Below are 57,671 nucleotides of genomic sequence, written 5' to 3' on the forward strand. Positions count from 1 at the left end.
GTGCACTTCTACGATCAGGTCTTCGTATTGCATGGGATGCTCCTCCATAGGGAAATATGACTGATCGATTGTAGCGTCTATCGTCGGCGCTGGTATGATTGAAATTTGGCAATCCGCACTAAAGAGCATCCCATTTTTACCTTCCTCCGCAACGACGAACTGCTGCGCAACGGCGATTTCCGCCGCTACTGGGCCAGCGCCATCCTCAACGGCTTTGGCAGTTATGTCAGCGCGCTGGCGCTGCCGCTGTGCGCGGTACTGATGCTGAAAGCCACGCCAGCCCAGATGGGCATGATGGGCGCGGCGGCCGCGCTGCCGTTCGCACTGCTGGCCCTGCCGGCCGGCGTTTTCCTCGACCGCAACCGCAAGCTGCCCATACTGCTGGCCAGCAAGGCGATCCAGGCGCTCGCGCTGGCCAGCATCCCGCTGGCGTGGTGGCTGGGGATATTGTCGGTGCAGTGGCTATATGTGGTGTCTTTCGTCAGCGGCGCCTGCGGCGTGGTGGGCGGCGGCGCCGAGCAAGTCTTCCTGACCAATATGATCGGCCGCGACAAGCTGACCGATGCCCAGTCCAAGTTCACCGCCACCGATTCCGCCTCGCGCCTGCTGGCGCCCGGCATCGCCGGGGTGCTGATCCAGTGGCTGACGGCGCCTTACGCGGTGATCCTGAACGCGCTTGGCTTCGTGGTCTCGATTGCCCTGCTGCGCAATGTAAACGCCAACGACCCGAAACCGCCGCCTTCCGACAAGCATCCACTGCGCGACGTGCTGGACGGCTTCCGCTTCATCTGGAGCCAGCCGCTGCTGCGCACACTGGCCTGGGCGTCCGGCCTGTGGCACATGCTGTTCTACGGCTTCGCCGCGCTGCATGTGATTTTTGCCACGCGCGAACTGGGCATGAGTCCTGGCATGCTGGGCGTGGCGCAGATGATCGGCGCAGTCGGCGTGCTGCTCAGCTCTCTGCTGCTCAAGCCGCTCACCACGCGCTTTGGCGCCACCAGCGTCATGCTGATTGGCGTGGGCCTGTGCAGCTTTGCCTACATCGCCAATCCACTGATACCGGCCAACCTGTTTGGCTACCCGCTGGCCAGCGCCATGGCCTGCGCCGCCCTGTCGCTATTCCTCGACTGCGGCGTCATGCTGTTCCTGATGCCCTACACTACCCTGCGCCAGAAGGTCACGCCGGATGCCTACCTGGGCCGCATGGTCTCCACCATGCGCTTCCTGACCGTGGCGATCGCCCCGGTCGGCGCGCTGACAGCCGGCTATCTTGGCGAACATTTCAACGTCCGCACCGGACTGGCCAGCGTGGCGGCCGGCAGCGTGGTGCTGATGCTGTTGCTGGCCTTGTCGCCATCCGTGCGCCAGAAAAGCTGACTAGCCAGTAGGCTGACTCCAATGCTCAACCACGGGAGTCAGCCATGTTCAAATCCATCCTGCTGCCCACCGACGGTTCCGACCTGTCGGACAAGGCCACCGCCATTGCGGTCGATTTCGCCAAACTGCACCAGGCGCGCATTGTCGCCGTCACGGTGATCCAGCCCATGCTGCTGCCCTCGTTGGGCGACAGCGGCGCCATGATCGACACCGGCCAGTACGAAACACAGATCCAGAACGCCGCGCGCCACCACATCGACAAGGTGGCAGCCGCCGCCAGCGCGGCCGGCATTCCGTTTGAAGGGGTGATTGCGATGTCGCCCAATCCCTATGAAGAGATTGTGGAAGCCGCCAAGAAGTACGGCTGCGACCTGATCATAATGGCCTCGCATGGACGCAAGGGCCTGAACAAGCTGTTTTTGGGCAGCGAGACGCAGCGCGTGCTATCCCACACCACGCTGCCCGTGCTGGTCCTGCGTTAGAATTTCTTCGGCAGCAGCACCCAGATGCTGCCGCGCTGCTTCATGCGGCCGGCATTCTCGGCCGCCTCGGTGCCAAAGCCGAAGAAGTAGTCGACCCGGATCGCGCCGCGGATGGCGCCGCCCGTATCCTGCGCCATCACCAGCCGCTGCAGCGGAATATCGCTGTTCGGCTGGGTGGTGGACAGGAACACCGGCGCGCCCTGCGGCAGCTGGGTAGCGTCAATGGCCACCGAACGCTGCGGCGTCAGCGGCACGCCCAGCGATCCTTTCGGCCCCACTTTCGGGTCCGGCAGCTTTTCCTCTTTGAAGAACACATAGCTCGGGTTGACGTTGAACAGCTCCTGCATGCGGGTCGGATGACCGGCAATCCACGCCTTGATGCCCTGTGCCGAGGCCTGCTCCAGCGTCAGCTCGCCCTTCTCCACCAGGTATTTGCCGATCGACTTATACGGATGGCCGTTCTGGTCGGCATACGCCACGCGCACGGTTTCGCCGGTATCGCTCAGCTGCACGCGGCCGGAGCCCTGCACTTGCAGGAAGAACGACTCGACTGGATCATCCACCCACAGCAACTCCTTGCCGCTGAAATTGGCCGACTCGATATCGGCGCGGGTGGCATACGGCACCACCTTCTTGCCCACCACCTTGCCGCGCAGGCGCATGCCTTTCAGTTCGGGATAGACGCTGGCCAGATCGATGGTGACCATATCATCCGGCACCTTGTACAGCGGGGTCTGGTACGGGCCGCCCTTTTTGCGGGCGCCGTGCAGCAATGGCTCGTAGTAGCCGGTGATCAGACCGTCGGTGGCGCCGTCCGGCGCAACCACCTGGTTCGGCTCCAGGAAGGTCTCGAAGAAGGTGCGGATGGCGCGCTCGTCATTGGCATTGACCGAGCGGGCAATGGTGCAAGCCTCTTTCCACGTGGCCTGCTTGATCAGCACGGTGCACGAGGAGGTGAAAGCCGGCCAGGCGGCGCGCAAGTCATCCTTGTCCCAGCCTGGCAGGGCGGCGAACGTGGCCGGCACCATCTGCAGTGCGGCCGGTTTGGCTGGCGGCGCAGGCTGGACCGGCGGCGTTGGCGGCGCCGGCGGCTGCGGCTGTGGTTGCGGCTGCATCGGCGGCTGGGCCGGCTTTTCCGGCGGCAGCGGCGCGGAAGTACAGGCGGCCAGGGCCAGCGCGACGGCGGTCAGCGGAACGAGTAGACTACGGGACGTGAGAGACATAAAAGGATAACTATGTGGCTATTGATGGTAGAAGCAGGCGTGGCGTTCTTCCTGCTGGTGTTCATCGTCTGGTGGACCATGAAGGGCAAGAAGTAGTCAGTGCAGCGTGCGCGGCAGCGACAGCACGAATTCCGGGATCTTGGCCTCGAACTGGTGGCCATCCTCGGCCACGCAGAAGTATTCGCCCACCATCGACCCCTGCGGGGTCTGCAGGGCGGCGCCGCTGGTGTATTCGAACTGCTCGCCCGGCTGCAGCAGCGGCTGATGGCCGACCACGCCCAGCCCGCGCACTTCCTCGATGTGGTTGTTGGCGTCCGTGATGATCCAATGGCGCGAGATCAGCTGCGCGGCCACGGTACCGGTATTTTTGATCGTGATCGAGTACGTAAACACAAAATTCGTGCGCTCCGGGTCCGACTGCTCCGGCAGGTACTGGGTTCTGACCGACACGGTAAATTCATAATTGGACATCAACATTCCTCTAAATGGCAAACTTGCCGATTGTATATCGCCAAGCACCCATTGCACCGCAAATCCGCCCCGTATGCAAGGAGGACGCGCCTGAAAACGGGCGCTGGCGTCCGGACCGGCGTAAAATAGCGCATCTTTTTTATTGCAAGCCCCTCGCCATGACCACCTACCGCATCGCTCCCAGCATCCTGTCCGCCGATTTCGCCCGTCTCGGCGAAGAGGTACGCAACGTCGTAGCCGCCGGCGCCGACATCATCCACTTTGACGTGATGGACAACCATTATGTTCCCAACCTGACCATCGGCCCGCTGGTGTGCCAGGCGATCCGTCCGCACGTGGATGTGCCGATCGATGTGCACCTGATGGTGAAACCGGTCGACCGCATCATTCCGGACTTTGCCAAGGCCGGCGCCAACATCATCACCTTCCACCCGGAAGCGTCCGAGCACATCGACCGCTCGCTGCAACTGATCCGCGACCACGGCTGCAAGGCCGGCCTGGTGTTCAACCCGGCCACCCCGCTGAGCTACCTGGAGCACGTGATGGACAAGGTCGACATGATCCTGATCATGTCGGTCAATCCGGGCTTCGGCGGCCAGTCCTTCATTCCGCAGGCGCTGAAGAAAATCGCGGAAGCGCGCCGCCTGATCGACGAATCCGGCCGCGACATCCTGCTGGAAGTGGACGGCGGCATCAAGATCGAGAACATCGCCGCCGCCGCGGCAGCCGGTGCGGACACCTTTGTGGCCGGTTCGGCCATCTTCGGCCAGCCGGACTACAAGGCCGTGATCGACGCCATGCGCGCCAACCTGGCCAAGGTATAAGACGATGAGCGTACTGGCAGGCGTACGCGCCGCAATCATCGACCTTGACGGCACCATGCTGGACACGATCCCCGACTTCCACGTCGCAATCAACGGCATGCGCGAGGAACTGGGGCTGGGGCCGATCACCCAGCAGCAGATCGCGCTGATGGTCGGCAAAGGCTCGGAAAACCTGATCCGCTCCGTGCTGGGGCTGGATTGGGACGCGCAGCGCGTCGAGGCCGCGTTTGCGCAAGCGATGGATGCCTACCAGCGCCACTACCTGGCCATCAACGGCAATTACAGCACCCTGTTCCCGCAAGTGGCCGAGGGACTGGCCGCGATGAAGGCGCAAGGCCTGCGCCTGGCCTGCGTAACCAACAAGCCGATCAGCTTCACCACGCCCTTATTGAAGCTGAAAGGCCTGGACCAGTTCTTCGAGGTGGTCTACGGCGGCGACTCCCTGCCGCGCAAAAAACCGGACCCGCTGCCGCTGCAAACGGTGTGCGCCGACTTCGACCTGCCGCCCTCCCAGGTGGTGGCGATTGGCGATTCCTCGAATGACGCGCAAGCCGCGCGGGCTGCGGGTTGCCCGGTTTTGACGGTCCCATATGGATATAACCACGGAGAGTCTATACACGACACGGATTCCGATGGTATAGTAGCCACGCTGCTAGAAGCGGCTAGCCTGATTCGTTCACATCACACCAATCGCTGAACAACTGACCAAAATGTCGTCTCTCACCAAAAAACACATCGTCAACCAACCAGGCTCGATTGAGGCCTGGCTGTGGCGACGCTGGCAATCCTGGCAAAACTAAGCCGAACTGATTGCTGTCGTCCGCCCGCTTGCGCGCGACAGGTTTTTTGATGCACCACTACGCTGGCACACCTCAGCCGGCGCATGGAGAGAACACATGACCGAACTCGAATTCAAATCGTTGGCCACGGATGGCTACAACCGTATTCCCCTGATCGCGGAAGCTTTTGCCGATCTCGAAACGCCGCTCACGCTGTACCTGAAACTGGCCCAGACCCAGAACGCCGGCAAGAACACCTTCCTGCTGGAGTCGGTGGTGGGCGGCGAGCGTTTTGGCCGCTTCTCCTTCATCGGCCTGCCGGCGGCCACGCTGCTGCGCACCTTCGGCAACCGCACCGAGATCGTCAGGAACGGCACGGTGATCGAGACGCACGAAGGCAATCCGCTGGATTTCATCGAGAGCTACCAGAAGCGTTTCAAAGTGGCGATCCGTCCCGGCATGCCACGCTTCTGCGGCGGCCTGGCCGGCTACTTCGGCTACGACACCGTACGCCACATCGAAAAAACGCTGGCGCATACGCAGCCGAAAGATGATCTGGGCCTGCCCGATATCCAGCTGATGGTGACCGAGGAACTGGCCGTCATCGATAACCTGAGCGGCAAGCTGTATCTGATCGTCTACGCCGACACCACGCAGCCCGAGTCCTATTCCAAGGCCAGGCAGCGCCTGAAGGAACTGCGCGTGATGCTGCGCCGTGGCGTGGAAGTGCCGGTGGCCAGCGCCTCGGTACGCACCGAAGCCGTGCGCGAATTCGCCAAGGAAGATTATCTGAAAGCGGTCGCCCGCGCCCACGAATACGTGCTGGCCGGCGACTTGATGCAGGTGCAGATCGGCCAGCGCATCCGCAAGCCCTACGTCGATTCGCCTCTGAGCCTGTACCGCGCGCTGCGTTCGCTGAACCCGTCGCCGTATATGTACTTCTACAATTTCGGCGACATGCAGATCGTCGGCGCCTCGCCGGAGATTTTGGTGCGCAACGAGACCGCGCCGGACGGCGAGAAAAAGGTCACGCTGCGCCCGATCGCCGGCACCCGCCCGCGCGGCGCCACTCCGGAACGCGACGCCGAACTGGCCAGGGAACTGCTGGCGGATCAGAAGGAAATCGCCGAGCACGTGATGCTGATCGACCTGGCGCGCAATGACCTGGGCCGCATCTCGGAAATCGGCAGCGTCAAGGTGACTGACCGCCTGGTCATTGAAAAGTACTCGCACGTGCAGCACATTGTCTCCAACGTCGAGGGCAAGCTGAAAGATGGCCTGTCGAACCTGGACGTGCTGCGCGCCACCTTCCCGGCCGGCACGCTGACCGGCGCGCCGAAAGTGCGCGCGATGGAAATCATTGACGAGCTGGAAATCTCCAAGCGCGGCATCTATGGCGGCGCCTGCGGCTACCTGTCGTTCGGCGGCGAAATGGATGTGGCGATCGCGATCCGCACCGGCGTGATCAAGGACGGTAACCTGTATGTGCAGGCCGCCGCCGGCATCGTGGCCGACTCCATCGCCGAGATGGAATGGCAGGAAACTGAACACAAGGCGCGCGCTGTGCTGCGCGCCGCCGAGCAAGTGCAAGATGGTCTGGATGGGGAGTTCTAATATGCTGCTGATGATCGACAACTACGACTCCTTCACCTACAACATCGTGCAGTACTTCGGCGAGTTGGGCGAAGACGTGCGCGTCTACCGCAACGATGAAATCACCATCGCGGAGATCGAGGCGCTGAACCCTGACCACATCTGCATTTCGCCGGGACCGAAAGACCCGTCGCAAGCAGGCATCTCGATCGAAGTGCTGAAGCACTTCGCCGGCAAGAAGCCGATCCTGGGCGTGTGCCTTGGCCATCAGGCCATCGGCGAAGCGTTCGGTGGCAAAATCATTCGCGCCAAGCAGGTCATGCATGGCAAAACTTCTTTAATCGCGCATACGGGCGTGGGCGTCTTCAAGGACTTGCCTTCCCCCTTCACAGTGATCCGGTATCACTCGTTGGCCATCGAGCGTAGCTCGCTGCCGTCCTGCCTCGAAGTGACGGCATGGACCGACGACGGTGAAATCATGGGCGTGCGCCACAAGGAATACGACATCGAGGGTGTGCAGTTCCACCCCGAGTCCATCCTGTCGGAACACGGCCATCAACTGTTGAAGAACTTCCTCGTACGCTGATTAAAGAAGGATAAGTCATGCCTATCACCCATCAAGAAGCACTGCTGCGCTGCATCGAACATCGCGAAATCTTCCACGACGAGATGCTGCACCTGTTCCGCCAGATCATGTCGGGCGAGATGTCGCCAACCATGGTGGCCGCCCTGACCATGGGCCTGCGCGTGAAAAAGGAAACCATCGGTGAAATCGCCGCCGCCGCAACGGTGATGCGCGAGTTCTCCACCAAGGTGCCGATGGCCGACACCACCGGCCTGCTGGACATCGTCGGCACCGGCGGCGACGGCGCGCACACCTTTAATATCTCCACCACCGCCATGTTCGTGGCCGCCGCTGCGGGCGCGCGGGTCGCCAAGCATGGCGGCCGCAGCGTATCCTCGTCGTCGGGCAGCGCGGACGTGATTGAATCGCTGGGCGCCAACATCAACCTGAAGCCGGAGCAGATCGCGCAATCGATCGCGCAGACCGGCATTGGCTTCATGTTTGCACCGAATCACCACGCCGCCATGAAACATGTGGCGCCGGTGCGCAAAGAGCTGGGCGTGCGTTCCATCTTCAATATTCTGGGACCGCTGACCAATCCGGCCGGCGCGCCGAATATCCTGATGGGCGTGTTCCACGCCGACCTGGTTGGTATTCAGGTGCGCGTGCTGCAGCGTTTGGGCGCGCAGCATGCCATCGTGGTCTACGGCAAGGACAATATGGATGAAGTGTCGCTGGGCGCTTCCACCATGGTCGGTGAACTGATCGACGGCGAGATCCGCGAGTATGAAATCCATCCGGAAGATTTCGGCATGTCGATGATCGCCAGCCGCAATCTGCGCGTGGCCGATGCGACTGAATCCAGGCAGCGCATGATGGAAGCGCTGCGCGGCGAGCCGGGCGCGCCTTACGATATCGTCTCGCTCAACGCCGGTACCGCGCTGTATGCGGCCGGCGTGGCCAGCTCGATTGAGGATGGTCTGAAACGCGCACGCGAAGCGATTCATTCCGGCGCGGCGCTGGGCAAGATCGAACAATTCGTCGAAGTGACCCAGGCCCTCGGCAAAGGGGCGTAATCATGTTCGGCATCCATGACCTGACGCTGTTTATCATCTCGGGCCTGCTGCTGAACATTATGCCCGGACCGGACAACCTGCTGATCATGACGCGCAGCGCGACGCAGGGCTGGCGCGCCGGTTCGGCCGCCGCGCTGGGCATCGGTACCGGCACCATGGTGCATGTGCTGGCGGCGGCGCTGGGCCTGTCCGCCGTGCTGTCGACCTCCGCCGCCGCGTTCACGGTGGTGAAGTGGGTCGGTGCGGCATACATCGTCTACATGGGCATCGGCATGCTGCGCGCAAAAATGCGCGGCGAAGAAACGCCGGAAGCACCGGCCCTGCAGCCGCTCGCATGGCGCAAGATCTACTTCCAGGGTTTGCTGACCAATGTATTGAATCCTAAAGTGGCCTTGTTTTTCCTGGCGTTTGTGCCGCAGTTTATTTCGGCCGATTCCAGCAACAAGCCGCTGGCCTTTATCATCCTGGGCACGGTCTTTAATGTTAACGGCATGCTGTACTGCCACGGCCTTGCCCTGTTCACCGCCTTTGCCAGCACGCGCCTGAAAATCAAGCCGCTGGTGTCGCTATGGCTGAACCGCACCATGGGTGGCCTGTTCCTGGCCCTCGGCGTGCGCCTTGCACTCTCGGAGCAACGTTAATCATGTCTGACATTCTGAATAAAATCCTCGCGGTAAAGGCCGACGAAGTCGCCGCCGCCAAAAAATACCGCAGCTTCGCCAGCCTGCGCGACGAGGTGGAATCCAACACCGAACTGCGCGCCGGCCTGCGCGGCTTTGAAGCCAGCCTGCGCGCCAGGATCGCCGCCGGCAAGGCGGGCGTCATCACCGAAATCAAAAAAGCCTCGCCATCGAAGGGCGTGATCCGCGCCGACTTCCGCCCCGCGGAAATCGCCGCCACTTACGAAGCGCATGGCGCCGCGTGCCTGTCGGTGCTGACCGACGAGCAGTTCTTTCAGGGATCGGTGGCGTATCTGCAGCAGGCGCGCGGCGCCTGCTCGCTGCCGGTGCTGCGCAAGGACTTCATGATCGACATCTACCAGATCTACGAAGCGCGCGCGATGGGCGCCGATGCCATTCTGCTGATCGTGTCGGCCCTGGATCACGGCCTGATGGCGGAGATGGAAGCCGCGGCGCATGAATTGGGCATGGACGTGCTGGTCGAAACCCATGACGGCGACGAGCTGACTGCGGCACTCAAGCTGAAAACCCGTCTGCTGGGCGTCAATAACCGCAATCTGCGCACCTTTGAGGTTTCGCTGCAAAACACCCTCGGCCTGCTGGATCGCATGCCAGCGGATAAGATGGTGATCACCGAATCCGGCATCCTGAGCCCGGCCGACGTCAAAACCATGCGCGACGCCAATGTCCACGCCTTCCTGGTGGGTGAAGCGTTTATGCGCGCGCCTGACCCTGGCGTCGAACTGGCTCGCCTGTTCGGCTGAGCAGCGGCTCTGGCGCGATCTCGTAACGGTCGCGCCCTCTTTCCTTAGCGCAATACAACGCCTTGTCGGCGCGGACCAGGATGCCATCCAGGCTTTCTTCCGCGCTGGTCTGGCACGCCACGCCCACGCTGACGGTGTACGGCGGCACCTCTGGGCGGGACGTGCGCAGCGCGGTCCGAATCCGCTCGGTGATATGCAGCGCCCGGTCCAGGCCGGTAGCCGGCAACAGCACCACAAATTCCTCGCCGCCGAAACGGGCTAAATGGTCGGACGCGCGCAAGGCTTTGGTAATCACTTGCGCCACGTCGATTAATACGCGGTCGCCAACGGCGTGACCGTGGGAGTCGTTAATCTTTTTAAAGTAATCGATATCGATATTCAGCATGGTCATGAATGTGCCTTCGCGGCGCATCAGCGCATGCTCTTTGGCGTAGATATCGGCAAAACCACGGCGGTTTAATACCTCAGTTAATGGGTCCAGCGTGGAACGGCGCTCCAGCGTGACCTGCAAACGCCGCGTGCAGACAGTCATAAAACCCACTGTCATCATCAAAGTCATGAACTGGGCAGTGGCCAGATATAAACTGGCAAATGTGCCCGTGCCTAGCAGGTTTACATCGCTGTCACTGCTTACCGCCAATATCCCGCGTACCGCAACCATAATGGATTCAATAATCATTAAAGTAACGAAAAACCACATGGAAAAGTGGCGGTCGCCATATTTCAGGATCACACCTATGGCGCGCACATGCAGGACAAATACCACTACTGAAGAAATGGCGACGCGCATAGGGAAATGCGGCGTAATCCACAACCAGTAACTGAGCAGCACGCCGATTAATATCCAGCTTAAATGAAATAGCCGCCATGACGGTTTGATTTCATAAAAACGCTCAGTGCCGATCATCATTAATCCCAGCCCCCAGGTCATGACGATATTGGCGATCAAAAGCAGAATATTCGATTTACCGTGCAGGGCGAATACCACCACGCCGCCCACCAGCAATACCAGCGCCAATGCCCACTCGCGTAAGCCTCGTATTTCTTTGGGAAAGTTCAGATGCGCCGAGTACAGCACGACGCTCATGGCGACAGCCATCAGCGTTGCCATCAGCAATATGGTGAAGGGATCGGGTAAATTCATCGGGGCCGATTCTAAACCACAAAGCGCCAGCGGGGAAAACAAAGCGGAAAGCACGCTGGAAACTGGCTGGTATATGCTAAAAACTGGCATGAACTGGGCGAAAAAAAGGCCGCATCAGGGGATGCGGCCTTTTTTGTCAGCTTGCGCTTGGACGGAGCGGCCCGGCAGCTTTCTTGCCGGGCTGTTCCAATGTCAGGGTAATGCCTGGCACGCGGTCGCCCTGCAAGGTCAGATTAAAGGTCATCAGCTCGTCGCGGCGGAAGGCGTGAATTTCCACCGTATCGCCCACGGCATAGCGCGACAGCAGATTATCCAGATTGGTGGCGGTAACGCGCAAACCATCAACCGCAATTATAATATCGCCGGCAGATAATCCGGCACGATGCGCGGCGCCATTTTCATGGACGGCGGACAATTTGCAATCATTACCGTCGCGGCCGAGATTCACGTCGAAACTTGGTTTGGACGATTTACGTTCGTCATTATATTTAACGCCGAATGGCGCCAGCAATTTAGCCAGTGGTAAATCTTCCGTGCCGCGAATATATTTATCGAAGAATGGCTTGAAGCGGCCGCCGCTGATTTCGTCAAACAAGGCTTCCGCTTCAGCCGGCGTGACACCGCGGCCACCGCCATGATAAAAATCACGGCCATAACGCTGCCATAATGTGCGCATGACATCGTCGAGCGATTTTTTACCGCCGGTCTTGGCGCGGATACTCAAATCCAGCGCCAGGCCAATTAAAGAACCTTTGGTGTAATAGCTGATAATCGCATTCGGCGCATTTTCATCCTGGCGATAATATTTACCCCAGGCGTCGAAACTGGAATCGGCTACGCTTTGCTTGGTGCGCCCGCTGCCGCGCAACACGCTGCCCGCGGTTTTACCCAGTAATTTGAAATACGCCGGTTCAGCGATCAGGCCGGCGCGCACCAGCATCAAATCATCGTAATAGCTGGTGAAACCTTCGAATAACCACAGCAGTGGCGAATAATTCTCGACCTGCAGGTTATATGGCGCGAACGCGGCCGGCTTGATGCGCTTCACATTCCAGGTGTGGAAGTATTCGTGGCTGCACAGACCGAGATATTGCAGGTAGCCGTCGCTGATTTCCTTGCTTCTGGACGAGGTGGTCGGCAGGTCGTTGCGGTTGCAGATCAGCGCGGTCGAAGCGCGGTGTTCCAGCCCGCCGTAGCCGTCGCCTACCGCCATGGTCATGAAGACGTAGCGGTTCATCGGCGCCTTTTTGGTCTTCGGCTCGAAGAAAGCGATCTGGGTTTCGCAGATTTTTTTCAGGTCAGCGCTCAGGCGCGCCAGATCCAGATTCGGCACGCGGCCGGTGATGACGATATCGTGCGGGACGCCGTGCGCCTTGAAGGTGGCCAGCGCAAAGTCGCCCTGCTCCACCGGATGATCGATCAGCTCATCGTAATTGGCGGCGATGTAGGTGCCAAAACCATAACGTTTCGCTTTCAGTTCCGGCAGCGAGGTGGCCACGCGCCAGTTTGCCGCCGCCTGGCCGGCCGGACGCTGGATATCCACCACGTGCGGCTGCTCTTCCTGACCGAGCACGCGCAGGAACACGCTGGTGCCGTTGAAGAAGCCGTGGTTCTGGTCCAGATGCGCGGCGCGCACCGACAGATCCCAGGCATAGACTTCATAGTGCACTGTCAGCGGGGCGCTGCGGTCGGCCAGCGGGGCGGCCTGCCAGGAGTGCTTATCCAGCTTGGTCAGTTCGACCGGCTGGCCCTTCGATTCGGCACGGATGCGCACAATATTGCGCGAAAACTCGCGGATCATGTAGCTGCCGGGGATCCACGCCGGCAGCGCGAAAACCTGGCCCACTTCGGCCGGGGACGCCACCGTGACCGAAACATGGAACAAGTGCGCGGCCAGATCGTGGCCGACGATGGTATAAGCGATAGCTGCCTGGTTTTTTTTCATCATAAGTCCTGTTTTGTGTCGATGTCGCGCACGATGCCGTCATCATCGACCACCACTTCGCTGACCGCATGGCTTTTCAAAATCGCGCGCGCGCCCTGGTCGCCTTCCAGCGCCAGCAGCAGTGGCAAGTGATATGCACTGAAGGCGACCGGATTGCCGCGCCGCCCTGCAAACACGGGCGCCGCGATGCGCGCGCCACGCTCTATTGTAGCGACCAATGCGCGCATGGTGTCCGGCCGGACGTGCGGCATGTCGCCCAGCCCTATCAGCCAGCCTTCGGCGCCCTTGGTGTAGTCGATTGCGGTAGTGAGGGATTCGGCCATGCCCAGATCGGCGGTGGCGCAGATGCGCACCTCGCAACCGAGGCTGCCCAGCAGCGCGGCGACCTTGTCGTCGCCCTCGCGCACCACAGCCAGCACGCGCGGGAGCACGGCCAGCATATTCTTCGCACTGGCGGCGACGACGATATCGCCGTCGGCCAATGTTTGCAGCAGTTTGTTTTCCACGCCGGACGGGTCGAAACGTCGACCGCGCCCGGCTGCCAGCAGGATGCCGGTTATCGCCATCCGCCGCTTACGCCTGGGCGCTGGCCAGGTCGAACGGCAGTTTGCGCAGGCGCTTGCCGGTCAACTTGAACAGCGCGTTGGCAAACGCGGGCGCCAGCGGCGGCAGGCCCGGTTCGCCCATGCCGGTCGGCGGATCGTTGGACGGCACGATATGGACGTCGATCTTCGGCATGTCGGTCATGCGCGCCACGGTGTAATCGCTGAAGTTCTGCTGCTCCACCACGCCGTCCTTCAGCGTGATGGCGGCGCCCGGCAGGGTCATGCCAAGGCCCATCAGCGCCGCGCCCTGGATCTGCGCTTCGATGGTCAACGGATTGACCGCAGTGTTGCAGTGAACGCCGGCCGTGACCGAGTGCAGTTTGGGCTGGCCATTCTTCACCGATGCCACCACCACGTAGGCGATCACGGTGTTGAACGATTCGTGCACCGCTACGCCATACGCCTGGCCTTTCGGCAAAGCCTTCTTGCCGTAGCCCGACTTGGCGACCGCCAGTTCCAGTGCGGCGATGTGGCGCTTGCCCTTCTCACCCATCAGTTTTTTGCGATACGCCACCGGATCCATTTTGGCCGCATGCGCGGCTTCGTCGATCAGGGTTTCCATCACATAGGCGGTATGGGTCGAACCGACCGAACGCCACCACAGCACCGGCACGTTGGCCTTGACCGAGTGCGCGCTCAGATTGAGCGGCACTTCATACGGCTCGCCCATGCCTTCGACCATGGTCGCATCAACGCCGTCCTTGATCATCATCGGCTCGAACGGGGTGCCGGAAATGATGGACTGGCCGACGATGACGTGATTCCACGCCACGATCTCGCCTTTGGCATCGATGCCGATATCGGCACGGTGCACGTGCGACGGACGGTAGTAGCCGCCCTTGATATCATCCTCGCGGCTCCAGATAACCTTGATCGGCTCCTTGTGGCCAGCGGCCTGCCACACCTTGGCGATGTTGACCGCCTCCACCAGATAATCGGACGTCGGCACCGCGCGGCGGCCAAAGCCGCCACCGGCCATCATGGTATTCAGCACCACCTGCTCCGGCTTCAGGCCGGCGGTGGCGGCAATCGCGCCCTGGTCGATGGTCTGGAATTGCGAGCCGGCCCACACCGTGCAGCCATCCTTGCGCAGATCGACCACGCAGTTCAGCGGCTCCATCGGCGCGTGCGCCAGATACGGGAACTCATACACGGCGGAGATCTTTTTCGCCGCGCCGGCCAGCCTGGAGGTATCGGCCTTGCGCACCGGATTGCCCGGCTTTTGCGACAGCGTCTTGAACTCGGCCAGCTGCTTCTCGCTGCTGACCTTTTCCACGCCGCTGGTATCCCAGTCAATGGCCAGCGCTTCGCGTCCGGTCTTGGCCGGCCAGTAGCCGTCCGCGATCACCACCACGCCGCTGCCGCCGCGATCGGTCTTCACTTCCAGCACATCGATCACGCCCTTGATGGCTTTGGCCTTGCTGGCGTCAACCTTGGCGACCTTGGCGCCGAACACCGGCGGACGCGCTACCACGGCGACCTTGCTGTCCGGCGCCTTGAAGTCCATGCCAAACTGCTGCTTGCCGCTGGACTTGGCGCGCGCGTCGAGGCGCTTCACCGGCTTGCCGATGATGGTGAAGTCTTTCGGGTCTTTCAGCTTGACGGTGGCGGGCACCGCCTGCTTCATGGCTGCTTCGGCCAGCGAACCATAGGTGGCTTTCTGGCCCGATGGGCCGATCAGCGTGCCCTTGACGGTCTTGATCTGGTCAGCTGGCACCTTCCACTGCTCGGCTGCCGCCGCGATCAGCATGGCGCGCGCCTTGGCGCCGATTTCACGGTACTGCAGATACGAGTGGGCCACGCTGCCCGAACCGCCGGTGATCTGAATGCCGAACGCCGGGTCTTTATACTGATCGCCGGCCGGCGCCAGCGCGCCGTTCACCATCGACCAGTCGGCGTCCAGTTCTTCCGCGATCAGCATCGGCAGCGCGGTTTGCACGCCCTGGCCGAACTCCAGGCGGTTGACCTGCACCGTCACGCGGTTATCCGGCGCGATGTGCAGGAAGGCGTTCGGCTCATACACCTTGGCCGGCGGCTGCTGCGCATTGGCGAAACGTCCGCCGCCCGGCACCACGAAGCCCAGCACAAAGCCACCGCCGACGAGCACGCCGGCCTTCATGAAGCTGCGGCGCGACATGCCGGAAGCCGAAGCGCTGGCGATCATGCCCTGATTAAGCCATTCGATACGCATAATGATGTCCTCCTCAGGCGATGGATTTGGCGGCGTCTTTGATGGCGGCGCGGATGCGCTGATAGGTGCCGCATCGGCAGATATTGCCGCTCATGGCGTTATCGATGTCAGCATCCGACGGATTTTTGTTCGTGCGCAGCAGCGCGGTGGCGCTCATGATCTGGCCACTCTGGCAGTAGCCGCATTGCGGCACGTCGATCTTAACCCAGGCGTCCTGCACAGCCTTGCCCACCTTGTCGGTTTCCATGGCCTCAATGGTAGTGATCTTCTGGCCGGCGGCGGCCGAAATCGGCGTCACGCAGGAGCGGATCGGCTGCCCGCCCAGGTGCACAGTGCAGGCGCCGCACAGCGCCATGCCGCAACCGAATTTGGTGCCGGTCATGTTCAGGTTATCGCGCAAGGCCCACAGGATCGGCGTCGAGGGATCGGCGTCTACCTGCACATCTTTACCGTTGATGTTCAAAGTGATCATTCAAGTCTCCTGTTGTCGCTGCGTTGTGATTACTGCTTAACCTTGCTGAACTTGGCCTCCAGCGTCTTGGCGTCGATGGCGCCGGGGACGCGCGAACCGTCGGCGAAGAAGATGGCCGGCGTGCCGGATACCCCCAGCTTGCGGCCCAGCGCCAGCACTTCATCGTTCGGCGAATCGCACGACGCGGCGGCGGCCGGCGCGGCTTTACCGGAGATCATCCAGTCATCCCATGCCTTGCTGCGGTCGGCCGAGCACCAGATGTTCTTCGATTTGGTAAACGAATCATCCGACAGGATGTTGTACATGAAGGTGTAAATAGTGACGTTGTCGGTTTCCTTCAGCGTGGTCTGACGCAGACGCTTGCAATAGCCGCAGTTAGGATCTTCAAACACCGCGATCACGCGCGAACCGTCGCCCTTGACGGTCTTGATGGCTTTATCCAGCGGCAGGTCGGAGAACTTGATCTTGGAGATTTCGTCAATGCGCTCGCGCGTCAGGTCGGCGCCGGTGGTCAGATTGAATACGTGGCCGTTGATCAGGTAGGTGGCGGTTTTGTCGGTGTACAGGATGTCGCTGCCGATACGCACCTCATACAGGCCGCTGTACGGGGTCTCCTTGACCGAATCCACCTTGACGTTTTCCCCCAGACGCGGCTCGATCAGCTTTTTGATCGACTCGGTGCTGGGCGGGTTTTGCGCGCCGACGCAGGATGCCATCAAAACGGACAGGGACAGCAACGCAAACTTACTCTTTCTCATAACTTCTCCGGTAACGACTGATTACTTGCCCATCGCGTGAGAGATGAGGCGGCGCTTCAGCACAGGTAATTTATCCAACAAGTTTAATCCGAAATTACGAACCACGCGCAGGGGCTCAATATCGGTCTCGAACAAGCGCGCCAGACCATCGGTGGTGAGCTGCATCAGCAGCACATCTTCCTTGCGCGCGCGCTCGTAGCGGGCCAGCACGCGATCGTCACCGATGCTGCGATGGGGCTCGCGTTCGGACAAGGTTCTCACCAGCTGCGCCACGTCCGCAAAGCCCAGGTTCATGCCATGGCCGGCCAGCGGATGGACCACATGGGCGGCGTCGCCCACCAGGGCCACGCGCGGCGCGATCATGCTGTGCGGGCGCATCAGGCGCAAGGGGAAGTCGCGCACCAGTTCCGGTTGCAGCGGCGTCAGGGCGCCCAGCTTTTCGCGGGCATAGATGGCCAGGCGGTCGGCGATCTGCTGCGCCGACTCGGCACGCAGCGTGTCGGCCAGCTGTTCCGGCGCCGACCACACCAGCGATACCTTATTACCAGGCAGCGGCAGCAGGGCCACAATGCCATCGGCGCCGGTGAACCATTGATAGGCCGCGCCGTGGTGCGGCCGTTCGCATTCAAAGTTGGAGACCACCGCGCGCTGATTGTAGCTGCGGTAATCGAGGCCGATATCGCACTGGCCGCGCACCCAGGACTGGGCGCCATCGGCGCCCACCACCAGCGCGGCCCTGATGCTGCTGCCGTCATCCAGATGGACCGAGGCGCTGTCGGCGGCGCGCAGCAGGCCGGTGGCGCGGCCGCTCACCATCTTCACGTTCTGGGCGAAGCGCAACGCGGCGTCCAGCGCCTGATTCAGGTTGCGGTCTTCCAGGATCCAGGTCAGCGTATTGGCGTGGGCGCCGTAGGCATCGAACGCCAGGCCGCCGGCACGCGGGCCATCACCCTGCACGATCATGGCGCCGACCGGCGCCACGCGGGCGTGGTCCAGTGCATCCCACACGCGCAGGGACGACAGCAGACGGTGTGCTGTGTGATTGAGCGCGTATACCCGCGCATCCCACCCCTGATCGGCCGCTGGCGGCATCGGCGGCGGCGGACCAAGCAAAGTCACGCTCAGGCCAGCCTGGGCCAGGCCCAGCGCCGCGGTCTTGGCAATCGCGCCATTGCCAACTATGCAAATATCACTTTCGATCACGCGCAGCGCAGCGGGAGAGGTGGGTTTATTCATCCGGCCATTATAGCGTTTGTAGGAAATGGAAATTGCCCCCTTGCGCTTTGCCAGCCGCATGCTATAATTCTGCTCCTTGGCCTGGTAGCTCAGTTGGTAGAGCAGAGGATTGAAAATCCTTGTGTCGGTGGTTCGATTCCGCCCCGGGCCACCAAGAATATCTTTCACGAACGCCGATCCCTGCAGATCGGCGTTCGTGTTTTCAGGCCAAGCTAAGCATCTTTCCCAGGCCTACCGCCGACTAAATTGTCCAAATGCCCCAATGTAGGGGTCCCGCAAGACTTGGACTATTAAACCAATCTAAATTCTCAGAGTCGCAAACAGCAGCAGGTTGCCCTTCAAGTTTCATAAAAGAAAAGATGTGTTCTGTGCAAGTCCGTAATGGAGTAACGGCTAAGGATCGGAAAATTATGAGACCGCTCGAAACACTGCCTGTCGATCCTGACGCCACGCGCATTGCGCTCGAATCCACAGCCGCACGCCTGCGCGAGGCAATTCTTAGGTGCGCCCCCATGCCCCTATTGGCGCTTCTGTGGCAACAGGGCAGTACACCTGACGATAAAGCCGGTCGCACCTCTGAGGCGATCGACATCACCATGGCAATGGAGTATCTGCATGCGGTGTTAGCCAGCTACGAGGGAGATGCTTGGGGAAGCGATACTTCCATCGACGCCATGCAAGCCGTTCTACGCGAAACAGCCGATATGCGGTATGCAAGCATGAAGTATTGCAGAGCAGTTAATGCTGAGCACCGGGAGGGTGAATTCGGCCACCATTCCGGTGAGCTACACTTCCGAGCTCTCAGTAGCTGGATCTTTAGCCGCGCCCATCGTTATGGCGTGCTGGAGGCGGAATTCCTGAAGTTTGCTTTGGAACCTCACGACGACGCGCTACAGCAGGCATATAACGTCAATGCCAGGGCCATTGCCGACGGTCTGCAAGCCGCTGTAACAGCCCTCTTGCAACCAAGGCACACACCCTCACCTAACTTCAACAATGTGACTCACACAAGCGGCTTGCCGGCCGAGCTGCTGGATGACCTATCCTATCAGCCAGGTGAAAGCGCTGAGTTTTTCGGCCCAGGCCTGCTCTGCGGCACACCGCTTCGCACCTTACCGGGTCGCCTAAAGCCGCTGGTTCGCCTCAGTGACGGACATTATGCATGCGATCCCTATTTTCTGCGCGACAGCGTTTACCGTGCCATACAGCGCGGACTGCGCAACCGGATTCCGGGCTATGATGCGAAATGGACAAAGCGGCAAACAGACGCAACGGAATCCGGGTTCACACGGATTTTCGCGCGGCAGCTTGCGGGCGCACGCACTCTGTCGTCGGTCTACTACAAAGAGGTCGGCACCGACAAATGGTGCGAGCTCGACCTCTTAATCTGGCTGGACGACGTACTGTTCGTCGTCGAGGCAAAGGGCGGTGGAATGCCGACACATTCACCGGAGCTCGATTTCGATAAGTACAGCAGGAAAATCCAAGAGCTCATCAAAAAAGCTTATGACCAAGGAAAGCGCTTCCTTGAATACGCCAATTCAAGGGCTGAGGTCATGCTGTTTCAAGAGGACGCAAACGGAAAGAAAAGTCCCGTCGGAAAGCTTCGACTCAGCGACTTCCGTCTTGTTTTTCCGATCGGCCTCACCATAGAAAGCTTCGTACCTTTTTCGGCCTCCAGCAAGCAACTTCCCGGCATCGTCCCGATTCTGGGACGGTTCCCATTCGTCGCCATGGCGATCGACGACCTATTTATCCTGAACCGGTTCCTACCGACGGCAGGGGAACTAATTCACTATCTAATAGTCCGCCAGCGATTAGCCGCCCGCAAGGAGCTCGTCCTCGTCGACGAAGCCGATCACCTGGGCCTATATATCAGCCATAAGCGTTTTGATCTCGCCACTGACTTCATGGTATCCACGGGAATTGAACGAATCGCTCATGGGCAAGCGGCAACACCAGTCAATGCATACTTCAGCCAAGAGAACTGGGAACAAGCCTCACCGCCCCGGCAACGTTTTACCAAGTGGTTCAGCCACGTTCTGCAGGTGCTTGATGTCAACCGCAGACGTGGTTTCCTTCGTACCGATGCCATTATCCGGGATATGGGCGAAGCGATACGAGAACGATTGGAGGAAGGTATCGAATTCGAACTACCTCAACTTAGTGGTGTGTCCCATCGACGAATTTTGCTACTAGGAAGATATCCGTGCGTACTCTGCCTACAATGTGACGACCACGTGGATGTGCTTGAGGAACATCGTCACGCCGCAGAGGCTGCAGCACGCGCGGCGGCTAACGGCAACTGTCCTTTGCTTATCGTGCAGGTACGTAACGGTGTGATCTGCGATGCATGGGGAGTGAACTGTTCCGTTGAAGCGCCACGCTGTTCCAGACACTTGGATTGAAAATCCCTGTATCGGTTGTTCGATTCATTCGGGTGGCTTTTTTGTTTTGCACAGGCAACACTGCGCTGCGCCATTGTTTTCTTGTCCATACTGGAAGCTTGTTCCACCAGCAGACCTGCCACGATGAGCACAACGACCGACGCCCCTGTGCCGCCGCCATTGCAACTGTGGGGCGGCGTGGAAGCCACCGTCAACCGCGTGCGCGACCGCTTCTTCAGTCAGATGGAGCAAAACGGTCACGACAAGCGCCTCTCCGATCTCGACCGCTTTGCCGCCCTTGGCATCACCGCCCTGCGCTATCCGGTACTGTGGGAGCTGGTGGCGCCGGACGGGCCGGACCGGGCCGACTGGTCGCTGCCCGACGAACGCCTGCCGGCGCTGCGCGAACTGGGCATCACGCCGATCGCCGGCCTGGTGCACCACGGCAGCGGCCCGCGCCACACCAGCCTGACCGCCCCTGGCTTTGCCGAACAACTGGCCGAATACGCCGGCGCGGTGGCGCAGCGCTATCCCTGGCTGGAGTATTACACGCCCGTCAACGAGCCATGCACCACCGCCCGCTTTGCCGGCCTGTATGGGCACTGGTATCCGCACGAACGCAGCGACCGCGCCTTCGTGCGGGCCCTGCTCAACCAGTGCCGCGGCGTGGTACTGTCCATGCAGGCGATCCGCGCAGTCAATCCCGCCGCCAAACTGGTGCAAACCGACGACCTGGGAAAAACCTATGGCACCGAACCGATGGCCGAGCGGGTCGAATTTTATAACCAGCGACGCTGGCTGCCGTGGGATCTGCTGTGCGGCATGGTCGGTCCGGAGCACCCGCTGTGGCGCTACCTGCGCGACAGCGGCGCCAGCGCCGAGGAGCTGGACTGGTTCCGCACGCACCGCTGCCCGCCCGACATCATTGGCGTCAATTACTACATCACCAGCGAACGCTGGCTCGATCACCGCTACGAACATTATCCAGCCAACGAACGCAGCACCGACGGCTACGCCGACACGGTGGCGGCGCGCGCACTGGCCACGCCGCGTCCCGGCGTCGGCCCGCTGCTGGAGGAGGCATGGCAGCGCTACGGCCTGCCGCTGGCGGTAACCGAAGCCCACCTTGACGCCAACCGGGAAGACCACCTGCGCTGGCTGCTGGAAATCTGGCAGGCCGCCCAGCACGCGCAGCAGCGCGGCATCGATGTGCGCGCGGTCACCGTATGGTCGCTGCTGGGCGCCTACGACTGGAACTGCCTGGTCACCGAGCGCAAAGGTTATTACGAGACCGGCGCCTACGACTTGCGCAGCCCGCAGCCGCGGCCCACCGCGCTGGCCACCTTGATGCAGGAACTGGCCAGCGGCCGCACTCCATCCAGCCCGGTGCTGCAGGGGTACGGCTGGTGGCGCCGGCCGGAGCGTCTGCTGTATCCGCCCACCGAAATCGGCGGCGCCGATGCGTGGCACCAGCATCTGGCGCAACCGGCGCCAGCGCAGCCGATCCTGATCAGCGGCGGCAATGGCCGGCTGGGCAGCGCCTTCGCCCGCATCTGCGCCCAGCGCCACCTGGCATGCCAGGTGCTGACGCGGCAGGAGATGGACATTGCCGATCCGGCCTCGGTGGAAGCGGCGATCCGCCGTTACCGGCCGTGGGCCATCATCAACGCCGGCGGTTACGTGCCGCCGCCGGGCGCCGAACATGATGCCGATCGCTGCCGGCGCGACAATGGCCACGGCCCGGTGGTGCTGGCAGCCGCTTGCGCGCGCCACGCCATCGCGCTGCTGACCTTCTCCAGCGACCTGGTGTTCGACGGCCGCAAGGGCAGCCATTATCTGGAAGCCGATCAGGTCAACCCGCTCGGCATCCACGGCCACAACCAGGCCGAGGCCGAGCGGCGCGTGCTGGCCATTCATCCGGACACGCTGCTAGTGCGCAGCAGCGCCCTGTTCGGCCCCTGGGACCAGCACAACTTTGTCACCCGCGCGCTGCGGGCGCTGGATGCCGGCCAGCGTTTCAGCGCCGCCGCTGACGTGATCATTTCGCCCACCTATGTGCCGGACCTGGCGCACGCCTGTCTCGACCTGCTGGTTGATCGCGAATCGGGCATCTGGCACCTGAGCAGCGATGGCGCCGTCAGCTGGGCCGATCTGGCGCAGCAGGCGGCCACCCTGGCCGGCCTGCCTCGCCGCCATCTGGTCACCAGCACCGCCGCGCAGCCAAGCTGGCGCGCTCTCGGCAGCGCACGCGGGCGGTTGCTGCCGTCGTTGGACGACGCGCTGCAACGCTATCTGCGCGATACAGGCTGACAACAGCACATTGCGCCGGCGGCCCCGCTGTGACAAGATGAACGATCGCGCACAGCCAACGTAAGCCGTCATGTTCAAATTGTCATTCTTGTCCGTCTTGCTATTTGCCTGTGCCGCCCGCGCCGCGCCAGCGGATCTACGGGAAGCCGGGCAGGCATTGCTGGATGGCGTAAACCAGGCGCGTGCCGCCGGAAGGATGTGCGGCGACCAGTCCTATCCGCCGGCGCCGCCGCTGCGCTGGAGCGAACAGCTGGGCGCCGCCGCGCTGGATCAAAGCAGCGACATGGCGTCGCGCCGCAAGCTCGATCATGTCGGTTCGGATGGCAGCACCGTACTGGAACGCAGCCGGCGCGCAGGCTACAACTGGAGCCGCATCGGGGAGAATATCGCCTACGGCCAGTGGTCGGCTCAGGAAGTGCTGGCGACGTGGCTCGCCAGTCCGACCCACTGCGCCAACATCATGAACGGTGACTTCACCGACATGGGCGCAGCTTTCAGTCGCACGCCGGAGGGCGGCTCCGGCGTTATCTATTGGGCGCAGGTGTTTGGGAAACCGCGCTCCTGATTACCACATCAGGTCATCCGGAATCTTGAAGTCGGCGTACGGATCGTCCTCGTCCACCTCGGTGCTGGTCTGCTTGACGCGTACCACAATGTCCGGATTGCGCTCGGCGATCTTGTCCGCGATCACGCGCGGCACCAGCTCAAAGCCGCCGCCCTCGCCCACAATCACCAGACGGCCCGCCACCAGGTGTTCGCGCACCTGTGCCGTCACGTAGATGCGTTCGATCCTGGTGCCGAAGGTGAAGTTGTAGGCGATGTCGCCGTTGTTACCCTTGCTCTGCTTATTCTGCTGCACCATCTGCGTGATTTGTGCGGCGATGGCTTTCTGCTGGGCCGCCGCGTCACGCTCGGCATTGGCCTGGCGCGCCTTTTCGGCATGCTGGCGCTGCAGCTCCTGCGCGGCCAGCTTGGCCTGATCCACGGTTTCGACGCCGGCACGGCGGTCGTCCTTCTGCTGCTTGCTCTTGTTCTGGTGGGCGACCTTGACTTTATTCTTGTCGACCAAGCCGGCTTTTAATAACTGATCCGCCAGTCCCATGATGCTAACTCCTTATCAACGAAGGCAATAGCATACCATTGTTACTGCTGTTCCCAGCCGCCGCCCAGTGCCAGGAACAGGGCAATCTGGTCCGAGGCCAGCGCCGCGTCGGAGGCCGCCCAGGCGGCATCGGTGGCGGCCAGCGTGCGGTCCGCATCCAGCACGGACAGGAAGTCGATGCGGCCGTATTGGTACAACCGGTGCGACTGCTCGGACGCCAGCGCGCTTTCATCACGCGCGGTTTTCAGCGCGGCGTTGCGGTCCAGCTCCCGGGCGTAGACGGTCATCGCGCTTTCCACTTCCTTGAGCGCGTTGAGCACCACGCCGTCAAACCGCGCCAGCGCACCGTCGGTGCCGGCTTCCGCCTGCGCGATGCGGCTGTGCGCCGAACCGGTGTCCGGCAGCGTCCACGAAATCAGCGGCCCCAGGCTCCAGCGGAAGGCATTGGCCGCGCCGAAATGGTCCAGCAGGCCGGTGCTGCCGACCGAAGCGCCAAGGCTGATGCTCGGGTACAGGTCGGCCGTGGCGACACCGATGCGCGCGGTGGCGCCGGCGAGATTGCGCTCGGCCTGGCGAATGTCCGGCCGGCGGCGCAGCAACGCGGCGCCATCGCCGACCGGGATCTGCGTGGTCAGGCGCGGTGCGGCCTGGCATTGAAGCAGGTGCATATTCATCTCCTGCGGGGTCTTGCCGGTGAGCGCGGCCAGGCGATAATGCGCCGTGCGATGCTGCGCCTGCAACGGCGGCAAGGCCGCCTGTAACTGCGCCAGCTGGCTGCGCGCGCGGGCGCCGTCGATGGCGGCCCCGCGGCCGGCGCGGATACGCTGGTCGGTCAGAGAGACGAATTTCTGCTGCAGCTCCACTGCCTGCTGGGCCACCGCGATCTGGCGCACTGCCGAGCAGGCGTCCGCATAAGCGCGCGCGGTATCGGCGGCCACGGTCACCCGCACCAGATCCACGCCGGCCTGCGCCGCCTGCGTATCCGCATTGGCCGCTTCCACCGCGCGCGCGATCTTGCCGAACATGTCAGCCTGATAGGACACGCTGACGCCAGCGTCGTACGTCCATTTATCCGGCAGCGCCGTTGGCGAGCCTTTGACCACGCCGGAAGAACGGCCCACACCCGGCGCCGCGCTCACGCTGACGACTGGTTTGCCACCCTGCTCCGCTTCGCGCAGCACGGCACGCGTGCGCGCCAGATTGGCGGATGCCACACGCAGGTCGGTGTTGGCGGCCAGCGCCTGTTCAATCAATTTGTCCAGCACCGGATCGTCATACAGGCGCCACCAGTGCGCCGGCAGCGGCGCCGGTTTGTAAGCCGCCTCCTGCGTGCCAAGAAAGTCCGCCGACGCTTCCGGGCGCTTGACCACCGCCTGCTCCGGCACTTTGTAGTCGGGACCGACGGTACTGCATGCGGCCAGTGCGGCCAGCAGCGACAGCGCGGCCAGTTTGTTCAATGAATTCATGCCATCCTCCGCATCAGGAACGCCTGGTCTGCACATCCACCGTCACGGTCTGGCCGGCGACCAGACGGGCGCCGGCAGGCAAGGCGTCCAGCTTGATGCGCACCGGGATGCGCTGCGCCAGACGGACCCAGTTGAAGGTCGGATTGACGCTGGAGAGCAGATTGGACGACGTGCTGCGGTCACGGTCCGCCACACCGCCGGACAGGCTTTCGACACGGCCCTTGAGGCGCAGCGATTCCCCCATCGGCAGCACCACCACCGCGTCGCCCACCTGAATCGCCGGCAGCTTGGTTTCCTCAAAATAGCCTTCGACGTACCACGAGTCGCTATCGATCAGCGCCATCACGGCGCGGCCGGCGCTGACGTAGGAGCCGGCGCGCAGATCCAGATTCGAAATGGTGCCGTTCACCGGTGAGACGATGCGGGTGCGCTCCAGATTCAGTTTGGCGACATCACGCGCCACCACGGCCTGCGCCAACGCGGCGCGCAACTGGTCGACACGCGACGCACCTTGTTCGCGCGTTTCGGCCGAGATCAGGTCGCGCAGATCGTTATTGCGGCGCGACTCCTTCTGCGCCTGCTCCAGCGTGGCGCGCTGCGCCTGCACCGCTGCCTCGGCCTGACGCAACGCCAGTTCAAAGCGCGCGCGGTCCACTTCAAACAGCACCTGGCCCGCTTTCACTTGCTGGTTGTCGTGCACCAGCACGGCGGTGACCTGGCCGGTGACGTCCGGCGCCACCTGCACCACGTCCGCCTTCACGCGGCCGTCGCGGGTCCACGGTTCCACTTCATAGTGCTGCCACAGACGCCATGCCAGCACCCCGGCGACAACCACTGCCGCCATGGTGACGATAAACCGGCCGGTGGCCAGCAGAGAGGTTTTGAGGTTCATGATTAGCCCCGATTCGTTAACAGTGTCGAGAAGCTGCCCAGCAAAATGAAGAACAGCGCAAATTCAAACAGCGCGGGATGCCATACCAGGCGATAAAAACCCACGCGCAGCAGCAACCGTCCCAGCACTCGCGTGCAAACCAGCGCGAGAATGGACAACAGCAGCAAGGTAGGTACGTATAGTCCGTACAGACTCAATTCAGCAGTCATGATGCGATCTCCGGTCGATAAGCGGCCGCGCGCGGGAACAGATCGCGGCGCATGCTGGCCAGTGCGGCTGCGGCTTGCAGGCGCGCTTCACCGGCAGCGGCGGCGCACACGGCGCGCAGTGTGCTGTCCAGTTTTTCCAGCAGCGCCGCTGGCGCCTGGCCATGCTCATGACCGCCGTTGCCGAAATGCGCGCCCAGTTTTTGCAGCAGTGGACGCAGCGGCACGCCGGCCTGTTCCAGCTGCTGTTGCAAGCCGCACAGCTGCGCGGTATGCAGGCCGACGCGCAGCTCGCGCAAGCCATCCACCGCCACCGCGCGCGCTTCCGGCGTGGGGTGGGCAATGGCCAGACGCGGCATCAGCAGGCCAATGCGGTCCAGCATGCGCGCCGAGATAGTCAGCAGCGGCTCCGCCGCAGGCATGCGCGTCATCTGCGCCACTTCGCGGCGTGCGGTACGCAGCATGCGGCGCGCCATCCAGTCGCCGCCCACGGTGCGTACCAGGCTGGTGATCACCGCGGCGGCGATAAAGCCAAACAACTGCGCCACCATGCTGTTCAGGAAGCTCGGGATATCCAGCGTGCCGGTGTCCTGCAGCGACAACGTTCCCGCCACGCCAATCAGAAAGGCCAGCGAACTGCCCGCCGTGGCGGGGCGCGGCATGAACAGGCCGCCGATCAGGAATACCGGCGCCAGTACCAGCACCAACATTTCGTAGCTGTGCACCGCGGGCAGGACGCACAGGATGTAGAACGCCGCCACCGGCATCGAGATCACGGTCCACTTGACGAACATGCGGATCAGCGGCACCGGATTGTCCTGTGTGGCGAAGAAGCAGCACGCCACGCCAGCCATCATCGGTGCTGCCGCGCCGGACGGCCATGCGGTCAGGATCCAGAATGCGCAGCACACCACCATCGTCAACGCCGCCGCCAGCGCCGAACGCAAGGCCATGCCATGGTCGCGGTGCAGTACCGAGGGCGTGAGCGGTGGCGTACGGTATGGCGCTTTTGCCGGCGCGCCGCCCTCCATCACCGCGCCGACGTTAGTGCGCAATTCCAGGCCGTCCTCGCACGCTTCGATCAATGCGTCGAGGCGCTGTGCCAGATTCAGGCGCAGGATTTCACTCCAGCTGGCGTTGGCCGGCAGCGCGGGTTTCAGACGTGCCAGTTCAGCGCGCAAGTGCGCGGCACGGGCAGGATCGGCATTGTGGCCGGCCTGTATCCATGCGGCGGTATCGTGCAGCAGCGCGGCCCACGGCTGCAGGCTGTCCGGATCGACGTCGCGCAGGGTATTCAAACGGTCTTCCACCGCCAGCAGCAGCGGCACCATGGCGGTCAGGCGGTCATGCAGACCGTGCACCATGCCGGCGGTCCAGCGCAGCTGCGAGGTGTCGAACGGCAGGTGGGTCGACATCACGCGCAGTTCGCTGATTTCGCCGGCCAGCGCCAGGCGCGTATGCAGCGCCTGCGCCTTGCTGGCGGCCGGCTTCAGCACATCACCCATCCAACGCTGCGCATCGCAGATGGCACGGTCCAGGCGCGCCAGCAGCACTGGCCCCACGCCCTGCGGGAATATCAGCGAATGCACCACCGTGGCGGACAGAATGCCGATGGTGATTTCCTCCACGCGCGCCAGGCCTGTATCAAAAATGGTGGCCGGATCAGTCACCGCCGGGAAGCCGATCAGGCCGGCCGTATAACCGGCCAGCATGAAGATGTAGGAGCGCGGCGTGCGGTCCAGCAGCGAGACATACAGGCACAGGCCCACCCAGCACGCCAGTGCCAATGACAGCAGCTCCGGGGCATTGGCCATGCGCGGCACCATGATGATGGTGGCGGCGCTGCCGATCAGCGTGCCGCAGACGCGAAACAGCGCCTTGGAGCGCACCGCGCCAGAGAAGGGACTGGCCACGATGTAGGCGGTCATCATGGCCCAGAAAGGACGCGGCAGCCCGGCCGCCAGCGACACGTACAGCGCCAGCATGGAAGCCATGAAGCATTTGAGCGAGAACAGCATCTCACCCAGCTTGGGCGGGTTCATGATGCGCCGCGCTCGGCCAGCACCTGGTCAAGCTTCGTCAACACCCGCACGGTGGCTTCTATATCGGCTTGCGCCATGTCCCTGAACAGATCGCGGCGGAATGGCACCAATGCTTTTTCAAGCCGGTCCGCCATGTGCTTGCCCTCTGCGGTCAGGGACAGGGTCTTGGCGCGGCGGTCGCTCGGGTCGTCCTTGCGCAACACCAGACCCGCCGCCACCAGTTGATCGATGATACGCACCATTGAGGGCGGCTCGATGCCGACAGCTTCCGCCACGACGCCGGGGCGTACACCGTCGCCCAGGCGCGAAATCATCAGCACTGGCCATGCGCTGGCGTGCGACAGCTCAAAGTCGGCCGTCAACGTATCGGCCGCACTCTTGTAGGCGCGCCCCACGTGCATCAGCATATGGACCAGGGACATCAGGGTTTTGTCGTAGCTGCTCATCGAAGACTCATTTGAATATACTTAGGATACTAAATATTAGCATCAAACGAAAATCTTTGCTGGGCAGTGCTTCAGAACCCGAAAGCGGCAAAAGTTCTACCAGGTGCTATCGCTCACCAACCACAAGGTGGAATGAGGCCGTAGCGCCAGCTACATCTGGTTCTTGAAGAACTTCTCCGGCGAGATGCGGATGGCGGCGCCGGTCGGGCAGGCGCGCACGCACGACGGGCCGCCTTTCAGGTCCTTGCACAGATCGCACTTGACCGCCTTCTTCTGCACCGCCGGATCGTAGTCGGCCTGACGCTCGCCAGGCGAGGCGCCAAGACCGAACAGCAGCCACGATAAACCGCCGCCGCGCTTGGGCGGTTTATCGACCGCCATCTGGATCACGCCGTAGGGGCAATTGCGTTCGCAGTTACCGCAGCCGATGCAGGCGTCGCTGATGAATACCTCTCCTTGCAGTGAACGGCCGATGGCGTCCGGCGGACAATCCTTCATGCAGTGCGGATTCTCGCAATGGCGGCAAGCGGTCGGCAGGTGAATGTTGGCGAAGGTCGGCCCCAAGGCGCGCTTCAGCCGCGACGTGCCGTTGTGGGTCTCGGCGCAGGCGGTCTCGCAGTTATTACACTGGATGCACATGGTCTCGTTGATCAGCAGGACGTCCGAAGCTTCTCCCACACCCTGCCCCAGCAGGAACTGCATCAATTCGCCGTCGCGGCTCTTGGTATGCTCCAGCAGGACGTTCTGTTCGGTGCGCGAGATCACCTGGTCTTCCACCGACTTGCGCCAGCTTGGATTGGCGATCAGCTGATCGCGCACGGTCTCCGCATCCAGCACCAGCGCCTCGGTCAGCACGGTGGCCGTCACGGTGGCGCTGCGCGGCGCATCGCGCAGCAGCGCCATCTCGCCGACATAGTTACCGGCGGCCACATACGAGAGAATGCGCTCGCCGCCGCGCGCCTCGTCCTTGCGCGATACCGTCACCGAACCGCGGCGGATCAGATACATGCCGTCGGCCGGGTCGCCCTCCTTGAACAGCTGCTGCTTCGCCTCGAAACGCTTGACCGTGACGCCGCCCGCCACCAGCGCATCGATGGCGGTGCGCGACAGCATATTCCCGAGATAGTTGTAAATCGCATTGCGCACGAAGACCATGTCCATGCGCTTGCGCACATCATCCACCGACGCGATCAGCTTCAGCATGGTGCGGCGCGGCGTCTCCATCAGCACGCAATCAGCACCGGCGCGGATGGTGGCGGTACGGCGGCGGCCCGAAATCAGGCCCATCTCGCCAAAGTACTGGCCCTTATCGAGCTTGATCTGACGTACCTTGCCATCATTGCCGGTCAGCTCAATCTCCACCGTCCCTTCCAGAATCGAATAGAAGGTGTTGGTGTAGTCAAATTTACGGAAGATGACGTCGCCCTTTTGCGGCGTGAGCAGCGTCGATTCCAACATGAACTCGCGCAGCTGCAGCGTGGTGACATGGCTGAACAAGGGCACGCTGCTCTTGATTTCCTCGGTCACCTGCGAGACCGGCACACCCGGACGCCAAGGAATCAGCTTCTCGCGCAGCAGGGATTCATCGGCAGGCTGCACCGGCCTGCCGACGATGGTCTGTACCACCTCGTAACCCTGATTCATGGCCTGCTTGATCAACGGGTAGCCCCCGAGCGCACCAACAATATACAGGCCTGGCACATTGGACTCATACGAATCCGACAGCGCCGGCGTCGACGCCGGATTCGCGTTCGGGAACACCACACCAAAGCTTTCAATCAGCTTGCGCGGCGGCGTTGCGCCCAGACGGGCAATCACGCGATGCGCGTGTACCGACTCCTCCCCGTGCTTGCCGTTGAAGACAAACAGCAGCGGCGTGTCGTCCGCCGGCTCGATATACTTGGTGGTGGCGCTGTAACGCACCTTGATCTTGCCGCTCTTTTCCGCCGCCGTAATCAGCACGCGGTTGCCCTCTTTGCAGGTGGCGAATTCCTCCTGGCGATTCAGGATGTAGACGGTGTTCTTCTCGGCCAGCGCCAGCGCATTCTCGATACCAGCGTCGCCGGCGCCCACCACCACGATGGTCTCGCCGGCATATTCGTCCGGATCGGACAGCGTGTACTGCACCTGCGGCAGATCCTCGCCCGGCACGCCCAGCTTGCGGATATTCCCTTGCAGGCCGATGGCCAGGATCACATGTGTTGAGCGCCAGGTGCTGGCGGCGCCGCCGTTGCTCTGGCTGGTCAGCGTGAACACGCCGCTCTCGGGATCGCGCACGATGGCCGTCACGCGCTGGCCGTGCGCCACATTGACGCCTTGCTGGCCCATCTCCTCGTTCCAGGTCGACAGCACAGCCTCGCGCTTGCCCACACTGAAACTCAGGTCGCTGCGCAGCGGCAGGATGCCCGGTTCGGCCATCACGTGCTTGCCCTTCTGGTACTGGTAGATGGTGTCCGAAAGATGCGGCTGCGCTTCCAGCAGCACGTGGCGCACGCCCAGCGCCTTGGCGCGGGCGGCGGCCGACAGGCCGGCCGGCCCGGAGCCGACGATAACGATCTCGTACAGTTCAGTAGCGTCCATGATTAATTCGCCTGCAGTGAAATGGTGCGCGACAGGCCTTGCAAACCGTTCGCAAATACGTCCGGCTTGAACGCGTCTTCGTTGGCCAGCGACACGCGCAGCGCGGCCAGCTTGCGGTTCATCTCGGCCACGCCGGCAGCGCCGCCCAATGCGCCCTGCCTGGCCAGCGACGACGACAGGCTGGAGATGGCCATATAAGCCTGCTCGGCGCCGGCATAATCGGAGAACTGCTGGCGTCTGGCTTCATCGATCAGACCAAGCAGCACGGCGCGCTGCATCAGCGGCGTAAAACGCTGCTGTTCCAGCTTGACGATGTAACGCTGGATGGTGAGCGACAGCGCATTCGCCAGCGCGATCGGATCGGCGCCGCGTGCCGACGCATTGCCCGCCACCGCCTGATGCAGCTGCGTCACCTGGTCGCTGAAGGCATTGGCGCCGGTCGGATCGGTGGCGCGTACAATTGCGCGCAGCATCAGCAGATTGCTGTCGTTGAGGCGCATGCGGCCCGGCCCAACGCCGAGACGCGGCGTCCACTTCCTGTCGCTCATGGGGTGATGACATGCGTGGCAGTCGAACAAAGCCAGCTCCGGGAACATGCCGTCACGGCCGCGCTTTGGATCAGTCAGCATATCCAGCTGATTCTTCGACGCCAGCGCCTGGCCGATGGCCCACAGGCGCACGCTGTCGTAATCGCCCTTGCGTTTGTGCCAGTCGTCGTCGATTTTGTAGTGGGCCGGCGCCAGCTGGGCGAAAGTATCCAGCTCAAAGCTCAGGCGCGGATGGCCGGCGCCCATGATGCGGTGCGAGACGGCGCGGCTGTTGTCGCCGACGTGGCACGACAGGCACAACTTCGCCTGCTCCACCGGCTTCTCGGTCGGGTACATGCCCTTGGCCACATTGTCCGCGTGCGCGGTGCCGGGCACGGTGTGCGAACGGATCCACTTGTCAGCCGGTCCGTGGCAGGCTTCGCAGCCGACGCCGTCGGACAGCATGTGGCGCTCACCGCGCAAGGCCGGCGGCGGCGTGTGAGCGTGACAGTCCAGACATTCCTGCGCATTCTCCGCACCCTGCTTGAGACCCAGCTTGGCGGCGATCGAGCGCGACTGCGCGTTCAACAGCACGGCGTAAGCCTTGGCGTGCTTGTCGAGACGAGACCATGTAGTGTATTCGTTCTGCTGCACCGTGGAGCCGGTCCATGGCGCCACCGCGCCATGGCAGGTGCTGCTGGCGCAATTGACCGTGCCCAAAGATTGATGCGGCGATGCGTTGGGCAGCACCGCTGTGGTACTCGAACTGGCGGCCAGCACCAGCCCGCAGGCCAGCATCAGGCAGGCGGACAGGATCCGTTTCATTTCTTTCCTTTCTGCACGCGCGGCACGTAGTCGCCGGGCACACCCTTATCGCTGACAGTCCAGACTTGCGCGTCAGGTTTCAAATACAGTTTCGCCATTTCGGCGGCATTGAATGGGCGCGAGCCGATGCGGCCGAATACCGCGATCTGGCCGCCCGTCTCGTCGACCGCGCGGTCGCGGTCCAGGCCTTTGGACAGCGCAAGCGCCGGCGTGCGGGTGCGGCTCCATGCGATCAGCTGCGGTTTCGGTTCCGGCGAGAAGCCGTAGAAGCGCGGCTGCGTGTCCGGCGCGGTCAGCTGCAGTACCTTCAAACCATTGGCGCCATCGGCCACATAGCCGAACAGCGAGGCATTGGTGGAACCGACGATCACGTCGCGCGCGTCATTCAGTTTGCCGTCGGCGTTGAACATCTGGTACACCTTGGGCTCCGCCGGTTTCTCGACGTCGATGATGGCCAGGCCCTGGCGGCCGGCGGCCACGTAAGCATAGGTACGCGCCACATACACCTTGCGCGCATCCTCCAGCGCCACGCGGCCGGGCAGCAGCACCGGCCTGGCCGGCAGCGTCACGTCAATCACGCGCAGGCCGCTCCTGTCGGTCACGAACAGGTAGCGGAACTGCAGCGCCGAAGCGCGCGCGCCGTCCAGCTGCACGGTAGCCAGATGGCGCGGCTTCAACGGATCATTCAGGTCGACGATCACCATGCCGGCATCGGCAGCGATGTAGGCGATATGACCGCCCAGCACAATGTGCTGGGCGCCATTCAGCAGGCCGTTCGGATTCCAGGTCAGCGCACGCTTGAGGAAGTTGTTACGCGCCTCGCCGTCGGCCAGCGTATCGACGTTCACCAGAATCAGCCCCTCTTGCGAATCGCTGATGGCGGCGTAGTGGTAAATCGGATGGAACGGCTGCTCCTGATTGGTCACGCGCATCAAGTCGCCCTGATTGCGGGTCGGTGCGATCGGCTGGTTGGTCGGCAGCGCCATGCAGGTGGCGTTCTTCGACGGCACCTGCGTGTTCTGGCCCAGTGGCGAATACGGCGCGGTGACGATGCGCTGAGACACGCCCTTGTTGGCGATGCTGGCCACGTCATACACACGCAGGCCACCCTTGCCTTCCGCCGTGAACAGATATTCGCCGCGCAGTTGCAGGCAGTTGGCCGCACCTTCGGTTGGATGCGAGTGCGTATCGGTCAATTCCATCTGGCGCGCCTTGTGCTGCTCGTACCAGTCCGGATAAGCGTAGCGTTGCAGGTAGCTGCCCTTCACCGCCTGCGGTTCGTCCCACTCGGTGACAGTGGCGGCTTCCACGTGACCGGCTTCACCGATCCACGCGTTGTAGCCAACGAAGTTGACGAAGTTGGTCCCTTGCAGCAGCAACTGCGCCATGATGGCATTGTTGTCGTTGGCCTTGGAGACATGACAGTCGGAACAGGTCTTGGTTTCTTCCTTGCGTTCCGTATGCGGATAGTGCGGCGCGAACGCCTGCGACGAGAAGCCGCTGGCCGCGATCGGCGGCTGCTGGATGTAGATCTTCTCGCGGTTGGAGTTCACCGACGACAGTACCAGCGCCGAGCTGGAACGCACCGGCGTGATCTTTGATCCCTTGACCGGACCGGCCACGCCCAGCTGGAACATATCATCGCGCGCCACCTGCGGGTTGTAGGAAGCGTAGTTGCGCGTTTCGCCGCCCTCGTAGTGCAGACGCTCCGTTTTCCAGTTGGCCTGAATCGGCAGATGGCAACCGGCGCAGCTGGTGGTCCACGACAGGTGGCAGCTATGGCAGCTCATCTTGTCGTTGTCGTGCGCCAGCTTGGCCACGCCCGGTCCCCACTTGCCCTGCTGGCCTTCCGGTCCGGCGCTCATCAACTTGGCGCGCGCCGCCTTTTCGTTGTAGTGGGGGTTGGCCGGATTGACCGAGTCCTTCACCAGGCTGACTTCCCACTCCTTCTTCGGATCGGTGGCGGCGCGTTGATACAAGCGGCCTTCGCGCCATTCAAAGCGCTGGCGGCCGTCCTGCGTTTTCAACAGCGACATGTCCATGCCGCCCGGCTTGGCCGCGGGACCGCTGGTGCGCAGGGTTGGATACTTGGTGGCGCTGCCGTGGCAATCGACGCAATCGACTTCGATCGCCGCCGCCACCTCGCCGTAAATGTGGCCGTTGCTGTGCGCATCCTGCGAGAAGTGGCAGTCCACGCACTGCATGCCCTTCTCCATGTGGATCGAGGCCAGGTGCACGGTCTTCTTGAATTTATCCGGATCGTTATCGTCAATGATATTGCCCTTGGCATCCAGCAGCGCGCCCTTGCGGTCACGCTTGTAGATGGCGCGGAAATTCCAGCCGTGGCCGTGGTAGTCGGCGAACTGGGTGTCCTTCAGGGTCGGATTCAGCCTGGAGACGTTCTTCAGGAATTCAGGATCGCTCCAATTGCCGCGCGTCGCCGCCTCTTCCGGATTGCGTGCCTGGATGGCGCGGATCTCGGCATCGGTCGGATACTTCTGCTTCTTCGGCCACATCGCCGGCGCATCCGATTCGTAGTCCCACATGGTGTAGCCGTAGAACGAGTTCACGAAAATATTCGGCTGGTGCATATGACAGGTCATGCACTGCGACGATGGAATCGCGCGCGTGAATTCGTGCTTGATCGGGTGGCCGGACTCGTTTTTCGGAATGGTCGGATCGACGGTTTTGCTCATACCGCTGTTGCCGGCCGACGCGTAAGGGCCGGAGTGCAGCGGATCGCGGTCATTGGCGTAGATGGTGTGGCAGGCGGTGCAGCCGGACGAGCGATAATCGCCTGGCTGCTCATTCGTGCCAAGGAACCACAGGTGCGGGTCGTTCAGTCGCGTCTTGGTGATGTTGATGGCCGGGACCGCGATACGGCCGCCCGTGCCGGGGCCTCGATTGGACTGGTGGATATCCGGACGCCCCGGTTCATCCAGCTTTTGCAGCGTACCGGAGCTGTTCGGCAGGCCGATTTCCGGGAAGGCGCTGCTGATCACGCGGCCGCCACGCTCAAACACGCGGAACACGTCAGCCGGGGCAATGGTTTCCCACGCCGGCAACGGATACAGGCGATCCAGAATGCCCTTTTCCACAAACAGCTGGTTATCCACGCGCAGCGGATTGACGATCGCCGCCGCCGCGCCTTCCGGCGTGTAGGATTCGCCAAGGATGTAGCGTTTGTAAGGCAGGATACCGTTGTTGTAGCTGGCGCCGCCCCACAGCATGGCGGATGTCGCCATCAGGCTGCGCTCCTGCGCCTGGATGATCGGCAGGTGGCAGGCGCCGCAGGCGTCGCGCGCCACCCGCAGGTCGCCGGGATTGATGAAGCGGATGTAGGCCGGGTGTTCCTGATTCAGCTTGGCGTAAGAGCCTTGCGGATTGGCGGACGATGGGTACTTCCAATACTTCTCATTGCGCGGCAGGATATGTGCAGCGTCCAGCGCCGAGCGGTAAGCCGGGCTGTCCGGCTTACCTTCACCGATGACGGAGGCATTGCCGCCGTGGCAGTCGGTACACCCCAACACCACACCCGGATTGGCGTGCATGGTGTGGCGGTCAGTGACGGTGTGGCAGCTCAGGCAGCCGGACGATTTGGCGTCGGCCTGTTGTTCGCTTTGCGCAGCCGGCGCCGCGGGCGCCATGATGTATTCGCGCAGCGTCAGCACCGCCGTGGAATTGGCGCTCACCAGCGATACCGCCGCAGCCGCCATCAGCAGCAGCGCCAGTGCGAGGATGTGTTTGAACGCCTTCATGTCAGTAAGTCAGAACCATGTTGAATAAAACGGAATACAGCGTGCCCTGCTTGTCGCCATACAGGGCCTTGAGCGCTTTGCCAGGCCGCAGCGCCGCGACCGAGCTGTTGATGATGACGTTCTGGTTGTAGAACGGCCGCCAGTGCATGCCAACTGAAAAATCGGTCCCCATCTCTTTCGACGGCAGCGCCTGCGCGCGCAGCACTGCAAGTACGCGGGTGTCCATGAAGCGCAGGTAGGACACGTTGCCGAACACGCGCAGTTCCGGCATCAGATCCAGGTCCGCCCCCACGCCGATCAGGGCCAGGCCCGGATTGACGAAGTTGGACTGGCCTTCATCTTTGGATGAGCGCAGCGACGGCAGGATGCCGTTGCGGCCGGACAGCGCCACGCCGCCGCCGCCGATCAGCGGCAAGCCCTGACGGATGGAGAAGCTGCTGTCGGAGCCGGCGATCTGCGGATTTTCCAGAATGGCGTCGAAGCCGGTGGACTTGTTGTCGTACGGGTCTTTGTCGCCGGAGGCCAGCACCAGCGAGGCGCGCGCGCGTATCCAGCTGAAATCGCGCGACAGTTCGCTGGCGTGGTAGCCGGCGCGGATCTGCTGTGCGCTGTGCGCCAGCGGATCGTGTTCATTATGGCCGAGGGCGAGATACGTGGATGTGGCCAGATTCCATTCACCGAGATGGCCGTCGCCGCTGTAGCCCAGATAGGTGACATGATAGCGGTGCGAGCGCAGGTCGCCGAGGAAGGCCGGGCGCACCAGGAAACCGTTGGTGTCGTACGTCTTTTCGGTTTCCGAATTGCGATTGTGGACGATGCTGGCTTGCGAGGTGAAGCCGATCCACGGCCAGTCCTGACGGTACAGATTGGCCAGGTAGACCTGATCCTTGCGCAGCCCCTTGCCAACGGCGTTCAAGCCGCTGTTGGTGTCTTTCTCAAAGCGCGCGAACGCGGCGATGTTGTATTGCCAGCGGTTGTTGTCGCGACTGCCGAACAGGCGGATGCCAAACGGCGAGTCCTGGAACAGGAAGCCGCGGAAGTCGTTGGTGAATGGCTGGATGCCGACCCGCAGGCTGTCGAAGTCATAGCGGTCGGAGACGTTGCGCAGGTGGACGTCGGCAAACATCTCCTGGATGCCGACGAAGTTATCGGTACGGCGCTTGCCTTCCGATGGATCGATGCGCAGCGCGCCCGCTTCCTGCACCAGGGCGCGATTGAAATTGAAGACCGGGACGAAGCGCAGTTCGTAATCTGGCGGGCGGAAAGTGGTGTCGCCTTTGATTAACCCCAGATTCAGAATCAGGTTTTGCACCATGACCGTCTGCTGGCCGCGGCCGAAAATGTCGTTGGCGCCGGGCGCGATGCCGATCTGCCCGGCCACCGGGGTCGGCAAGCGACGCAGCTCCAGCAGCGAGTCGGAGACCACACCGAGGTTGAAGAACAGGTCAGGCGCGTACTGCTTGAGAACCGGCAGGTCGGCTTTCAGCGCGTTCTGGTTGTAGGGGTCGTACCAGGGGAACTTGAAGCCCAGCGTTTGCATCAGGCGCCAGCGGTCTGCTATCGGCAGGGATTCGCGCGGCAGGTTGGCTTGCGGCGGCGGCACCTGCAGTGGATCGATGGCTGGCAGGACGGCCAACTGCGGCACGCCGGCCGCAGCGCCCGGGCGCGCGGGCTGGATGCCGTCGGCAGCTTCCGGGGCGCGCGCGGCACCCGGGGCGTCGAATACTTCGATCGTCATTTCGCCGTATTCTGCGGGCGCCATCTGAATCCAGCCGGCGCGTTGCGCATCCAGAGGTACCTTGTACCAGTCGCCGCGCTGCTCAAGAATGCCGACCATGGCGCCGCGCGACAGCTCGGCCAGCGGCAGCGACTTGACGGACGGTTCCGCGCGTACCGGCACTGTGACGGCCATGACCTGCAATTGCTGCAGCGATGAGGAGGCGGCGCCAGACTGCGGCACCGCGCGGACTGACGCGGCCGGAGCGGCTGTGGCGACTGACTGCGTTGCAGGCAGTCCGGCGCCCGCTTGTTGCGCGGTGGCGGCGGCCATTGCCGAGGCGCCGAGCAGCGCGCTGGCTGCGTGGCGGGAGAACGCGGTTTTAGATGCCATCACACACGCTCTGCTCTGTACTGTTGTTGAATGGCGCTTGCGGGCACTGGGCGTAGCGCAGGTTGCGGCCTTGCGGCGCCAGCGTGTCCGCGCGTCGCGAGGCCGGCGCATGACCGATGCCGGTCTTGAGTGACGCCGCAGCCCGCGCGACGCCCAGCATGCCGATCATGTCATCCTGATCGACGCCATCGCCAGATACGCCAATCGCGCCGATCAGGGTGGCGCCACGATAAATAGGGAAACCGCCCGGGAAGGTCTGCATGCCATTCTCCAACCCGATCGCATTGCCGGTGCAACTACGGTTGGCGGACGATGGCGCCAGAATCGCCCCCACCAGCGACGGATACACCAGATCCAACTGCAGGCCGACGTTAAACGGACTCCAGGTCGCCGTGGTCTTGGACAAAGGTCCGGCCGGGTTGCCATCAATCCCATCCGGGAAATGAGGCCGCGCGATATTCCCGATCGAGCGCGCCGAAAACGCCATGCCATCGCCGAACGCCGCAGCATTTCCAAAGAAGCTGCGCGACGTCGCCATATAGCTATCCACGCCAAACAAGGCGCCCTGCTTGAGTGAACCATTAAAGTAGCCCAGCTGCGGCAAGGCGGAAATCGCCGCCGACGCGCCAGACGACGAGAAGAACGCCGCCGTGCGCGCCTTCTGCAGGGACACGTCGACACCGAACACCGGCCCATCGCCGCTGCGTGCAAGACCCAGCACATGGCCAGCAGTATCAACGACGGACACCGTCACCTCCGCTGCCGAACCGACCGGAATGCGGATCTGCGCGCGCGCCTGCGCGGCCACGCCCAGCGCCTGCGTAATCACTTCCTGCACCTCCGCCGCGCTCATACCCACGCCGCCGGAGGCCGCCGGCAGCGGCGACAGCGAAGCGCTGGCCGGATAGCGATTGCCCGCCGCGTTCACCAGAATCTGCGTACTGCCCTGCGCGATAAATCCGGACGCAGGTTCACCAAACGCCGTGCCGGCCAAAATCGCCGTGCCGTCGTAGTAGCCGTCCACCGCCAGCAAGCCGCCGGCCATGCCGCTGATGCGCGTAGCCGTTACCGCCACCGGCTGCGAGGCCGAATCTGCATAGGTCAGCGTGACGCCGCCGGCGGTGATGCGATCCGCACGGATGCAATCCGGCGCTGCAAAGCCGATTTGTGCCGACAAGGCGATGCGCTCATCCAGATCCGCGCCGCTGGTGGTGGGTGATGGATCGAGGCCGTACACGCCATCCGCGATAATGCCCACCCCACCAACCACGCGGCCATTTTTATACAACGGGAAGCCGCCTGGATCAGCGGCGAGACCCAGCGGCGAACGCTTGGGGCCAATGCCGATGCCGGCGCCGCGCTGCACCAGATCACCGCACGGCAGTTGGCTGAACTGGACACCAAACAGCGGCCCGCCCGCCGTCTGCGCAATGCCCGGCACAAAGTGGTCCTGCACGATGAAGCTGGCCGTGCGCGTGCTGAAGGCATTCCCGGACGAGGACAGATAGGCGCCGGTCAGCGCCTTGGCCACCGCCGCCAGATCGGAACCGATCAAACCACTCAAACCGTCCAGGCCTTGCGGGCTGTCCGCGCTGTTCTTGCCGCTGCCGCTGAGGATATTCACCGTGGTGCCAGCGCCGTTCATGCGATAGACCGCCAGCACATTGCCGACGCGGTCCACCACCGCAATGGTGGCTTTGGCGCCCAGCCTGGACGCCGCCTCCGCGCCTTGCGCCAGCACCTGCTCCACTTCCGCAGCCGTGATGGATTGCGGCGTGGCTGCCGGCGCAAAGCAGCTGCCGCCGGTGGATGATCCGCCGCCGGAAGCGCTGCCCGCGCCGCCGGACGAGCCGTCACCGCCGCTGCATGCGGCCAGCAAGGCCAGCGCCATCAGCGCGCCAGCCATCCGTCTGGCGGAATGAGAAATACGCACGCTCATGGCTTCATCACCTTCGCGGCTTTGGGACCGGCGTGCAGATCGGGCATGTGATAGCCGTGGCACATTGCGCAATCCGACTTCACCTTGCCCACCACCGGTTCGGTGCCGACGTGACAATCGCGGCACTCTTTGATGGCTGGCATCAGCACATCGCTGGATTTGCCCGACCTGGCAGCCATGTGGCAGTCGCCGCATGGCGCCTGACGATGCGCGGCGTGGTCGAAGCTGGCTTTCGGCATCCACGCATGTTGCGGCGCCACCGGCGCAATCTTCCATTGCGGCAGATCCGCGCCCGGCGTGCCGGCCTTGCCCGGACCAGGCACGCGCGTCACATCGTGGCAGACCACACAAGAGGTTTTCTCGAACAGCTCCGTGGCTGCGGCGGCGGCACGCGTACGCGCATCACCCGGACCTTGCACGAAGCTGACCGGCGCGCGCTGCTCAGCGCCTGGACGCACCGTGAACACCGGACCATTCACCGGCGGCGTATCGATCGCCACCTTGCTGCTGTTGACGTAGCCGTAGAATTCGCGCAGCGTCGACAGCACTTCGGCCGGCGAACCATGCGGCACCTGGCGCTGCGACAGCGCCGGCTCAAACGCCAGCGCGTGACAGGACTGGCAATCGTTTTGCATGGTCACGCGCTGGAAACCGGTACCGCTCTCGGTCGGACGGTGACAGCTTGCGCATTCCAGCCTGGTCTTGCCATTCGGGCCGGCGATGCCGCCCGCCACCAGGTGTTTATCATGCGGGAACTTGAGCGTGTTGGCCTGGCCAATCGGCTGGCTGCCCTGGCGCAGGCGAACGAAGGTCGTCTCCGACGCCGCCACCTGCACGCGGAACTGTGGATGCAGCCTGGCGAAGTCCTTCACGTTGGCGACTTGCGTGCCTGGCAGTTTGCTTTCCAGGTCGCCATGACAGGAGGCGCAACCGGCACCGATGTAGCGGCGGTTCTGCGATACCAGGCCCTCGGCTCCCTGGTGGTCACGGTGGCAGATGGCGCAGCGTGTTTCATGCAGCGCCGGCATGGAAGCGACTTTATCGGCCACGTGATTGCCGATGCCGCGATGGCACGCAAGGCAGTCCTTGTCCTGCACCTGCTTGAACGGTTCGGAATGGCAGGATTTGCAGTCCAGCCCAAATGGCTGGTGCGAAGAAGACAGCGTGCCGGGATTCCATTGCGCGTCCAATCCCAGTGCGGTTGGCGAGGCACGCGTGAACCCGTGGTTCAGCATCGGCGCGGCAGCCGGCGTCTTGCGCAGATTGACGGCCTTCTCTTCCACCGGCTGGAAGATGGCAGGCCATACCGACGCCATCACCGGCAGCACCAGTGCGCCCAGCAGCACCACTACAAACAGCAGCCACGACATGCTGCGGCGTCCGATCAACGGACGTTGCAGCGCATCGATCTCCTTCTGGAGCTTATCGTTGTTACGGGATTGCATAAGCGATTACCAGTAGAAGAAGACGGAGACGATGTGCGCGATGAGCGCCACCAGCAAAGCGATCGACATCGGCACATGGAACAGCAGCCAGATTTCCGTCAGCGTTCGCAGTCGTACGAAGGAACGAATGCGCTTGAGCTGCTGCAGACGGCGGAATTGCAGGGTGTAGATTTCGTTGGAATTGGGGTCGGCCTGGTCGCCGACTTCGCGCAGACGTTTCAGCACGCGCGCGGTGGCGCAGTGGCGATTGCGGCCAGTCAGGCGTTGGCGGCGTTTAGTAAAGATCTCGCAGGCCGCTGATTCTTCCACCAATGCCAGCAGCATTGGCGGCCGGCCTTGCGCCAGCATGCGGCAGCGGTCATCGAGGTCGCGCAGGTCCTGCGCGATCTGGTCCAGCGTGCGGCCGTCCAGCAGATCGCCCATCAGCGATGGATGGTGCAGGTACAGCACCACACCCCAGATGCCGCTGATGATGACGGCCATGGTCAGGGCGTAGGCGAAGGTGTGGACGTTCCAGCCGAATTCAAAGCCGCAGTGCAGCGTGGCCACAACAGCCAGTGCGAGACCGAGGTAGACGTGGGCCGACAGCCAGCCGCGCAGGGTGCCCATGCGCGAAGCATAGGCGCGTTTGCGCACGCCGAGCAGCAGCAGGAAGACAATCAGCAGCGCGCCCAGCGTGCCGAGGCCATAACCGAGGATGGTGCCGCCGCCCGGTTTGATCGGCGGATTATCGACGACATACAGCGCGATGCACGCGGCCAGCAGGACGATGGCCCACTTGGCGTAGCGGAAACGCTGGAACGACATGAAATTGTCTTGCAACATATTTTGACTTCTGGCTGGAGGCTGGTGTCTTTTTATTTAACTGAAATTGCAAATAGTCAACTATATGCAGGCAGTCTAACACCATCTGGCATGGGAAATTTGGCGATATTTTTATTTGGCGCGTATACGCAACTGTATGCGCGTTTCGCCTGGTTTTACGGGCTGCGGAGACGATTCCAAATCGCCGGGAGCGGCGCTGGCATTGCCGGTTTTGGAGATGCGTGCGGTAACGACAAGCTTGTCGAATTGTGACATTTTCACGCCGGGCATCATGCCCATGCTGTCGTCGAGGGTGAATTGCAGGGGCAGATCGCGCACTTGTTTACGCAACACGGCGAGCGGGAAGCGCGGGCCATCGGCGGCTTTGGCGACCACGAAGACGGTATCGGTGTCGGCCACCTGGGCACGCACGGCGGGGTCCAGATCGACCATGCCGCTGATAGCCGTGCGGGCCGGCGCCGGCGATGGCGGGACGGCAGCGGCACGCGCGGCGGCGTCAGCGCCTTCCATCGGTGCGCCGATGTGAGCGAGGTTGTCGCGGGCCATCTGGGCGAATTCGGAGTTGGGAGTGGCGTTGGCCAGGGCGGCTTGCCAGTGCACGGCAGCGGCGGCGAGGTCAGTGCGTTCGAATGCGGCGTCGCCCGAGAGAATCAGGGCTTTGACGTTTTTTGGATCAGCGGCCAGGGCGCGCGCCAGCAAGCGTTCTGGCTCGCCTTTCAGTTTCTGGTTCTGCGTCATGGCGAGGACGTCGGCATAGTCGGCCAGGATCTGGGCATCGTCCGGGATGAGGGCGACCAGGCGTGCATAGGCGCCGCTGGCAGCGACGAAGCGGCCCATGGCGCTGTAGGAACGGGCCAGCAACGCCCAGCCGTTAGGGTCCTGCGGTTCGCGTGCCATGCGCTCGGCCAGTTTGGCGACCATGGCCTCGGCTTCGTTGCTGGTGTGCGGATCGAGGCCCTGGCCCGCGGCAGCGGCAGGCGTGGCGGCCGGCGCGACCAATGCTTGTGGCGTTCCCAGCGATGCGTACAACACGCCCGCGCCAGCCACCAGCGCGAACGCCAGCGCGACAGCTTGCCAGCGCGGCGCCGATGCGGCGGCCTGCGCGGTGTGTGGAACGGCGGGATGCACATCCTCGGCGACCCGTTGTTCAAGTTCGCGGCGGGCGGCTGTGTAGGCGTCGGCGTCGATGCTGCCTTGTTCGCGGTCGGCCTCCAGCTCGCGCAGCTGATCGCGCAGGACGGCCAGATTCAGCTGGTCGGCTTGCGGCGCGGTAGCCAGGTTGGCGCGCGACAGCAAAGGACGCAGAATCAGCCACAGGACCAGCGCGCAAATCACAGCGGCGGCGAATACGAAGCCGTTCATGGCTGCTCCTTGTCGTTATCCAGCAGCGCGCGGGCGCGCTGCAATGCTTCTTCTGAAGGCGCAGTCTCACGCCGCGCCGCGCGCAGGCGCGAAATCAACAACGCAACGCCGGCCAGCAGCAACAACGCCGGCCCAAACCACAACAACCAGGTGGTCGACTTCACCGGCGGACGATACAAAACAAAGTCACCATAGCGCTGCACCATGAAGTCCAGCACTTCCTGCTCAGACTTCCCCTGCGCCAGCTGCTCGCGTACTTCACGGCGCAAGTCCGCCGCCAGGCCGGCATGCGAATCCGCGATGGTCTGGTTCTGACACACGAGGCAACGCAATTCCTCTTCCAGCGCGGCGGCGCGCTGGTCCAGATCCGCATCCGCCTGCGCCGACAACGACAGCAGCATCAACAAGGCAGCAATCCACTTAGCCATTGCCGCTCTCCTTGTTCAGCTTTGCGATCAACGGCACCAGCGTGCCGGTCACCACTTCCGGCGTCAGGATGCCGATCTGCTTGTAGCGGATCACGCCACGCTTGTCGATAACGAAGGTCTCCGGCACGCCGTATACCCCATAGTCGATGCCCACGCGGCCATCCTGATCAAACGCCGACACCACATACGGATCACCCGCGCGCTGCAGATTGGCGATACCTTCGTCGCGCACATCCTTGTAATTCAGGCCGACGATCGGCGCCAGCTTCATGCGCGCCAGCTCCATCAGCACCGGATGCTCCTGACGACAAGCCACGCACCACGAGGCCCACACATTCAAAATCCACACCTGCCCCGCCATATCACGGGTGCCGATCTGACGTTCCGGCATATGCAGCTGCGCCAGCGAAAACGCCGGCGCCGGCTTGTTAATCAGCGGCGACGGCACCTCGCGCGGATTCAGATGCAAACCCACCCACAGAAATCCCAGCAGCGCAACGAACACGCCCAGCGGCAGAATAAAGCGCTTCATGCCTTGCCTTTCTTCAGACGATAGCGCCGGTCCAGCGCCGCCAGCAGCCCGCCGAACGCGATCAGCAGTGCACCGGCCCAGATCCACGCCACAAACGGCTTGTGCTGAATGCGCACGATCCAGTTGCCCGCCTTGACTTCTTCGCCCAGCGCCAGATACAGGTCGCGCGTCGGACCGCGATCAATGGCCGCTTCCGTCATTGGCATGCCGCCGGATGCAAACTGGCGCTTCTCGGGCAGCAGCGTGACGATGTGCTTGCCATTGCGCGTCACATCAAAGGTGCCGCGCACCGCCGAGTAGTTCGGACCTTCCACATTCTGCAGGCCGACAAAGCGGAAGTCATAGCCGTTGACGTGGTGGATATCGCCGCTCTGCATCGGCACGTCGTGCGATATCTCGCGGCCCTTCACCAGCGTCACGCCAATCACAAACACGCCGATGCCGGCATGCGCGATCAGCATACCCCAGTAGCTGCCCGGCAGCGTGGACAAGCGATGACTGAGGCGCGTGCGGTTGTCTTCAAACACGCGCAGGCGTTGCAGCAGATGCCACACGCTGCCCAGCAAAATCCAGGCAGCCAGCCCGAGGCCCATCAGCAGCAGTGGCGAAATGCCGACCGCCACGCCGGCGGCAATCGCCAGCAGCACGGCGGCCACGCCAACCCAGCGCAGGCTGCGCACGTCCTTGAAGCCGGCCTGCTTCCAGCGCAGGAACGGGCCAGCGGCCAACAGCAGCAGCATTGGCGCCATCAGCGGCACGAACACGGTTTCGAAGTATGGCGGGCCGACCGAGATTTTGCCCATGCCCAGCGCGTCCAGGAACAGCGGATACAGGGTGCCCAGCAGCACAGTGCCGGCGGCAGCCACCAGCAGCACGTTATTCACCAGCAGCAGCGACTCGCGCGAGAACATGGCGAAGCGGCCGCCCAGACCAACCTGCGGCGCGCGCCACGCGTACAGCAGCAGCGATGCGCCCACCACCAACGCCAGAAATATCAGCACGAACAGGCCGCGCTTTGGATCGGTGGCGAAGGCATGAACCGAGGTCAGCACGCCGGAGCGCACCAGGAAGGTGCCCAACAGCGACAGCGCGAACGCCATGATCGCCAGCAGCACGGTCCAGTTCTTGAAGCTGCCGCGTTTTTCGGTGACGGACAGGGAGTGGATCAATGCGGTGCCGACCAGCCATGGCATGAAGGAGGCGTTTTCCACCGCGTCCCAGAACCACCAGCCGCCCCAGCCTAATTCATAGTAGGCCCAGAAGCTGCCGAGGAAGATCCCCAGCGTCATGAAGGTCCATGCGACCAGGGTCCATGGACGCGACCAGCGTGCCCATGCGGCGTCCAGCTGGCCGCCAATCAGGGCGGCGATGGCAAACGCGAAGGCGACCGAGAAGCCGACGTAGCCCATGTAGAGCAACGGCGGGTGCGCGATCATGCCGATGTCCTGCAGCAGCGGGTTGAGGTCCTGGCCTTCAGCAGCGCCAGGCAGCAGGCGCTCGAACGGGTTGGAGGTCCACAGGATGAAGGCGAGGAAGCCGACGCTGATCAGACCCATCACGCCGAGCACGCGCGCGACCACTTCGGCCGGCAGCTGGCGGCTCAGCGCGGCGACGGCAGCGGTCCACAGCACCAGGATCTGAATCCACAGCAGCAGCGAGCCTTCGTGTCCGCCCCAGACGGCGGAGATGCGGTAGTGCAGCGGCAGCAGGGTGTTGGAGTGGGAGGCGACGTACAGCACGGTGAAGTCGTTGGCCACGAAGGCTTGCACCAGGCAGGCGAAGGCGAAGGTCACCAGCAGCGCCTGTGCGTAGGCGGCAGGGCGGGCGACGGCCATCCAGCGGCCCGCAGCGGGGCCGCCATGCAGCGAGGCGAATAAAGGCGCCACGCCTTGCAGCAATGCGACGCAAAACGCCAGCATCAGCGCGAACGAACCTAATTCTGGAATCATTATTTCTTGTCCCTGGCCTCGGCGGCCTCTTTCAGTGCGCGCGCAGCGTCCGGCGGCATGTAGTTTTCATCGTGCTTGGCCAGCACCTCGGTGGCGGTGAAAACGCCGTCGGCGCCCAGCTTGCCCTGCACAACTGCGCCCTTGCCTTCCTTGAACAGGTCCGGCAGGATGCCGCTGTAGCGCACCGGCACGCGCTGCGACAGGTCGGTGATGACGAAGTCCACACTCACGCCGTCGCCTTCACGGCGCAAGCTGCCCTGCTCCACCAGACCGCCCATGCGCAGGTTGCGCGCGTGGTCAGGACTGGCCAGCAGTTCGGTTGGCGTCACCGAGAACACGAGGTTCTTCTGGAAGGCGGACGAGATCAGCCAGGCCGCCAGCGCCAGCAGGGCCAGGCCCGCGGCCACCAGCGCCAGGCGCTTTTGTCTAGGTTTCATCGTGATCCTGTTGATGTTTCAGCTGCGTCAGCGCGGCGCGGCGGCGCAGGCTCAGGGCCACGCTTTCGCACACCGGCAGCAGCAGCGCGGCGCCGATCGAGCCCCACACGTACAGGCCATATCCGCCCATGTGCAGCCATTCGCTCATGCGGCATCCTTCAGCCACGCGCTGCGTTTCTCGCGTTCGATGATGATGCAGCGCAGGCGTGCCAGTGCGGCGGCGAAGGTGTAGGACCATGCGCCCAGTGCCACCAGCAGCATCCCGGTCAGCATCACGGCGGCCATGCTGGGTGCGGCGGTCAGGCTGACGGACGCGCCTTGATGCAAGGTGTTCCACCACTTCACGGAGAAGTAGATGATGGGGATGTTGACCACGCCGACCAATGCCAGCACGGCGCCTGCGCGATCGGCGCGGCGTGGGTCGGTGATGGCGGATTGCAGTGTCATGAAGCCGATATAAAGGAATAGCAGTATTAATTCAGACGTCAGGCGCGCGTCCCACACCCACCACGCGCCCCACGTCGGTTTGCCCCACAGGGCGCCGGTCCACAGCGCCAGCGCGGTGAACATGGCGCCGGTCGGTGCGAGCGCGCTGGCCATCATTGATGACAGGCGCGTGTTCATCACCAGACCCAGGCCGGCCCAGAAGGCCATTGCCAGATAGATCACCATGGACATCCATGCGGCGGGAACGTGCACGTAGATGATGCGGTAGGAGTCGCCCTGTTGCCAGTCGGTGGGCGCTTGCACCAGGCCGACGTACAAGCCGGCGGCGGTAAGCAAGATTGCCAGTGCTGCAAACCATGGAATCAATTTGCCCGCCAGTGGATAGAACTGTTGCGGAGCGGCGTAACGGTAAAGCAGACTGGTTTTCATTGTGGACATTGTATCAACAGTGTTCACTCCAAGGCAATGCGCAAAGCCGCCGCCGTGGCCCACGGAGCCAATGCTACAGCGCCTGCCAGCAGGCCTCCCAGCAAAAACAGATGCGATTGTGGATCTGGCGCCACAGCAGCGCCGGCGCCGAAAATTAGTACGGGTACGTACAGTGGTAAAACTAATAATGCAATCAGGACGCCGCCGCCGCGCACGCCCAATGTGAGAGCAGCGCCGATCGCGCCGATCAGGCTGAGGATGGGTGTGCCGAGTGCCAGGCTGGCCAGCAGGACGATCACTTGCTCGGCGGGCAGGCCGAATTGGAGGGCCAGCAGCGGCGAGAGGATGATCAGCGGGATGCCGGTCGTTAGCCAATGCGCGAGGATTTTGCCGGCGACCAGCAGCGTGGCCGGCTCGGGCGAGAGCAGCATTTGTTCGAGTGTGCCGTCGGCGTGGTCCTGGGCGAACAGGCGGTTCAGCGCGAGCATGGAAGATAGCAGCGCGGCGATCCACAGCATGCCGGGGCCGATCGTGCGCAGCATGGCCGGCTCGGGCCCGAGGCCCAATGGCGCCAGTGCGGCGACGATGATAAAGAAGAAAACGGAGGACAGCACGTCCGCGCGGTTGCGCATCGCCAGCAGCAGGTCGCGGCGGATGATGCCGAGGAAAGCGGTCATCATGACGAGGCTTTCGGCGTCGCGGGCGCGGCGGCCGACGGCGTGGTGCCTGCGGCGATCGGCATGACAGCGGCAGCCATAGGCGTGGAGCCGGCGGCCAGCGGCACGGCAGCGGCGGCCGATGGCGCGGGCGTGGCGTTGCATTGCGCGGGGCCGGCGGCGGGAGGCGTGGCGGTCGCGCGGTCGAGGTTGAGTTCCAGCGCCTGTGCTGGGCACAGCGGCAGGTCGGTGTGGGTGGTGTAGACCAGCATGCCGCCGCGCGTGAAGTGCTGATTGATTGCTGCGCACAGGGCGGCCACCGCATCCTGGTCCAGGGCGTTGAATGGCTCGTCCAGTATCCACAGCGGTGCGGACTGACCTTCGGCGCCATGCAGGCGCGCCAGCGCCAATCGCTTGCGCTGCCCTTGCGACAGCGAGCGGGCCGACAGTTGCGCGGCGCGGGCCAAGCCCAGTGCTGCAAGCGACTGCTCGGCATCCGCCCGCGGCAATGTGCGCCCCTGCAGGCGCGCCGCGTACACCAGATTTTCCCACGCCAGCAGCTCGTCCTTGACGGCTGCCGCATGGCCCAGATAAATCATCTGGCCGTGATACTCATCGCGGCAGGCGGCAAGCGCCCTGCCCTGCCAGCGTACCTCGCCCGATTCGGCATGCGCCAAACCGGCCAGGGTACGCAGCAAGGTAGTCTTGCCGCTGCCGTTGGCGCCGCGCACGCGCAGCGCCTGTCCTGCCGCCAGCGACAACGACACGCCTTTGAACAAGCGGCGTTCTCCGCGAACGCAGCAAAGATCAACGGCCTGTAACGTCATCGCGGCGCGGACCGGTTACTTACGCTTGGCAGCGCTGGCGTCACGCGCGGCGCGGAACTCGGCGTCCCTGGACCAGTTAGGCCAGTCCTTGGAGTCCGCCAGATCGCGGCCCAGCGAATACAACATGCCCAGATCGTGTGACATGCCGGCGAAGCTCCACTTGGCGCTCCACTCGTCCGACGGCTGGTGGTAGTTGTTGGTGGTGTAGGCCTCTTCCGCCTTGCGGCCAGCTTCGATGCCGCCATCTACCAGGTCGTTACCCGAGCCGTACGAAATCGCAGGCACGCCGCGCTTGGCGAACGGGAAGTGGTCCGAGCGGAAGAAGTGGCCCGCTTCCGGCAGCGGATCAGGCGTGTAAGCCAGGTTGTACTGCTTGGCCTTGGCGATCAGCTGATCCAGCAGATCCAGCTTGGCGCTGCCGGAAATGGTGAAGTTACGCGCCAGGCCTTCCGGGCTCAGTGCATCCATGTTGATCACGCCAACCGTGGTCGCCAGCGGATACAGCGGATTGGCCGAGTAGTACTCGGAACCCAGCAGACCTTTCTCTTCCGCGGTCACCGCCAGGAATACCACGCTGCGCGCAGGCGCAGGCGCTTTGCCGTAAGCGCGCGCCAGTTCCAGCAGCGCGGCGATGCCGGTGGCATTGTCGACGGCGCCGTTGTAGATCTTGTCGCCCTTGGCGTCCGGCAGGCCTACGCCCAGATGGTCCCAGTGGCCGCTGTAAATCACGGTTTCGTCAGGCTTTTTGGCGCCCGGCAGACGCGCCACCACGTTCTTCGAGGTGATGACTTGCGCATCGACCGCGTAGTTGGCCGACAGCGTGATGCCCTTCAGCTCCGCAGGCTTGAAGTCGCGGGTCTGCGCCTGCTTCTTCAGCGCTTCGAAATCGAGGCCGGCGCGCTTGAACAGATCCACCGCCAGGTCGCGCTGAATCCACGCCTCCATCGGCGCGTGCGCTTCCGAAGGCTTCTTGCGCACGATGTCATACATGACGTTGGTGTTGGAGTTCTTCACCGTGTTCCAGCCGTAAGACGCCGGCGCGGTTTCGTGCACGATGATGGTGCCCAGTGCGCCACGGCGCGCCATCTCTTCATACTTGTAGGTCCAGCGGCCGTAATAGGTCATGGCCTTGCCGCCAAAGTCGCCCTGGCCGGTCTCGAAGTCAGGATCGTTGATCAGCACCACAGCCAGCTTGCCCTTCAGGTCCTGGCCCTTGAAGTCATCCCACTTGCGCTCAGGCGCGGTCACGCCGTAACCGACGAACACCAGCGGCGCATTCTTGAAGTCGACCAGTTTGGAGCCGTTCATGGCGGCGCGTACGGCCAGATCATCGCCCTGCTTCAGTTCCTGCACCTTCTTGCCGTCGCTGACCGACAGCTTGACCGGGCCCTTGATTTCAAAGCGGCCCAGCGGCACGTCCTGCGTCCACGCGCGCTGGCCCTTGACCAGGTCACCGCCTGGCTGCAGACCGGCGGCCTTGAACTGCTCGATGATGTAGGCGACGGTCTTGGTCTCGCCGGCGGTGTTCGGACCACGGCCTTCGAATTCGTCGGACGACAATACCTTCACATCCTGCGACAGACGTTTTGCGTCGATCTCAGGACCGTTTGCCGCGTGGGCGGCAGTCGCTGCAAACGCCGCGATCAGCGACATTACAAGCATGGTTTTCTTCAAGCTAGCCTCCTTGGGTTACATAAAAAATGGTCAGCGTATGCCGACCATGCCGCGAACGGACGCGTTCAATTTGGCAGGGTCGTAGCCATAGCCGTCCTTGAACACGATTTCCACGTTTTCGATATCGGCGATGCGCCGTGTCGGATCGCCTTTCAGCACCACCAGGTCGGCGTGCTTGCCCGGCGCGATCGAGCCGATGCTGTTCTGGCGCCCCAGATATTGGGCGCCGTTCAGGGTGGCGATGCGGATCGCCTCCAGCGGGGTGAAGCCGGCTTCCACCAGCAGCTGCACTTCGCGCTGATCGCCAAAGCCAGGCAAGGTGCCGCCATTGCCGGTCGGATCGGGACCGGCGATCAGCAGGCCGCCGGCGCGCACGAACGCCAGTTCAAACGCCATTTCCTTTTTCAGCAGCGCCTCCTGGCGCGCGGCGTAGCCGGGCACCGCAGCCGTCAGCGCACGCGCTTCCAGATGGCTGCGCAGCGCCTCCGGCGACATTAGCGCCATCTGCTTGCGCGACAACAGCGGGCGTGTCGGCACAAAAGCTTCAAACACCGGCAGCGTGGAAGTGATGGCCACCTTGCGCGCCACCAGATCGGCGATCAGCGCACGCACTTCCGGGCTGTCGATCTCGCGCTGCTCCCACGACGCGGCCACCGCGCCGCCGGCCGGGCATTCATCCGGCTTGCGGTCTTTGACAAATTCGGTGTCGGTGAAGACCGGGCCGTGTTCCAGATTGTCGATGCCCAGCGCGGCGGCCTGGCGGTAGTCGACCGCGCACAGGTGGCCGGTGACTTTCAGGCCGTGCTTGTGCGCCTGATCGATGGCGGCACCCAGCACTGCACTGGAAATTTTCATATAGGCCTTGAACGAGGTCGCGCCCTCGCCGGCCCAGAAGTCCACCGTCTTGCGCGCGTGGTCGGTCTCGGTCAGCACCGCCATCTGCGGGAAGAAAGTGTCCTTGCCTTCAAGGTAAGGACCGGTGACATCGATATGGGGACCGGGGATGTTGAATTCGTCGATCTGGCGGCGGATATTCAGATCGGTGTACGGCTCCACGCTGCCGGTGGTGCGCATGGTGGTGACGCCGGCGGCCAGATACAGGCGCGGCGCGCTGAAGGCGATTTCGGTGACAAACACGCCGGGCGGCGGCGTCTTGCCGTCCTGGTCGCGGTTGATCGACTCCACGTACATCAGATGATTGTGCATGCCGACCAGGCCGGGGATGACGCTGCGGCCGCTCAGATCGATCACATGGGCGCCCTTGGGCGGCGCGGCGCGGGCATCGGTGATGGCCTCGATGCGGCCGTCGCGCAGCACTACCATGCGGTCTTCCTGGGCGGGGGCGCCGGTGCCGTCGATCACGCGCACGTGCGTGAGGGCGATCAGCGGCTGGTCGTACTGGATGAACTTGCGTACTTCCGCCGACGGCGATTGCGCCAGCGCCGCCGCGCTGCACGCCATGGCCGCACAAGCCAGCTTGATCCGATGTCGCATCCATCCCCCCCCTTTTTCGTAGCTGGACATACTGCCACGAAACACCCAGGTGGACAATGTCATAAACAATTTTCAACTTTGCAATTATTTCCTGTAGGATATAGGTTTTCTTGCAAGGAGCCCGTATGCGCCGTTTGATCACTGCCCTGTTTTGCCTGAGTCTGACGGCAACGCTGCCCGTCATTGCCACAGCCGACGACGCAGCGCCCAAGATGACCGCCCAGCAGTTCCTGTCCTCGCTGACTTTCCGCGAAGGCAAAATCACCCTGCCCGGCGATATCGCCACCCTGGACCTGCCGGCCAATTTCCGCTATCTGGACCCGGCAGACAGCGCCAGACTGCTGACCGATGGCTGGGGCAATCCACCGGGCGCCAAAACACTGGGCATGATTGTGCCGACCGACGTCAATCCGCTAAGCGCCGCCGGCTGGGGCGTGGTGGTCACCTATGACAAGGACGGCCACGTCAAGGATGACGATGCCGACAAGATCAACTATGCCGACCTGCTGAAAGACATCCAGGAAGGCATGGTCGAGAATAACAAGGCGCGCAAGGAGCAAGGCTATGCGCCGATGACGCTGGTCGGCTGGGCCGAGCAGCCAAGTTACGACAAGGGCCAGCACAAGCTGTACTGGGCCAAGGAACTGCACACCGAAGGCGACAAGGAAAACGGTTTGAACTACAACATCCGCGTGCTGGGCCGCGAAGGCGTGCTGGTGCTGAACGCGGTCTCGGGCATGAACCAGATCGCGCAAGTCAAAACCGAGATGAAAAAAGTCACCGGCTTCACCGATTTCACACCAGGCAACCGCTACACCGACTTCAACGCCAGCACCGACAAGGTGGCGGAATACGGCATCGCGGCGCTGGTGGCGGGTGGTGTGGCGGCCAAGCTGGGTTTCTTCGGCAAGATTTTTGCCGTGCTGCTGGCTTTGAAAAAATTCATCCTGATCGGTGTCGCCGCGATCGGCGGCTGGGTGTACAAACTGCTGGGCCGCAAGCGCGAGGAAAAAGCCGCGGCCGTTGACCTGAGCAAGCCGGAGTAAGTTGATGGGCAAGCTGATCGTCTGGCTCCTTGCGGCCGGCAAGATGGGCAAGCTGCTGACCACCAGCGCCACCATGCTGATTTCCATCGTGGCGTACAGCTGGATTTACGGGTGGCGTTATGCGGTCGGCTTCGTCGGTCTGATCTTTGTGCATGAAATGGGCCACTATGTGGCAGCGCGCCAGCGTGGCCTGGCGGTAGGCGCGCCGACCTTCATTCCGTTTGTCGGCGCGTGGGTAGCGCTCAAGGACGTGCCGCATGACGTCGAGACCGAAGCCTACATCGGCTTTGCCGGCCCGTTGGCCGGCACGGCCGGCGCGATGGTCTGCTATTACTTCGCACGCAACAACGACAGCAATTTGCTGCTGGCCCTGGCCTATTCCGGCTGCATGCTGAATCTGATCAATCTGATTCCGGTTTCGCCGCTGGATGGCGGACGCATCACCGCCATCATATCGCCCAAGGTGTGGCTGGCTGGTGTGCCTTTGCTGGCGGCGCTGTTCTTCTACCATCCGAGCCCGATGCTGATCCTGGTGGCGGTGCTGGCCTATCCGCAAATCAAGGAAGCCATCTGGGGCGATCCGGCCAAGCCGGATGGCTACTACACTGTGCCGCGCGACACGCGCATCAACTACGGCGTGCTGTATCTGGGGTTGGTGGCGTTCCTGGCCATGATGAGCTACAGCGTGCACGACATGCTGGGCAGCTCGGTGAAGTAACGTACGGTTGGGGCGCAGTCATGCGCCCATACTGGCAGCCTGTACGCTTGAGGGGCAGGCCATGCCGGAGGGACCATCCATTGTTATCTTGCGCGAGCAGGCCGAGGGTTTCGTCGGCCGCACCATCACCCACGCCAGCGGCAACAGCAAGGATGTCGATTATCCGGCGCTGGCCGGGCAGCCGATTGTCGCCCTGCGCAGCTGGGGCAAGCACTTCCTGATCCAGCTGCCGGACCGCGCGCTGCGGATTCATTTGCTGATGTTCGGCAGTTACCGTATCAATGAACGCAAGGATGCGCAGCCGCGCCTGAGCCTGGGCTTTGACGATGGCGAGGAATTCAATTTCTACACCTGCTCGGTGAAGACGCTGCCGCCCGACCTGGACGCGCAATACGACTGGAGCGCGGATGTGATGTCGGATCAGTGGGATGCGAAGGCCGCGCTGAAAAAGCTGCGCGCCAAGCCGGACATGTTGGTGTGCGATGCCACGCTTGATCAGGAGATCTTTTCCGGCGCCGGCAATATCTTCAAGAACGAAGTGCTGTTCCGCATCCGCGTGCATCCGCTGTCCAAGGTGGGCGCGCTCTCGGCCGCCAAGCAGCGCGAGCTGGTGGAGCAGATGCGTGTCTACGCCTTTGATTTCCTGCGCTGGAAAAAAGCCTTCGTGCTGAAGCAGCACTGGCTGGCGCACACCAGGCGCATCTGCCCGCGTTGCGACATCCCCTTCCACAAGGCGCATCTGGGCAAGACCCAGCGCCGCAGCTTCTTTTGCGTCAAATGCCAGAAGCAGTACCCGCCCGCGCTTACACCAGCCCGGTCAGGTAGTACACGGCAATCACAAAGAACACCGCCAGCGTCTTGATGATGGTGATGCCGAAAATGTCGCGGTAGGACTGGCGGTGCGTCAGGCCGGTGACCGCCAGCAGGGTGATCACCGCGCCATTGTGCGGCAGCGTGTCCATGCCGCCGCTGGCCATGGCCACCACGCGGTGCATCACCTCCAGCGGGATCTGCGCCGCTTCCGCCGCGCGGATGAATTGATCCGACATGGCCGCCAGCGCGATGCTCATGCCGCCCGAGGCGGAACCGGTAATGCCGGCCAGCGAGGTGACCGACACCGCCGCATTCACCAGCGGATTGGGCACGCTGCGCAGCGCTTCGCTGACCGACAGGAAACCCGGCAGCGCGGCAATCACGCCGCCAAAGCCATATTCCGAGGCGGTATTCATGGCGGCCAGCAGCGCGCCGCCGACCGCGGCCTTGGTGCCGTCAGCAAAGGTGAAGCGGATGCGCTTGAAGGCGGTGGCCACAGTCAGCAGGATGCCCAGCAACAGCGCGCCTTCCACCGCCCAGATGCCGATCACGGATTTGATCGGCAGCGTAACCGGGGCGTGCAGGCCGGGCAAGGCATCGGCCGTCAGGGCGTAGCTTTCGCCATACCAGCCGGGAATCATTTTGGTCAGGATGAAATTGGCGACGCCCACCAGCACCAGCGGCGCCAGCGACAACAATGGATGCGGCAAGCCGGCGCGCGCCGCTGCCGCCGGGGGCGGGGCAGCGGCGGCAGGCGCGCCGGTGGTCGCAACGGTTGCACTTTCATAGCCCTCACCCGTGGCCATGGCGCTACGGCGGCGCCATTCCAGAAAAGCCAGGCCGGCGGCCAGGGTGGCGATGGAACCGGTCACGCCCAGCCACGGCGCCGCCCAGCCGGTGGTCTTGAAGAAGGTGGTCGGAATGATGTTCTGGATCTGCGGCGTGCCCGGCAAGGTATCCATGGTGAACGAGAACGCGCCCAGCGCGATCGCGCCCGGCATCAGGCGCTTGGGGATATTGCTCTGGCGGTACAACTCGGCCGCAAACGGATACACGGCAAACACCACCACGAACAGCGACACGCCGCCATACGTCAGCAGCGCGCACACCAGCACGATCACCGCATTGGCGCGGGTGCGGCCGATGTACTTGATGGCTGCCACCACTATCGACTCGGAAAAGCCGGATAATTCGATCAGCTTGCCGAACACCGCGCCCAGCAAAAACACCGGGAAGTACAGCTTGACGAAGCCCACCATCTTGTCCATGAAGATGCCGCTGAACACCGGCGCCACCGCGCCCGGGTCGGTCAGCAGCACCGCGCCCAGTGCGGCCACAGGGGCAAACAGAATCACGCTGTAGCCGCGATACGCGGCCAGCATCAGAAACACCAGTGCAGCAAGAACAATCAAAAAAGACATGCCGGCTCCGCAAACAAGTTGGACTGGCAGTCATTGTAGAGACTATCGCGCCGCCGTGCTGTCCCTCACGCCCGCCCGGCACCACAGGAAGGGACGCGGCTCGGCGCCAACCGCCGCGCGGTGCGTGCTGCAACTGGCGGTGTCCATGTGCAGGCCATAAATTTGCAGGCGTTGCGCCGCCCGCTCGATGGTGGCGCGGTCCACTGCGGCCAGATCGATGCGGTGTTGCGGCAGCAGGTCAAAGGTGCAGCCGCCGGCCGGCAGGCGGCGCAATTCCACTTGCAGGCGCACATGGCGCATCAGGCTTTCCAGCTTGCCGCAGCCGGCTGCGTCATCGGTCAATCCAAGCCAGCGTGCCGCCGCCAGCTTGCGCAGGCGGGTGCCGTCGCGATC

The 57,671-nt window shown here is 63.1% G+C and carries 50 protein-coding genes and 1 tRNA gene (1 of these 51 running past the window's edge); 16 read left to right on the plus strand and 35 right to left on the minus strand.

Translation table 11 applies throughout. From position 1 onward, the window contains the following. Positions 1-105: 105 nt before the first annotated feature. The gene (locus ABDW57_RS18845; RefSeq protein ID WP_343731714.1) at positions 106-1,377 is read left to right on the plus strand and encodes an MFS transporter; all 1,272 of its coding nucleotides are present in this window, start codon (positions 106-108) and stop codon (positions 1,375-1,377) included. A gap of 44 nt (positions 1,378-1,421) precedes the next feature. Next, positions 1,422-1,859, plus strand: coding sequence for a universal stress protein (locus ABDW57_RS18850; protein ID WP_343731715.1), 438 nt, complete (start codon positions 1,422-1,424; stop codon positions 1,857-1,859). On the opposite strand, the gene ABDW57_RS18855 is transcribed toward ABDW57_RS18850, so the two are convergent. After that, entirely contained in the window at positions 1,856-3,082 is a 1,227-nt protein-coding gene (locus ABDW57_RS18855; protein WP_343731716.1) for a murein transglycosylase A, read from the minus strand. The genes ABDW57_RS18850 and ABDW57_RS18855 overlap by 4 nt on opposite strands. Positions 3,083-3,178: 96 nt before the next feature. Continuing rightward, positions 3,179-3,553 carry a Co2+/Mg2+ efflux protein ApaG gene (gene apaG, locus ABDW57_RS18860; protein WP_155466021.1) on the minus strand — a complete coding sequence of 125 codons (375 nt, stop codon included), beginning with the start codon at positions 3,551-3,553 and terminating at the stop codon, positions 3,179-3,181. 158 nt (positions 3,554-3,711) lie between these two features. On the opposite strand from apaG, the gene rpe reads away from it, so the two are divergent. The 7 genes from rpe (at position 3,712) to trpC (ending at position 9,834) form a co-directional block, all read left to right on the plus strand. Next, the gene (rpe, locus tag ABDW57_RS18865; RefSeq protein ID WP_343731717.1) at positions 3,712-4,377 is read left to right on the plus strand and encodes a ribulose-phosphate 3-epimerase; all 666 of its coding nucleotides are present in this window, start codon (positions 3,712-3,714) and stop codon (positions 4,375-4,377) included. Positions 4,378-4,381: 4 nt separating this feature from the next. After that, entirely contained in the window at positions 4,382-5,074 is a 693-nt protein-coding gene (locus ABDW57_RS18870) for a phosphoglycolate phosphatase (RefSeq protein ID WP_343731718.1), read from the plus strand. 199 nt (positions 5,075-5,273) lie between these two features. Next, positions 5,274-6,770: an anthranilate synthase component I gene (trpE, locus tag ABDW57_RS18875; RefSeq protein WP_343731719.1), complete on the plus strand. Its 1,497-nt coding sequence runs from the start codon at positions 5,274-5,276 to the stop codon at positions 6,768-6,770. Between the two features lies 1 nt (position 6,771). After that, positions 6,772-7,335: an aminodeoxychorismate/anthranilate synthase component II gene (locus ABDW57_RS18880; protein WP_160992381.1), complete on the plus strand. Its 564-nt coding sequence runs from the start codon at positions 6,772-6,774 to the stop codon at positions 7,333-7,335. 17 nt (positions 7,336-7,352) lie between these two features. Next, positions 7,353-8,390 carry an anthranilate phosphoribosyltransferase gene (gene trpD / locus ABDW57_RS18885; protein WP_343731720.1) on the plus strand — a complete coding sequence of 346 codons (1,038 nt, stop codon included), beginning with the start codon at positions 7,353-7,355 and terminating at the stop codon, positions 8,388-8,390. A 2-nt stretch (positions 8,391-8,392) separates the two neighbouring features. Next, a complete protein-coding gene (locus ABDW57_RS18890) occupies positions 8,393-9,031 on the plus strand; it encodes a LysE family translocator (protein ID WP_343731721.1) in 639 nt (212 codons plus the stop codon). A 2-nt stretch (positions 9,032-9,033) separates the two neighbouring features. Then, positions 9,034-9,834 carry an indole-3-glycerol phosphate synthase TrpC gene (trpC, locus tag ABDW57_RS18895; protein WP_343731722.1) on the plus strand — a complete coding sequence of 267 codons (801 nt, stop codon included), beginning with the start codon at positions 9,034-9,036 and terminating at the stop codon, positions 9,832-9,834. On the opposite strand, the gene ABDW57_RS18900 is transcribed toward trpC, so the two are convergent. The 7 genes from ABDW57_RS18900 to ABDW57_RS18930 all read right to left on the minus strand — a co-directional run bounded on the left by ABDW57_RS18900 (position 9,785) and on the right by ABDW57_RS18930 (position 18,185). Further along, complete coding sequence (locus ABDW57_RS18900) at positions 9,785-10,978, minus strand: GGDEF domain-containing protein (RefSeq protein ID WP_343731723.1); 1,194 nt, start codon at positions 10,976-10,978, stop codon at positions 9,785-9,787. The two genes, trpC and ABDW57_RS18900, sit on opposite strands and share 50 nt — an antisense overlap. A 136-nt stretch (positions 10,979-11,114) precedes the next feature. Beyond that, a complete protein-coding gene (locus ABDW57_RS18905) occupies positions 11,115-12,926 on the minus strand; it encodes a PDZ domain-containing protein (protein ID WP_343731724.1) in 1,812 nt (603 codons plus the stop codon). Beyond that, entirely contained in the window at positions 12,923-13,489 is a 567-nt protein-coding gene (locus tag ABDW57_RS18910) for a nucleotidyltransferase family protein (RefSeq protein ID WP_343731725.1), read from the minus strand. Before ABDW57_RS18910 ends, ABDW57_RS18905 begins: the two co-directional genes overlap by 4 nt. A gap of 7 nt (positions 13,490-13,496) precedes the next feature. Continuing rightward, entirely contained in the window at positions 13,497-15,719 is a 2,223-nt protein-coding gene (locus tag ABDW57_RS18915; protein ID WP_343731726.1) for a xanthine dehydrogenase family protein molybdopterin-binding subunit, read from the minus strand. Between the two features lie 13 nt (positions 15,720-15,732). Next, a complete protein-coding gene (locus ABDW57_RS18920) occupies positions 15,733-16,191 on the minus strand; it encodes a (2Fe-2S)-binding protein (RefSeq protein WP_161016799.1) in 459 nt (152 codons plus the stop codon). Between the two features lie 29 nt (positions 16,192-16,220). Next, complete coding sequence (locus tag ABDW57_RS18925; protein ID WP_343731727.1) at positions 16,221-16,949, minus strand: DsbC family protein; 729 nt, start codon at positions 16,947-16,949, stop codon at positions 16,221-16,223. A gap of 21 nt (positions 16,950-16,970) precedes the next feature. After that, on the minus strand, positions 16,971-18,185 hold the full coding sequence (locus ABDW57_RS18930) for an FAD-dependent monooxygenase (RefSeq protein ID WP_343731728.1): 1,215 nt from the start codon (positions 18,183-18,185) through the stop codon (positions 16,971-16,973). 78 nt (positions 18,186-18,263) lie between these two features. On the opposite strand from ABDW57_RS18930, the gene ABDW57_RS18935 reads away from it, so the two are divergent. The 4 genes from ABDW57_RS18935 (at position 18,264) to ABDW57_RS18950 (ending at position 23,447) form a co-directional block, all read left to right on the plus strand. Then, a tRNA-Phe gene (locus ABDW57_RS18935) sits at positions 18,264-18,339 on the plus strand. A 256-nt stretch (positions 18,340-18,595) separates the two neighbouring features. Next, positions 18,596-20,593, plus strand: a complete 1,998-nt coding sequence (locus tag ABDW57_RS18940; RefSeq protein ID WP_343731729.1) for a hypothetical protein — start codon at positions 18,596-18,598, stop codon at positions 20,591-20,593. A gap of 123 nt (positions 20,594-20,716) precedes the next feature. Next, positions 20,717-22,882, plus strand: coding sequence for a family 1 glycosylhydrolase (locus ABDW57_RS18945; RefSeq protein ID WP_343731730.1), 2,166 nt, complete (start codon positions 20,717-20,719; stop codon positions 22,880-22,882). A 70-nt stretch (positions 22,883-22,952) separates the two neighbouring features. Next, a complete protein-coding gene (locus tag ABDW57_RS18950; protein ID WP_343731731.1) occupies positions 22,953-23,447 on the plus strand; it encodes a CAP domain-containing protein in 495 nt (164 codons plus the stop codon). On the opposite strand, the gene ABDW57_RS18955 is transcribed toward ABDW57_RS18950, so the two are convergent. The 24 genes from ABDW57_RS18955 to ABDW57_RS19070 all read right to left on the minus strand — a co-directional run bounded on the left by ABDW57_RS18955 (position 23,448) and on the right by ABDW57_RS19070 (position 53,280). Next, positions 23,448-23,987 carry a DUF2058 domain-containing protein gene (locus ABDW57_RS18955; protein ID WP_343731840.1) on the minus strand — a complete coding sequence of 180 codons (540 nt, stop codon included), beginning with the start codon at positions 23,985-23,987 and terminating at the stop codon, positions 23,448-23,450. A 38-nt stretch (positions 23,988-24,025) separates the two neighbouring features. Then, a complete protein-coding gene (locus ABDW57_RS18960) occupies positions 24,026-25,450 on the minus strand; it encodes an efflux transporter outer membrane subunit (protein WP_343731732.1) in 1,425 nt (474 codons plus the stop codon). 13 nt (positions 25,451-25,463) lie between these two features. Beyond that, on the minus strand, positions 25,464-26,342 hold the full coding sequence (locus ABDW57_RS18965) for an HlyD family secretion protein (RefSeq protein WP_343731733.1): 879 nt from the start codon (positions 26,340-26,342) through the stop codon (positions 25,464-25,466). A 2-nt stretch (positions 26,343-26,344) separates the two neighbouring features. After that, positions 26,345-26,551, minus strand: coding sequence for a DUF1656 domain-containing protein (locus ABDW57_RS18970; protein ID WP_343731734.1), 207 nt, complete (start codon positions 26,549-26,551; stop codon positions 26,345-26,347). Then, complete coding sequence (locus tag ABDW57_RS18975) at positions 26,548-28,590, minus strand: FUSC family protein (RefSeq protein ID WP_343731735.1); 2,043 nt, start codon at positions 28,588-28,590, stop codon at positions 26,548-26,550. The genes ABDW57_RS18970 and ABDW57_RS18975 overlap by 4 nt, the downstream gene beginning before the upstream one ends. Further along, a complete protein-coding gene (locus tag ABDW57_RS18980; protein ID WP_343731736.1) occupies positions 28,587-29,036 on the minus strand; it encodes a MarR family transcriptional regulator in 450 nt (149 codons plus the stop codon). The genes ABDW57_RS18975 and ABDW57_RS18980 overlap by 4 nt, the downstream gene beginning before the upstream one ends. Positions 29,037-29,186: 150 nt before the next feature. Beyond that, complete coding sequence (locus ABDW57_RS18985) at positions 29,187-31,616, minus strand: cyclic nucleotide-binding domain-containing protein (RefSeq protein ID WP_343731737.1); 2,430 nt, start codon at positions 31,614-31,616, stop codon at positions 29,187-29,189. A gap of 2 nt (positions 31,617-31,618) precedes the next feature. Beyond that, positions 31,619-32,968, minus strand: coding sequence for a multiheme c-type cytochrome (locus ABDW57_RS18990; protein WP_343731738.1), 1,350 nt, complete (start codon positions 32,966-32,968; stop codon positions 31,619-31,621). Next, the gene (locus ABDW57_RS18995) at positions 32,965-36,726 is read right to left on the minus strand and encodes a multiheme c-type cytochrome (RefSeq protein ID WP_343731739.1); all 3,762 of its coding nucleotides are present in this window, start codon (positions 36,724-36,726) and stop codon (positions 32,965-32,967) included. The genes ABDW57_RS18990 and ABDW57_RS18995 overlap by 4 nt, the downstream gene beginning before the upstream one ends. Position 36,727: 1 nt before the next feature. After that, positions 36,728-38,836 (minus strand): hypothetical protein, encoded by a 2,109-nt coding sequence (locus ABDW57_RS19000; protein WP_343731841.1) that lies wholly within the window; start codon positions 38,834-38,836, stop codon positions 36,728-36,730. Further along, positions 38,826-40,775: a heme-binding protein gene (locus tag ABDW57_RS19005; RefSeq protein WP_343731740.1), complete on the minus strand. Its 1,950-nt coding sequence runs from the start codon at positions 40,773-40,775 to the stop codon at positions 38,826-38,828. Before ABDW57_RS19005 ends, ABDW57_RS19000 begins: the two co-directional genes overlap by 11 nt. Beyond that, entirely contained in the window at positions 40,772-42,220 is a 1,449-nt protein-coding gene (locus ABDW57_RS19010) for a cytochrome c3 family protein (RefSeq protein ID WP_343731741.1), read from the minus strand. Before ABDW57_RS19010 ends, ABDW57_RS19005 begins: the two co-directional genes overlap by 4 nt. 6 nt (positions 42,221-42,226) lie before the next feature. Continuing rightward, complete coding sequence (locus tag ABDW57_RS19015) at positions 42,227-43,045, minus strand: hypothetical protein (RefSeq protein WP_343731742.1); 819 nt, start codon at positions 43,043-43,045, stop codon at positions 42,227-42,229. A gap of 111 nt (positions 43,046-43,156) precedes the next feature. Next, positions 43,157-44,407 (minus strand): c-type cytochrome biogenesis protein CcmI, encoded by a 1,251-nt coding sequence (gene ccmI, locus ABDW57_RS19020; RefSeq protein WP_343731743.1) that lies wholly within the window; start codon positions 44,405-44,407, stop codon positions 43,157-43,159. Next, positions 44,404-44,835: a cytochrome c-type biogenesis protein gene (locus ABDW57_RS19025; RefSeq protein WP_343731744.1), complete on the minus strand. Its 432-nt coding sequence runs from the start codon at positions 44,833-44,835 to the stop codon at positions 44,404-44,406. Before ABDW57_RS19025 ends, ccmI begins: the two co-directional genes overlap by 4 nt. After that, positions 44,828-45,367 (minus strand): DsbE family thiol:disulfide interchange protein, encoded by a 540-nt coding sequence (locus tag ABDW57_RS19030; protein WP_343731745.1) that lies wholly within the window; start codon positions 45,365-45,367, stop codon positions 44,828-44,830. Before ABDW57_RS19030 ends, ABDW57_RS19025 begins: the two co-directional genes overlap by 8 nt. Beyond that, a complete protein-coding gene (locus ABDW57_RS19035; protein ID WP_343731746.1) occupies positions 45,364-47,316 on the minus strand; it encodes a heme lyase CcmF/NrfE family subunit in 1,953 nt (650 codons plus the stop codon). The genes ABDW57_RS19030 and ABDW57_RS19035 overlap by 4 nt, the downstream gene beginning before the upstream one ends. Next, positions 47,316-47,753, minus strand: a complete 438-nt coding sequence (gene ccmE, locus ABDW57_RS19040; RefSeq protein ID WP_343731747.1) for a cytochrome c maturation protein CcmE — start codon at positions 47,751-47,753, stop codon at positions 47,316-47,318. The genes ABDW57_RS19035 and ccmE overlap by 1 nt, the downstream gene beginning before the upstream one ends. Beyond that, positions 47,743-47,901: a heme exporter protein CcmD gene (gene ccmD / locus ABDW57_RS19045; RefSeq protein ID WP_343731748.1), complete on the minus strand. Its 159-nt coding sequence runs from the start codon at positions 47,899-47,901 to the stop codon at positions 47,743-47,745. Before ccmD ends, ccmE begins: the two co-directional genes overlap by 11 nt. Next, positions 47,898-48,629 carry a heme ABC transporter permease CcmC gene (ccmC, locus tag ABDW57_RS19050; protein WP_343731749.1) on the minus strand — a complete coding sequence of 244 codons (732 nt, stop codon included), beginning with the start codon at positions 48,627-48,629 and terminating at the stop codon, positions 47,898-47,900. The genes ccmD and ccmC overlap by 4 nt, the downstream gene beginning before the upstream one ends. A 23-nt stretch (positions 48,630-48,652) precedes the next feature. Next, positions 48,653-49,309: a heme exporter protein CcmB gene (gene ccmB / locus ABDW57_RS19055; RefSeq protein ID WP_343731750.1), complete on the minus strand. Its 657-nt coding sequence runs from the start codon at positions 49,307-49,309 to the stop codon at positions 48,653-48,655. Further along, positions 49,306-50,112: a cytochrome c biogenesis heme-transporting ATPase CcmA gene (ccmA, locus tag ABDW57_RS19060; RefSeq protein ID WP_343731751.1), complete on the minus strand. Its 807-nt coding sequence runs from the start codon at positions 50,110-50,112 to the stop codon at positions 49,306-49,308. Before ccmA ends, ccmB begins: the two co-directional genes overlap by 4 nt. 15 nt (positions 50,113-50,127) lie before the next feature. After that, positions 50,128-51,786: a M28 family metallopeptidase gene (locus tag ABDW57_RS19065; protein WP_343731752.1), complete on the minus strand. Its 1,659-nt coding sequence runs from the start codon at positions 51,784-51,786 to the stop codon at positions 50,128-50,130. Positions 51,787-51,816: 30 nt separating this feature from the next. Continuing rightward, a complete protein-coding gene (locus tag ABDW57_RS19070) occupies positions 51,817-53,280 on the minus strand; it encodes an amidohydrolase family protein (RefSeq protein ID WP_343731753.1) in 1,464 nt (487 codons plus the stop codon). A gap of 125 nt (positions 53,281-53,405) precedes the next feature. Here ABDW57_RS19070 and ABDW57_RS19075 point away from each other — a divergent pair, with 125 nt between their 5' ends. The 3 genes from ABDW57_RS19075 to ABDW57_RS19085 all read left to right on the plus strand — a co-directional run bounded on the left by ABDW57_RS19075 (position 53,406) and on the right by ABDW57_RS19085 (position 55,906). Then, positions 53,406-54,326 (plus strand): DUF2167 domain-containing protein, encoded by a 921-nt coding sequence (locus tag ABDW57_RS19075; RefSeq protein ID WP_343731754.1) that lies wholly within the window; start codon positions 53,406-53,408, stop codon positions 54,324-54,326. 4 nt (positions 54,327-54,330) lie between these two features. Further along, a complete protein-coding gene (locus ABDW57_RS19080; RefSeq protein ID WP_343731755.1) occupies positions 54,331-55,044 on the plus strand; it encodes a site-2 protease family protein in 714 nt (237 codons plus the stop codon). A 61-nt stretch (positions 55,045-55,105) separates the two neighbouring features. Beyond that, entirely contained in the window at positions 55,106-55,906 is an 801-nt protein-coding gene (locus ABDW57_RS19085; protein WP_343731756.1) for a DNA-formamidopyrimidine glycosylase family protein, read from the plus strand. Here the strand turns inward: ABDW57_RS19085 and ABDW57_RS19090 are convergent. Both ABDW57_RS19090 and ABDW57_RS19095 read right to left on the minus strand, forming a co-directional pair. After that, positions 55,848-57,278, minus strand: a complete 1,431-nt coding sequence (locus ABDW57_RS19090) for a GntP family permease (protein WP_343731757.1) — start codon at positions 57,276-57,278, stop codon at positions 55,848-55,850. The two genes, ABDW57_RS19085 and ABDW57_RS19090, sit on opposite strands and share 59 nt — an antisense overlap. 42 nt (positions 57,279-57,320) lie before the next feature. Further along, positions 57,321-57,671 carry the final stretch of a hypothetical protein gene (locus ABDW57_RS19095; RefSeq protein ID WP_343731758.1) on the minus strand. 1,488 nt of this gene lie beyond the right edge of the window, so only the last 351 of its 1,839 coding nucleotides appear in the window; the start codon falls outside the window, past its right edge — the gene reads right to left on this strand; the stop codon is at positions 57,321-57,323.

The sequence above is a fragment of the Duganella sp. genome, assembly GCF_039595735.1.
Lineage (GTDB): Bacteria > Pseudomonadota > Gammaproteobacteria > Burkholderiales > Burkholderiaceae_D > Rugamonas.

Excerpts from the sequence above, each read along its gene's own strand:
- rpe (WP_343731717.1), top strand. The coding sequence starts at position 3,712 with ATGACCACCTACCGCATCGCTCCCAGCATCCTGTCCGCCGATTTCGCC.
- ccmE (WP_343731747.1), bottom strand. The coding sequence starts at position 47,753 with ATGAAACCTAGACAAAAGCGCCTGGCGCTGGTGGCCGCGGGCCTGGCC.
- ccmA (WP_343731751.1), bottom strand. The coding sequence starts at position 50,112 with ATGACGTTACAGGCCGTTGATCTTTGCTGCGTTCGCGGAGAACGCCGC.
- ABDW57_RS19030 (WP_343731745.1), bottom strand. The coding sequence starts at position 45,367 with ATGAAGCGCTTTATTCTGCCGCTGGGCGTGTTCGTTGCGCTGCTGGGA.
- ABDW57_RS18870 (WP_343731718.1), top strand. The coding sequence starts at position 4,382 with ATGAGCGTACTGGCAGGCGTACGCGCCGCAATCATCGACCTTGACGGC.
- ABDW57_RS18930 (WP_343731728.1), bottom strand. The coding sequence starts at position 18,185 with ATGAATAAACCCACCTCTCCCGCTGCGCTGCGCGTGATCGAAAGTGAT.
- ABDW57_RS19005 (WP_343731740.1), bottom strand. The coding sequence starts at position 40,775 with ATGAGCGTGCGTATTTCTCATTCCGCCAGACGGATGGCTGGCGCGCTG.
- ABDW57_RS18965 (WP_343731733.1), bottom strand. The coding sequence starts at position 26,342 with ATGAACCTCAAAACCTCTCTGCTGGCCACCGGCCGGTTTATCGTCACC.
- ABDW57_RS18975 (WP_343731735.1), bottom strand. The coding sequence starts at position 28,590 with ATGAACCCGCCCAAGCTGGGTGAGATGCTGTTCTCGCTCAAATGCTTC.
- ABDW57_RS18995 (WP_343731739.1), bottom strand. The coding sequence starts at position 36,726 with ATGAAGGCGTTCAAACACATCCTCGCACTGGCGCTGCTGCTGATGGCG.
- ccmB (WP_343731750.1), bottom strand. The coding sequence starts at position 49,309 with ATGATGACCGCTTTCCTCGGCATCATCCGCCGCGACCTGCTGCTGGCG.
- ABDW57_RS18940 (WP_343731729.1), top strand. The coding sequence starts at position 18,596 with ATGAGACCGCTCGAAACACTGCCTGTCGATCCTGACGCCACGCGCATT.
- apaG (WP_155466021.1), bottom strand. The coding sequence starts at position 3,553 with ATGTCCAATTATGAATTTACCGTGTCGGTCAGAACCCAGTACCTGCCG.
- ABDW57_RS18925 (WP_343731727.1), bottom strand. The coding sequence starts at position 16,949 with ATGAGAAAGAGTAAGTTTGCGTTGCTGTCCCTGTCCGTTTTGATGGCA.
- ABDW57_RS19075 (WP_343731754.1), top strand. The coding sequence starts at position 53,406 with ATGCGCCGTTTGATCACTGCCCTGTTTTGCCTGAGTCTGACGGCAACG.
- trpD (WP_343731720.1), top strand. The coding sequence starts at position 7,353 with ATGCCTATCACCCATCAAGAAGCACTGCTGCGCTGCATCGAACATCGC.
- ABDW57_RS19000 (WP_343731841.1), bottom strand. The coding sequence starts at position 38,836 with ATGGCATCTAAAACCGCGTTCTCCCGCCACGCAGCCAGCGCGCTGCTC.
- ABDW57_RS19085 (WP_343731756.1), top strand. The coding sequence starts at position 55,106 with ATGCCGGAGGGACCATCCATTGTTATCTTGCGCGAGCAGGCCGAGGGT.
- ABDW57_RS19080 (WP_343731755.1), top strand. The coding sequence starts at position 54,331 with ATGGGCAAGCTGATCGTCTGGCTCCTTGCGGCCGGCAAGATGGGCAAG.
- ABDW57_RS19090 (WP_343731757.1), bottom strand. The coding sequence starts at position 57,278 with ATGTCTTTTTTGATTGTTCTTGCTGCACTGGTGTTTCTGATGCTGGCC.
- ABDW57_RS18915 (WP_343731726.1), bottom strand. The coding sequence starts at position 15,719 with ATGCGTATCGAATGGCTTAATCAGGGCATGATCGCCAGCGCTTCGGCT.
- ABDW57_RS18920 (WP_161016799.1), bottom strand. The coding sequence starts at position 16,191 with ATGATCACTTTGAACATCAACGGTAAAGATGTGCAGGTAGACGCCGAT.
- ABDW57_RS18980 (WP_343731736.1), bottom strand. The coding sequence starts at position 29,036 with ATGAGCAGCTACGACAAAACCCTGATGTCCCTGGTCCATATGCTGATG.
- ccmC (WP_343731749.1), bottom strand. The coding sequence starts at position 48,629 with ATGAAAACCAGTCTGCTTTACCGTTACGCCGCTCCGCAACAGTTCTAT.
- ABDW57_RS19010 (WP_343731741.1), bottom strand. The coding sequence starts at position 42,220 with ATGCAATCCCGTAACAACGATAAGCTCCAGAAGGAGATCGATGCGCTG.
- ABDW57_RS19025 (WP_343731744.1), bottom strand. The coding sequence starts at position 44,835 with ATGGCTAAGTGGATTGCTGCCTTGTTGATGCTGCTGTCGTTGTCGGCG.
- ABDW57_RS18890 (WP_343731721.1), top strand. The coding sequence starts at position 8,393 with ATGTTCGGCATCCATGACCTGACGCTGTTTATCATCTCGGGCCTGCTG.
- trpE (WP_343731719.1), top strand. The coding sequence starts at position 5,274 with ATGACCGAACTCGAATTCAAATCGTTGGCCACGGATGGCTACAACCGT.
- ABDW57_RS18990 (WP_343731738.1), bottom strand. The coding sequence starts at position 32,968 with ATGAAACGGATCCTGTCCGCCTGCCTGATGCTGGCCTGCGGGCTGGTG.
- ABDW57_RS19070 (WP_343731753.1), bottom strand. The coding sequence starts at position 53,280 with ATGCGACATCGGATCAAGCTGGCTTGTGCGGCCATGGCGTGCAGCGCG.
- ABDW57_RS19015 (WP_343731742.1), bottom strand. The coding sequence starts at position 43,045 with ATGTTGCAAGACAATTTCATGTCGTTCCAGCGTTTCCGCTACGCCAAG.
- ABDW57_RS18905 (WP_343731724.1), bottom strand. The coding sequence starts at position 12,926 with ATGATGAAAAAAAACCAGGCAGCTATCGCTTATACCATCGTCGGCCAC.
- ABDW57_RS19035 (WP_343731746.1), bottom strand. The coding sequence starts at position 47,316 with ATGATTCCAGAATTAGGTTCGTTCGCGCTGATGCTGGCGTTTTGCGTC.
- ABDW57_RS18950 (WP_343731731.1), top strand. The coding sequence starts at position 22,953 with ATGTTCAAATTGTCATTCTTGTCCGTCTTGCTATTTGCCTGTGCCGCC.
- ABDW57_RS18900 (WP_343731723.1), bottom strand. The coding sequence starts at position 10,978 with ATGAATTTACCCGATCCCTTCACCATATTGCTGATGGCAACGCTGATG.
- ABDW57_RS18970 (WP_343731734.1), bottom strand. The coding sequence starts at position 26,551 with ATGACTGCTGAATTGAGTCTGTACGGACTATACGTACCTACCTTGCTG.
- ABDW57_RS18910 (WP_343731725.1), bottom strand. The coding sequence starts at position 13,489 with ATGGCGATAACCGGCATCCTGCTGGCAGCCGGGCGCGGTCGACGTTTC.
- trpC (WP_343731722.1), top strand. The coding sequence starts at position 9,034 with ATGTCTGACATTCTGAATAAAATCCTCGCGGTAAAGGCCGACGAAGTC.
- ccmD (WP_343731748.1), bottom strand. The coding sequence starts at position 47,901 with ATGAGCGAATGGCTGCACATGGGCGGATATGGCCTGTACGTGTGGGGC.
- ABDW57_RS18850 (WP_343731715.1), top strand. The coding sequence starts at position 1,422 with ATGTTCAAATCCATCCTGCTGCCCACCGACGGTTCCGACCTGTCGGAC.
- ABDW57_RS18985 (WP_343731737.1), bottom strand. The coding sequence starts at position 31,616 with ATGGACGCTACTGAACTGTACGAGATCGTTATCGTCGGCTCCGGGCCG.
- ABDW57_RS18855 (WP_343731716.1), bottom strand. The coding sequence starts at position 3,082 with ATGTCTCTCACGTCCCGTAGTCTACTCGTTCCGCTGACCGCCGTCGCG.
- ABDW57_RS18960 (WP_343731732.1), bottom strand. The coding sequence starts at position 25,450 with ATGAATTCATTGAACAAACTGGCCGCGCTGTCGCTGCTGGCCGCACTG.
- ccmI (WP_343731743.1), bottom strand. The coding sequence starts at position 44,407 with ATGAACGGCTTCGTATTCGCCGCCGCTGTGATTTGCGCGCTGGTCCTG.
- ABDW57_RS18945 (WP_343731730.1), top strand. The coding sequence starts at position 20,717 with ATGAGCACAACGACCGACGCCCCTGTGCCGCCGCCATTGCAACTGTGG.
- ABDW57_RS18880 (WP_160992381.1), top strand. The coding sequence starts at position 6,772 with ATGCTGCTGATGATCGACAACTACGACTCCTTCACCTACAACATCGTG.